This is a genomic window from Enterobacter sp. 200527-13, assembly GCF_027924865.1.
In the GTDB taxonomy this organism is placed as follows: Bacteria; Pseudomonadota; Gammaproteobacteria; order Enterobacterales; family Enterobacteriaceae; genus Enterobacter; species Enterobacter ludwigii.
In genome coordinates, this window is the sequence record NZ_BSCM01000005.1 from 173,015 (window position 1) to 229,495 (window position 56,481).

General features: G+C 56.1%; 55 protein-coding genes, 1 pseudogene and 1 other annotated feature (2 of these 57 only partly in view). Of the genes and pseudogenes, 20 read left to right on the forward strand and 36 right to left on the reverse strand.

All coding sequences use genetic code 11. The annotated features are described in order from the left end of the window. A protein-coding gene (locus tag QMG44_RS17335) for an MFS transporter (protein WP_025206519.1) crosses the window boundary here: on the reverse strand, positions 1-827 show its 5' portion. It extends 394 nt beyond the left edge of the window; 827 of the gene's 1,221 nt are visible here — the first part of the coding sequence; it begins with the start codon at positions 825-827; its stop codon lies beyond the left edge, outside the window. A 21-nt stretch (positions 828-848) separates the two neighbouring features. Continuing rightward, positions 849-1,475 (reverse strand): annotated as a pseudogene (locus QMG44_RS17340) (HAD family hydrolase); the annotation flags it as partial. A 572-nt stretch (positions 1,476-2,047) separates the two neighbouring features. Between QMG44_RS17340 and QMG44_RS17345 the strand changes: the two are divergent. After that, the gene (locus QMG44_RS17345; RefSeq protein WP_020882730.1) at positions 2,048-2,968 is read left to right on the forward strand and encodes a LysR family transcriptional regulator; all 921 of its coding nucleotides are present in this window, start codon (positions 2,048-2,050) and stop codon (positions 2,966-2,968) included. On the opposite strand, the gene QMG44_RS17350 is transcribed toward QMG44_RS17345, so the two are convergent. From QMG44_RS17350 to ivbL, 9 genes are all read right to left on the reverse strand, one after another. After that, on the reverse strand, positions 2,965-3,417 hold the full coding sequence (locus tag QMG44_RS17350) for a DUF1198 domain-containing protein (protein ID WP_086533063.1): 453 nt from the start codon (positions 3,415-3,417) through the stop codon (positions 2,965-2,967). The genes QMG44_RS17345 and QMG44_RS17350 overlap by 4 nt on opposite strands. Positions 3,418-3,603: 186 nt before the next feature. Continuing rightward, positions 3,604-4,608 carry an alpha/beta fold hydrolase gene (locus tag QMG44_RS17355; protein ID WP_020882732.1) on the reverse strand — a complete coding sequence of 335 codons (1,005 nt, stop codon included), beginning with the start codon at positions 4,606-4,608 and terminating at the stop codon, positions 3,604-3,606. Positions 4,609-4,762: 154 nt separating this feature from the next. Then, positions 4,763-6,154: a hexose-6-phosphate:phosphate antiporter gene (gene uhpT / locus QMG44_RS17360; RefSeq protein ID WP_059305825.1), complete on the reverse strand. Its 1,392-nt coding sequence runs from the start codon at positions 6,152-6,154 to the stop codon at positions 4,763-4,765. A gap of 132 nt (positions 6,155-6,286) precedes the next feature. Continuing rightward, positions 6,287-7,606: an MFS transporter gene (locus QMG44_RS17365; protein WP_014167989.1), complete on the reverse strand. Its 1,320-nt coding sequence runs from the start codon at positions 7,604-7,606 to the stop codon at positions 6,287-6,289. Then, positions 7,599-9,104: a signal transduction histidine-protein kinase/phosphatase UhpB gene (gene uhpB, locus QMG44_RS17370; protein WP_020882734.1), complete on the reverse strand. Its 1,506-nt coding sequence runs from the start codon at positions 9,102-9,104 to the stop codon at positions 7,599-7,601. The genes QMG44_RS17365 and uhpB overlap by 8 nt, the downstream gene beginning before the upstream one ends. Then, positions 9,101-9,694 carry a transcriptional regulator UhpA gene (gene uhpA / locus QMG44_RS17375; RefSeq protein WP_014167987.1) on the reverse strand — a complete coding sequence of 198 codons (594 nt, stop codon included), beginning with the start codon at positions 9,692-9,694 and terminating at the stop codon, positions 9,101-9,103. The genes uhpB and uhpA overlap by 4 nt, the downstream gene beginning before the upstream one ends. 73 nt (positions 9,695-9,767) lie before the next feature. Next, on the reverse strand, positions 9,768-10,055 hold the full coding sequence (gene ilvN, locus QMG44_RS17380; protein ID WP_014167986.1) for an acetolactate synthase small subunit: 288 nt from the start codon (positions 10,053-10,055) through the stop codon (positions 9,768-9,770). Between the two features lie 3 nt (positions 10,056-10,058). Further along, positions 10,059-11,747 carry an acetolactate synthase large subunit gene (gene ilvB, locus QMG44_RS17385; protein WP_086533062.1) on the reverse strand — a complete coding sequence of 563 codons (1,689 nt, stop codon included), beginning with the start codon at positions 11,745-11,747 and terminating at the stop codon, positions 10,059-10,061. Positions 11,748-11,854: 107 nt separating this feature from the next. Next, the gene (ivbL, locus tag QMG44_RS17390; protein WP_071605430.1) at positions 11,855-11,953 is read right to left on the reverse strand and encodes an ilvB operon leader peptide IvbL; all 99 of its coding nucleotides are present in this window, start codon (positions 11,951-11,953) and stop codon (positions 11,855-11,857) included. A 524-nt stretch (positions 11,954-12,477) separates the two neighbouring features. On the opposite strand from ivbL, the gene tisB reads away from it, so the two are divergent. The 4 genes from tisB (at position 12,478) to emrD (ending at position 15,334) form a co-directional block, all read left to right on the forward strand. Next, complete coding sequence (gene tisB / locus QMG44_RS17395; protein WP_020684667.1) at positions 12,478-12,567, forward strand: type I toxin-antitoxin system toxin TisB; 90 nt, start codon at positions 12,478-12,480, stop codon at positions 12,565-12,567. Positions 12,568-12,631: 64 nt separating this feature from the next. Beyond that, entirely contained in the window at positions 12,632-13,078 is a 447-nt protein-coding gene (locus tag QMG44_RS17400; protein WP_014167984.1) for a GNAT family N-acetyltransferase, read from the forward strand. A gap of 62 nt (positions 13,079-13,140) precedes the next feature. Beyond that, entirely contained in the window at positions 13,141-13,974 is an 834-nt protein-coding gene (locus QMG44_RS17405) for an EamA family transporter (protein WP_073397505.1), read from the forward strand. A gap of 175 nt (positions 13,975-14,149) precedes the next feature. Beyond that, a complete protein-coding gene (emrD, locus tag QMG44_RS17410; protein ID WP_020882737.1) occupies positions 14,150-15,334 on the forward strand; it encodes a multidrug efflux MFS transporter EmrD in 1,185 nt (394 codons plus the stop codon). On the opposite strand, the gene QMG44_RS17415 is transcribed toward emrD, so the two are convergent. After that, positions 15,237-16,325 (reverse strand): cellulase family glycosylhydrolase, encoded by a 1,089-nt coding sequence (locus QMG44_RS17415; protein WP_086533061.1) that lies wholly within the window; start codon positions 16,323-16,325, stop codon positions 15,237-15,239. The genes emrD and QMG44_RS17415 overlap by 98 nt on opposite strands. Before the next feature lie 85 nt (positions 16,326-16,410). Further along, positions 16,411-17,337 carry a DNA-binding transcriptional regulator DsdC gene (gene dsdC, locus QMG44_RS17420; protein WP_086533060.1) on the reverse strand — a complete coding sequence of 309 codons (927 nt, stop codon included), beginning with the start codon at positions 17,335-17,337 and terminating at the stop codon, positions 16,411-16,413. 204 nt (positions 17,338-17,541) lie between these two features. Here dsdC and dsdX point away from each other — a divergent pair, with 204 nt between their 5' ends. Continuing rightward, positions 17,542-18,879: a D-serine transporter DsdX gene (gene dsdX / locus QMG44_RS17425; protein WP_086533059.1), complete on the forward strand. Its 1,338-nt coding sequence runs from the start codon at positions 17,542-17,544 to the stop codon at positions 18,877-18,879. A gap of 17 nt (positions 18,880-18,896) precedes the next feature. Beyond that, a complete protein-coding gene (dsdA, locus tag QMG44_RS17430; protein WP_086533058.1) occupies positions 18,897-20,189 on the forward strand; it encodes a D-serine ammonia-lyase in 1,293 nt (430 codons plus the stop codon). Here the strand turns inward: dsdA and QMG44_RS17435 are convergent. The 4 genes from QMG44_RS17435 to QMG44_RS17450 all read right to left on the reverse strand — a co-directional run bounded on the left by QMG44_RS17435 (position 20,173) and on the right by QMG44_RS17450 (position 23,890). Then, on the reverse strand, positions 20,173-20,520 hold the full coding sequence (locus QMG44_RS17435) for a DUF202 domain-containing protein (protein ID WP_014167977.1): 348 nt from the start codon (positions 20,518-20,520) through the stop codon (positions 20,173-20,175). The genes dsdA and QMG44_RS17435 overlap by 17 nt on opposite strands. Beyond that, positions 20,510-20,857, reverse strand: a complete 348-nt coding sequence (locus QMG44_RS17440) for a YidH family protein (protein ID WP_020882741.1) — start codon at positions 20,855-20,857, stop codon at positions 20,510-20,512. The genes QMG44_RS17435 and QMG44_RS17440 overlap by 11 nt, the downstream gene beginning before the upstream one ends. A gap of 91 nt (positions 20,858-20,948) precedes the next feature. Beyond that, the gene (locus tag QMG44_RS17445) at positions 20,949-22,271 is read right to left on the reverse strand and encodes a 6-phospho-alpha-glucosidase (RefSeq protein ID WP_086533057.1); all 1,323 of its coding nucleotides are present in this window, start codon (positions 22,269-22,271) and stop codon (positions 20,949-20,951) included. Further along, complete coding sequence (locus tag QMG44_RS17450; RefSeq protein WP_086533056.1) at positions 22,268-23,890, reverse strand: alpha-glucoside-specific PTS transporter subunit IIBC; 1,623 nt, start codon at positions 23,888-23,890, stop codon at positions 22,268-22,270. Before QMG44_RS17450 ends, QMG44_RS17445 begins: the two co-directional genes overlap by 4 nt. 223 nt (positions 23,891-24,113) lie before the next feature. On the opposite strand from QMG44_RS17450, the gene QMG44_RS17455 reads away from it, so the two are divergent. After that, complete coding sequence (locus tag QMG44_RS17455; protein WP_014167973.1) at positions 24,114-24,860, forward strand: GntR family transcriptional regulator; 747 nt, start codon at positions 24,114-24,116, stop codon at positions 24,858-24,860. On the opposite strand, the gene QMG44_RS17460 is transcribed toward QMG44_RS17455, so the two are convergent. From QMG44_RS17460 to ibpA, 3 genes are all read right to left on the reverse strand, one after another. Beyond that, a complete protein-coding gene (locus tag QMG44_RS17460) occupies positions 24,828-26,489 on the reverse strand; it encodes a putative transporter (RefSeq protein ID WP_086533055.1) in 1,662 nt (553 codons plus the stop codon). The two genes, QMG44_RS17455 and QMG44_RS17460, sit on opposite strands and share 33 nt — an antisense overlap. A gap of 152 nt (positions 26,490-26,641) precedes the next feature. Then, a complete protein-coding gene (gene ibpB, locus QMG44_RS17465; protein WP_025202652.1) occupies positions 26,642-27,070 on the reverse strand; it encodes a small heat shock chaperone IbpB in 429 nt (142 codons plus the stop codon). 136 nt (positions 27,071-27,206) lie between these two features. Then, positions 27,207-27,617 (reverse strand): small heat shock chaperone IbpA, encoded by a 411-nt coding sequence (gene ibpA / locus QMG44_RS17470; protein ID WP_008500162.1) that lies wholly within the window; start codon positions 27,615-27,617, stop codon positions 27,207-27,209. Further along, positions 27,611-27,683, reverse strand: a sequence feature (ROSE (Repression Of Heat Shock gene Expression) occurs in the 5'-region of heat shock genes and acts as an RNA thermometer to modulate expression.). (Overlaps the previous gene by 7 nt.) Positions 27,684-27,931: 248 nt before the next feature. Between ibpA and QMG44_RS17475 the strand changes: the two genes are divergently transcribed. Then, positions 27,932-28,249, forward strand: coding sequence for a YceK/YidQ family lipoprotein (locus QMG44_RS17475; protein ID WP_025202651.1), 318 nt, complete (start codon positions 27,932-27,934; stop codon positions 28,247-28,249). 10 nt (positions 28,250-28,259) lie between these two features. Here the strand turns inward: QMG44_RS17475 and QMG44_RS17480 are convergent, their stop codons facing one another. From QMG44_RS17480 to QMG44_RS17515, 8 genes are all read right to left on the reverse strand, one after another. After that, positions 28,260-29,489 carry a DUF3748 domain-containing protein gene (locus QMG44_RS17480; RefSeq protein ID WP_207622575.1) on the reverse strand — a complete coding sequence of 410 codons (1,230 nt, stop codon included), beginning with the start codon at positions 29,487-29,489 and terminating at the stop codon, positions 28,260-28,262. Positions 29,490-29,540: 51 nt separating this feature from the next. Further along, positions 29,541-30,878 (reverse strand): MFS transporter, encoded by a 1,338-nt coding sequence (locus QMG44_RS17485; protein WP_086533053.1) that lies wholly within the window; start codon positions 30,876-30,878, stop codon positions 29,541-29,543. A gap of 72 nt (positions 30,879-30,950) precedes the next feature. Beyond that, on the reverse strand, positions 30,951-32,099 hold the full coding sequence (gene dgoD / locus QMG44_RS17490; RefSeq protein WP_014167964.1) for a galactonate dehydratase: 1,149 nt from the start codon (positions 32,097-32,099) through the stop codon (positions 30,951-30,953). Next, complete coding sequence (locus QMG44_RS17495; RefSeq protein ID WP_086533052.1) at positions 32,096-32,713, reverse strand: 2-dehydro-3-deoxy-6-phosphogalactonate aldolase; 618 nt, start codon at positions 32,711-32,713, stop codon at positions 32,096-32,098. The genes dgoD and QMG44_RS17495 overlap by 4 nt, the downstream gene beginning before the upstream one ends. Continuing rightward, complete coding sequence (locus QMG44_RS17500) at positions 32,697-33,575, reverse strand: 2-dehydro-3-deoxygalactonokinase (protein ID WP_086533051.1); 879 nt, start codon at positions 33,573-33,575, stop codon at positions 32,697-32,699. Before QMG44_RS17500 ends, QMG44_RS17495 begins: the two co-directional genes overlap by 17 nt. After that, positions 33,572-34,261 (reverse strand): D-galactonate utilization transcriptional regulator DgoR, encoded by a 690-nt coding sequence (gene dgoR, locus QMG44_RS17505; protein ID WP_006177594.1) that lies wholly within the window; start codon positions 34,259-34,261, stop codon positions 33,572-33,574. The genes QMG44_RS17500 and dgoR overlap by 4 nt, the downstream gene beginning before the upstream one ends. A gap of 226 nt (positions 34,262-34,487) precedes the next feature. Continuing rightward, entirely contained in the window at positions 34,488-35,300 is an 813-nt protein-coding gene (gene yidA, locus QMG44_RS17510; protein WP_020882751.1) for a sugar-phosphatase, read from the reverse strand. A 113-nt stretch (positions 35,301-35,413) separates the two neighbouring features. Next, positions 35,414-36,439: an NAD(P)-dependent alcohol dehydrogenase gene (locus QMG44_RS17515; RefSeq protein WP_044865921.1), complete on the reverse strand. Its 1,026-nt coding sequence runs from the start codon at positions 36,437-36,439 to the stop codon at positions 35,414-35,416. A 109-nt stretch (positions 36,440-36,548) separates the two neighbouring features. On the opposite strand from QMG44_RS17515, the gene QMG44_RS17520 reads away from it, so the two are divergent. Further along, positions 36,549-37,496, forward strand: a complete 948-nt coding sequence (locus tag QMG44_RS17520) for a LysR family transcriptional regulator (RefSeq protein ID WP_086533050.1) — start codon at positions 36,549-36,551, stop codon at positions 37,494-37,496. Positions 37,497-37,529: 33 nt separating this feature from the next. On the opposite strand, the gene gyrB is transcribed toward QMG44_RS17520, so the two are convergent. The 4 genes from gyrB to dnaA all read right to left on the reverse strand — a co-directional run bounded on the left by gyrB (position 37,530) and on the right by dnaA (position 43,693). Then, positions 37,530-39,941, reverse strand: a complete 2,412-nt coding sequence (gene gyrB, locus QMG44_RS17525; RefSeq protein WP_020882753.1) for a DNA topoisomerase (ATP-hydrolyzing) subunit B — start codon at positions 39,939-39,941, stop codon at positions 37,530-37,532. A 28-nt stretch (positions 39,942-39,969) separates the two neighbouring features. Continuing rightward, the gene (gene recF, locus QMG44_RS17530) at positions 39,970-41,043 is read right to left on the reverse strand and encodes a DNA replication/repair protein RecF (RefSeq protein WP_014167957.1); all 1,074 of its coding nucleotides are present in this window, start codon (positions 41,041-41,043) and stop codon (positions 39,970-39,972) included. A 147-nt stretch (positions 41,044-41,190) separates the two neighbouring features. Beyond that, the gene (gene dnaN, locus QMG44_RS17535) at positions 41,191-42,291 is read right to left on the reverse strand and encodes a DNA polymerase III subunit beta (protein WP_014167956.1); all 1,101 of its coding nucleotides are present in this window, start codon (positions 42,289-42,291) and stop codon (positions 41,191-41,193) included. A gap of 4 nt (positions 42,292-42,295) precedes the next feature. Continuing rightward, positions 42,296-43,693, reverse strand: a complete 1,398-nt coding sequence (dnaA, locus tag QMG44_RS17540; protein ID WP_020882755.1) for a chromosomal replication initiator protein DnaA — start codon at positions 43,691-43,693, stop codon at positions 42,296-42,298. Positions 43,694-44,293: 600 nt separating this feature from the next. On the opposite strand from dnaA, the gene rpmH reads away from it, so the two are divergent. The 9 genes from rpmH to QMG44_RS17585 all read left to right on the forward strand — a co-directional run bounded on the left by rpmH (position 44,294) and on the right by QMG44_RS17585 (position 51,813). Then, on the forward strand, positions 44,294-44,434 hold the full coding sequence (gene rpmH / locus QMG44_RS17545; RefSeq protein ID WP_000831330.1) for a 50S ribosomal protein L34: 141 nt from the start codon (positions 44,294-44,296) through the stop codon (positions 44,432-44,434). 16 nt (positions 44,435-44,450) lie between these two features. Continuing rightward, positions 44,451-44,810 (forward strand): ribonuclease P protein component, encoded by a 360-nt coding sequence (gene rnpA, locus QMG44_RS17550; protein ID WP_014172301.1) that lies wholly within the window; start codon positions 44,451-44,453, stop codon positions 44,808-44,810. Beyond that, complete coding sequence (gene yidD, locus QMG44_RS17555; protein ID WP_001307474.1) at positions 44,774-45,031, forward strand: membrane protein insertion efficiency factor YidD; 258 nt, start codon at positions 44,774-44,776, stop codon at positions 45,029-45,031. Before rnpA ends, yidD begins: the two co-directional genes overlap by 37 nt. A gap of 2 nt (positions 45,032-45,033) precedes the next feature. Beyond that, on the forward strand, positions 45,034-46,677 hold the full coding sequence (yidC, locus tag QMG44_RS17560; protein ID WP_014172300.1) for a membrane protein insertase YidC: 1,644 nt from the start codon (positions 45,034-45,036) through the stop codon (positions 46,675-46,677). A 72-nt stretch (positions 46,678-46,749) separates the two neighbouring features. Further along, positions 46,750-48,114: a tRNA uridine-5-carboxymethylaminomethyl(34) synthesis GTPase MnmE gene (gene mnmE, locus QMG44_RS17565; protein WP_014172299.1), complete on the forward strand. Its 1,365-nt coding sequence runs from the start codon at positions 46,750-46,752 to the stop codon at positions 48,112-48,114. Positions 48,115-48,225: 111 nt separating this feature from the next. Continuing rightward, positions 48,226-49,401: an MFS transporter gene (locus QMG44_RS17570; protein ID WP_047742678.1), complete on the forward strand. Its 1,176-nt coding sequence runs from the start codon at positions 48,226-48,228 to the stop codon at positions 49,399-49,401. Beyond that, the gene (yidZ, locus tag QMG44_RS17575; protein ID WP_040018322.1) at positions 49,370-50,341 is read left to right on the forward strand and encodes an HTH-type transcriptional regulator YidZ; all 972 of its coding nucleotides are present in this window, start codon (positions 49,370-49,372) and stop codon (positions 50,339-50,341) included. Before QMG44_RS17570 ends, yidZ begins: the two co-directional genes overlap by 32 nt. A 122-nt stretch (positions 50,342-50,463) precedes the next feature. Next, on the forward strand, positions 50,464-51,210 hold the full coding sequence (locus tag QMG44_RS17580; RefSeq protein WP_014172296.1) for a 4'-phosphopantetheinyl transferase superfamily protein: 747 nt from the start codon (positions 50,464-50,466) through the stop codon (positions 51,208-51,210). A gap of 36 nt (positions 51,211-51,246) precedes the next feature. Continuing rightward, positions 51,247-51,813, forward strand: a complete 567-nt coding sequence (locus QMG44_RS17585; protein ID WP_086533049.1) for an NADPH-dependent FMN reductase — start codon at positions 51,247-51,249, stop codon at positions 51,811-51,813. An 87-nt stretch (positions 51,814-51,900) separates the two neighbouring features. Here the strand turns inward: QMG44_RS17585 and QMG44_RS17590 are convergent, their stop codons facing one another. Beyond that, positions 51,901-53,238, reverse strand: a complete 1,338-nt coding sequence (locus QMG44_RS17590) for an NCS2 family permease (protein ID WP_165764071.1) — start codon at positions 53,236-53,238, stop codon at positions 51,901-51,903. A gap of 165 nt (positions 53,239-53,403) precedes the next feature. On the opposite strand from QMG44_RS17590, the gene yieH reads away from it, so the two are divergent. Next, positions 53,404-54,069: a 6-phosphogluconate phosphatase gene (gene yieH, locus QMG44_RS17595; RefSeq protein ID WP_086533047.1), complete on the forward strand. Its 666-nt coding sequence runs from the start codon at positions 53,404-53,406 to the stop codon at positions 54,067-54,069. Between the two features lie 85 nt (positions 54,070-54,154). Here the strand turns inward: yieH and phoU are convergent, their stop codons facing one another. The 3 genes in view from phoU to pstA are tightly spaced (at most 47 nt apart) and all read right to left on the reverse strand, a layout consistent with a single transcriptional unit that may run on beyond the window. Further along, on the reverse strand, positions 54,155-54,880 hold the full coding sequence (gene phoU / locus QMG44_RS17600) for a phosphate signaling complex protein PhoU (protein ID WP_008500182.1): 726 nt from the start codon (positions 54,878-54,880) through the stop codon (positions 54,155-54,157). Between the two features lie 14 nt (positions 54,881-54,894). Next, positions 54,895-55,668 (reverse strand): phosphate ABC transporter ATP-binding protein PstB, encoded by a 774-nt coding sequence (gene pstB / locus QMG44_RS17605; RefSeq protein WP_281853211.1) that lies wholly within the window; start codon positions 55,666-55,668, stop codon positions 54,895-54,897. Between the two features lie 47 nt (positions 55,669-55,715). Further along, a protein-coding gene (gene pstA, locus QMG44_RS17610; protein WP_014172289.1) for a phosphate ABC transporter permease PstA crosses the window boundary here: on the reverse strand, positions 55,716-56,481 show its 3' portion. Its footprint extends 125 nt past the window's final position; only the last 766 of its 891 coding nucleotides appear in the window; the start codon falls outside the window, past its right edge; the stop codon is at positions 55,716-55,718.

Consider the following 56,481-nt stretch of genomic DNA (forward strand, 5'->3'; position numbering starts at 1 on the left):
AGATACTTATCAATCATCACGCCGGTCAGGAAATTACCGGCCAGACCCGCGATGCCGTAAACAAAAAGCACGGCGGGAATAAAGGCGGTGGACAGTAAACTCTGCGTGTGAAGCCAGGGTTCAATGTACGTAAAGGCGGCAAAGTGCGCCGTAACAGCCAGCAGGGTTGCTGAGTAAATTTTCCATAGGGTAGACGATTTCAGCACGCCCTTAAGCGCATCCAGGCCAAGCGCGCTTTTGCTGGCGATCTGGGGAACAAGCACGCTAATACCCACAAAGGCAATTACGCTCAGCGCGGCCATCAGCCAAAATGCCTGCCGCCAGCCGAAGTGGATACCAATGTAGTTGGAAACCGGTACGCCAAAAACGCTTGCTGCGGAAACGCCACCAAATACGATTGACGTCGCCGCACCAATATATCTGGCAGGAACCATGGCAACCGCCGTTGCGCCGATCATCGCCCAGAATGCACCGTGAGCAAGCGCGCCCAGCACGCGGGCACTAAGCAGCATTCCGTAGGTATTTACCGTCGCGGCCATGACGTTAGAGATCAGAAGCACCACGGTGAGCACAAGTAAAAGCCGCTTCTTAGCCACATTGCCTAAAAAGACGGAGGCAAACAGCGCACTCAACGCCCCCACCCAGGCATAAAGCGACACGGTCATGCCCACCGCGGATTCCGAAGACCGTAATCCCTCTGCGATTGGCGTTAATAATCCGACCGGCGCCAGTTCGGTAGTGACAATAGTAAACGTTGAAATAGCCAGAATGAATAACGCAAGCCATGACCTTAACGTCATATTTTGCGGAGAGAGTTCTGAAGTCATACTACTTACCTCAATAATGGTTTAAATAATGTGCCAATTTTTTTCTGCTGCATATCGGATAAGCGCGGAATGCTCTCCCACACAGACGGGATGCCCAATGGCTTCGAGCATTGGAATATCCGAAAGATCGTCACCGTAGGCATAACAATCCGCTGGATTAATCTCCTTATCCCGGCAAAACGTCATCAGGGCGTCTTTTTTACCCGCTCCAATTGTTTGGGGCAGGCCGATTGCCCCCGTCAACTCGCCTGCGTTATTTATTATCAACGGAGCACAGAGTATGTCCGTTACTCCAAGATATTTCGCAATGGGTGACAGAATCGGAAGCATAGAGCCCGATATAAATACGGTGTACATGTTCTTTCTCTGATGGCTTTTAAGTGCTGAAACGGCACTCTCAATAAAAAATTCGTTTTCTGGCTTACGCCTGAACCATTCATGGCCCATTTCTTCCAGATAACGACAAGACACACCTTTAAACTGGCGATAATACTCTCTGTTCAGCGTCTCCCTTGGCACACCGTTTTTAACGTCGACGCGAAAGCGAGACATATAGCGTTGAAGACGATCGTTTTGATTATTTTCCCTGCACCAGAAGTCATAGAAATCAAACATGCTTTTAATATTTATTAGCGTCTCATCAACGTCAAAAAATGCGGCGTGGTTTCATCGCGCCACTGACGATACTACTGATAGTTATGGGCGGGCACCTCAACGTGACGAAACTGAATATAATTAGATTCGGGTAAACTCTTTTTATTATCGATTGGGGATTCAACAAACTTAAGCAGTTCGCGACGAATATCGGTAGAAAGAACAGCAGAGAAACGATGGAACATGGATTCCATTTCACTCTCAGCACACGCAATTTCTTTAATGTCATTGAAAGCGCGCAGTTTCAGCAGTTCATTAACACCGTTTTCTTCACAGGAAAACTAGCGAACGTTTTCATTGCTTTTTAAGGAGGTAAAATCTTTCTCTGTAAAAGTATTTTTTAACGGGAAGCGTGATACCAGTACATATTTAGACGACATAATTACTCCGAATATTGATTGAGTGAGGATTCGGGTAGAAATTTATCAATATAGGAAACAATTGGAATTGTTAAATTTGTAATATATTTTTGGTATTACTGTTGAAATGGGTTTACTGCCCGCATTTAGCGTGTAATATCGAAATGGAAAAAAGACGAAATACCTTTTCGCATTCAGGACCCACGTATGGCCACAGCAGAACATTTAATCAGCAATAACCTGCCCAGTATCAAACAATTACAATGCTTTCTCGCTGTCGCACATGAACTGAACTTCCGTAAGGCTGCCGAACGCCTACGCATGACTCAACCGCCATTGACGCGTCAGATAAAATGCCTTGAAGCGGTTCTGAAACGTCAGTTGTTCAGCCGCAACACGCATGACGTTAGCCTCACAGAAGCAGGCCGTGCGCTGGTTGTTCAGGCTGAAAAAATACTCAAAGACATCAGTAACCTAAAAGAAGATCCTCTCTCTTCTGAAACGAGCCTGCGTATTGGACTCACACGGACCCTTAATTTTGAATATATTGAACCCGTGAATACCCAGCTTCACAAAATGAACGCGGGAGATGATGTCGAAACGCCGGACCTGACGTCAGCCCAACTGCTGCAAAGCTTGTCTAAAAACATGCTGGATCTGGTGCTGACCGGTGAAAAAGGAACGGGTCATGAAGACATTGTTCAATACCGCTGGGTCTGCCAGGAACCGTTGCTCATCGCAATGCCCTCTTTACACCCTGCCAGCCTGAAAGAGAAAGTCGCGCTGGAGGATATTAGCGATCTTCCCATTTTCTGGTTTTCCAGAAGTGCCAACCCGTCATTTTACGACAAATGCGAAAGCTACTTTGATACGCTGAAAACGCCTCTGAAGCGGATAAAAGAGCCGGATGATACCCTTGTGATGCTAAGCCGTATCGCAAGAGGGAAAGGATTTGCGCTACTGCCTCAGTCGAAATGCACCTTTAATCAGGAAGGACTTTGCTACCGTGAACTCACGGACGCCGAGGCAAAAAGGTTAAACATAGATATCTATGCCGCCACTCGCCTCAATGAAAATAGAGAGGAGATTCTTAACGCACAGAATGTGTTATGCGGGAAAACGGCTTAATGCAGGTAAAACACGCCCTCTTCCGGCAGGAAAAGCTGGTTATAGCGCAGCTGGAAGGCGTTTAGCTCCTGCGGATCGGGCTCCATTTCACGCATAAAACCCAGCGTCAGACGGACCTGCGCGTCCGTGATCGGCGCGGCCAGACGGGCTTTACGCAGCATACGGTGCCAGGCAAGCAAATTCTCTTCACTGCCGTCGACAATGCAGACCTGCCAGATCAGCAGCACCTGGGCCGCGTTTTGCAGATGCGCCTCGTCCGGGCGTTCAAGGTAGCGGATAAACTCATTGCCGGACGTTTTACCGAACTGATCGATCATCGATTCTACAGGAACCGGGGTGATCCCCAGCCGCTCGCTCAGGCGTTTAATTGCGCGACGTGAATCTGAGGTCAGGACCCGAAATCCCACCACAAACACCACGGCAAGTGTTGCCAGCATTATCCAGACCATGCGTTCTCCTCTACGTCAGCCGCTCATCATAGCGGGAAACGCGCGGCGTCGACAGCGGGCAAGGCCATAATAGTGCAGTGAAAAAAGGTGGAAAACCGTTATGAGGGCAGCACCAGGTATGCTGGCGTGTAGTGCGCCGAAGACAGCCCGCGCAGAACAGGCTGCGGGGCTGTTGCTTTAGACCGGTCAGCGTGCCTGCAGCCCTTTCAGCAGCGCGTCATGGAAGCGCTGAGGGTCCTGCATCTGAGGCGCATGGCCCATGTCGTTAAACTCAACCAGCGTCGCATGCGGAATACGTTTTTCCGTCTCCTTACCCAGTACTGCATAATTGCCCAGCGTCTTGCGGATCGCCGGCGGGGCGAGGTCTTTCCCGATGGCGGTGTTGTCTTTGGTGCCGATCATCAATAATACCGGCATCTTCAGTTCACCAAATTCGTAGATCACCGGCTGGGTATAAATCATGTCGTAGAGCAGGGCTGAGTTCCAGGCGACACGCGTTTTGCCCGGCCCATTGTTCAGCCCGGCCAGCATCGTCACCCAACGCTCATACTCCGGCTTCCACTCCCCGGCATAGTAGGTATTTTTCTCGTACTGACGAATGCCATCGGCGCTGGTTTTAAGTTCACGCTGATACCATTGATCGACCGTAATATGCGGTACGCCGCGGGCTTTCCAGTCTTCTAAACCAATCGGGTTAACCATCACCAGCTGTTCCACTTCCTGCGGCCACATCAGCGCGTAGCGGGTCGCCAGCATGCCGCCGGTCGAGTGTCCAATAACCGTCACGCGATCGACGCCGAGCTGCTTAAGCAACGCGTGGGTGTTATCCGCCAGCTGCTGGAAGGTGTACTGGTAATGCTCGGGTTTGGTGGATTTACAAAAACCAATCTGGTCTGGTGCCACCACGCGGTATCCGCTGGCGGAAAGCGCGCGGATAGTCCCCTCCCACGTTCCGGCGCAGAAGTTTTTACCATGCATCAGCACCACGGTGCGGCCGTTGGGTTTTTCTGGCTTAACGTCCAGATAGGCCATATCAAGCGGCTGATGTTGCGAGGTAAAGGTGAAATGCTTAACCGGCCAGGCGTAATCAAACCCCTCCAGCTTCTCGCCGTACGTCGGCGCATCCGCCGCCAGGGCGGGGGAGGCAAGCGCCACCAATAGCGCAAGACAGGATAGTCGTCGGTTTACCATGCAAGCTCTCCATAACAAAACGGACAAAAGCCGCGGGGTGCGGCAGCAAAATTAAAATGTAGAGCATTGCAGGGAGCGGGTCTGTAAAGGGGGGTAAAGGTGGGATGTAAAAAAAAGCCCGGCGGTCAACCGGGCAAAGAAGTTACCTGCACACTCAGGCTACTTTTAATTTCTGCATCCGATTTTCACGGCGGATCTTACGTTCTTCCAGCACCGCGACCATCGCCATCAGGACGATACAGCCGATGGCGGCGGCATCCAGCGCGGCAAAGGTGCCCGCCCAGCCGGTGAGGCCGAAAATCGGCGTGCCGTCGGCGATCATACCCAGACCCAGCTTGGCGAAGCTGTCACCGATCAGGTAGGCGAAGGTGCCTTTAATTCCATCGGCAGCGCCGATCGCTTTTTTCGGTACGAAGCCGACTGCTGCCACGCCGATCAGCAGCTGTGGACCAAACACCAGGAAGCCGAGCGCGAACAGGGACGACAGGTAAACGTACTGGTTGCTGGCGTGCTGGTAGACGCCGAGCGTGGCGATAATCAGCGCCAGGGCGACGCAGGCCACCAGCGCGCGGCGACCATTGGCGAGGTCCGAGAGCCAGCCCCACAGCAGCGTGCCGACCAGCGCGCCCACTTCGAACAGGGTGAAGCCCTGAATCGCAACTTCTTTGGAGAGCTTCAGCTCCTGGAAGGCATACACGGTCGACCACTGGTCGATGCCGATGCGCACCACGTACAGGAAAATGTTTGAGAAGCACAGCAGCCAGATCACTTTGTTTTTCAGCACGTACTCAACAAAGATCTGCCATTTGGACATCTCGTTTTCTTCGGTCTCTTTGTCCTCTTCGCTGATCTCCTCGCCGAACAGCTCTTCGGCTTTGCCGAGGCCGTACGATTCCGGGGAGTCGCTGCCGTAGCGCAGGCCAATAAAGCCGACAATCAGGGCGATAATCGACGGGAAGATAAACATGCCGATCACGTGGCCGTCGAACAGGTAGTTCGCGCCGAACAGCGCCACGCCTGCCGCACCTGCCCCACCGAGGTTGTGGGAGATGTTCCACATGCCGAGGTACGAACCACGCTTGCGGCGAGGGGTCCATTTGGTGATGGTGGAGTAACTGCACGACCCGCCGGTACTCTGGAAGAAACCGCTCAGGGCGTAGAAGGCGATCATCATGAACAGGCTGACGGAACCCGCGCCCATGCTGGCGCTGAAGCCGAGCATACAGATGGCGGAGAGGATCAGCATAAACGGCAGGAACTGTTTGGTGTTTTTGCCGTCCGCGTAGTAGGAAACGACGGTTTTGCCCACGCCGTAGGTGATAGAGAAGCCCAGGCCAATCATCCCCAGCTGCGTCATGCTCAGCCCGTAGGTTGAGATCATGTCGTTCTGCGCGATGTTAAAGTTTTTGCGGATCAGGTACATGGTCAGGTAGCCGATAAAGACCACCAGGTAAGACTGCATGAACGGTTTGAACCACATTTTACGCCGCACATCGAGCGGCAGATCCAGGGTCGGCTTGCGCACCTGATTTAAGAAGGCCAGCATGATTGGTTTACTCCTGAGCTGATTTTTGCAGCATTGTAAAAACCAGCCGGGAGCGACGCCTGAGACAGCATCCAGGTGAAACCAGGAAAATTTCTTAGTTTTGCGCCATTCGGGATGAAAAGGTGAAGCTCATCACGCTTCGTGTGCCTCGCGCGGCGCCTGCGCATGCAGGAACGGCAGCAGCAGCAGGGCCGAAATTCCTGCCGCGATGGCGATCACGGCAAAGAAACCGCTCCAGTGCCAGACGTCGATCACCCGCGCCAGCGGCCAGCCGGAGAGCGAAGCGCCAAGGTAAGCAAACAGCCCGACAAAGCCCGTCGCGGCCCCCGCGGCGTCTTTGTGTGAACACTCCGCCGCCGCCATGCCGATCAGCATCTGCGGGCCAAAGACGAAAAAGCCGGTGGTGAAGAAACACGCCGCCTGCATCACGTAGCTGGCAAACGGCATCAGCCATAGCGAACCAACGGAAAGTAAAATCCCGGCGGCGAAGATCAGGTTCATCGGCCCGCGGTTACCGTTGAAGAGCTTATCCGAGCCCCATCCCGCCACCAGCGCGCCGATAAAGCCGCCCAGCTCGAACATCGTCACCGCCGAGTTGGCGGTGACCAGATCGACGCCCAGGGTTTCGGACATATACAGATTGCCCCAGTCGTTGATCGCCGCACGCACCACGTAGACCAGCACGTAGCAGAGGGAGAGTAACCAGATATAGGGATTTAACAGCACATATTTGGTGAGGATCTCTTTACGCGTCAGCCCTGCACCTTCCTGCTGTTGAGCGACTTCCATCTCGTCGTGCCGCCAGTCGCCTACCGCGGGCAGCCCCACGGTTTGTGGCCTGTCACGTAGTCGCCAGCAGAGAAACAGCCCGGCAACGATCGCCAGCCCGCCGGCAATCATCATTCCCGTGCGCCAGCCGTAGTGCAGCGCCGCCGCCCCGACCACCATCGGAATAAGCGCCCCCCCGACGTTATGCGCCGTGTTCCAGATAGCCCACCAGCCGCCACGCTCGTTGCGCGAGTACCAGGCGGTGAGCAGACGGGCACACACCGGCGCGCCCCATCCCTGGAAAAAGGCGTTCAACGCCCACAGCAGCGCAAAGGCCCAGAGCGAGGTGGAGAAGCCAAACAGAATGTTCACCACCCCGGTGGCAATGAGTCCTGAGCCCATAAAATAACGGGCATTCGAACGGTCGCTGACGATACCGGAGAAAAACTTCGACAGGCCGTAGGTGATGTAAAACAGCGTCGCCAGCAGACCAATATCGGTGCGTGTCATCACCCCGCTGGCGAGGATTTCCGGCGCGGCGGCGTTGAAACTTTTGCGGGTAAAGTAAAAAAGCGCATACCCCAGCCAGATGGTGATCAGGATATGGCGACGCCAGTAACGATAGCGGGCGTCAATTTCACGTTTATCGTTTAGCGGGGCGGCATTCGCCGGGGTTTTAAACATGCTGACTCCTCAGCGGTAAACTGACGCTGACGCGCGTGCCGTGGGTGCAGGAGATCGTCAGGGTGCCACCCAACGCCTTGACGCGCTCACGCATGCCCGCCAGGCCAAAACCCAGCTGGCCGGAGCCCGGCGGCAGACCGCAGCCATCATCTTCAATCACCAGCATCAGGCGTTCATCCTGTTGCCATCCCTGCAGCGTTACCGCGCTGGCGCTGGCGTGCTTAACAATATTATTCAGCCCTTCCTGACAGACGCGGAACAGCGTGACGCGCTGGCCCTCGCTCAGCAAAGATTCATTGATGCGCCAGTCAAGATGACTGACGATCCCGCGGCTTTCCAGCTCCATCTCGCGCATCAGAGACCGTACCGCCTGCTCAAGCGTAAGATCGTCCAGCTGGCGCGGTCGCAGCCTGCCAAGCAGTCGCCGCACCGAGTCATACACACCAAGAGAGAGCTGTTCGATATGTGCCCCGCCCTGCTTTACGCCAGCGTTTTCGGCCGCCAGACGCTGAACGATGCCTGCCTGAGTACGAATGGCGGTAATGGTCTGGCCGATGTCATCGTGCAACTCGCGGGCCACCTCCTGCCGGACGCTCTCTTCCGTTTCCAGCAGGCGTTCTGCCAGACGGCGATTACGCGCCAGCTCGGTTTGTAATGAGTGGTTAAGTTCACGCAGGCGCTGAATCCCGGCCCCCAGCAGCAGCCCGGTCAGGCTCTGGGCCAGCAGGGAGAGCAGTAAATCGACGGGGTGATCGTGCCAGGTCTGGCTGGCAATCAGCGCGATAGCGTTCATCAGGGTGGCAATCAGCGCGCCCTGCCAGCCGTAGTGCCACGCGAGGGCAATAATCGGCAACGCCAGGCAAAACGGGGTAAAGCGCGACAGCTCATCGGGCAGGCCAAGCTGCAGCCACAGGCTGATCGCAAACAGCAGCAGATACCAGATAAGATGCCGGGCGCGCCAGTTTACCGGCTGAGAGACCAGCGCCGGTCCGAGCGGCTGCCAGACGGTACTGGTGAGGTAGTGCCAGATAACCAGGCAGGTGGGAGCCAGCGTCAGACCGCCGGTCAGCGTCAGCAGAAGGGCGTTAAGCATCTCCTCCTCGCCGGTCCACGGCAGGGACTGCAACAGCGCGGCGGCAATCAGCGCAGCCCCCTGACGCAGCAGCGTGCGCCAGTCGCGCTGGTGACGATAACGGGAGATCAGCGCCACCGGGATCAGCGTGAGTACGCTGCCCGTCACCAGTAAAGGCAAGTGCGCCAGCGCCACCTCCTGCGCCAGCCAGATCAGCATCAGCCATTCGGCGCCCAGCAGTACCGGCCAGAAACCGCGCGGGCATTGCAGCATCAGCCCCAGACGCAGGCCAAACGGGAAAAGCAGCACCGCCAGCTCCGGGCGTTCAACCAGATGCAGGCTGATGCTCCACAGGCAGAACCAGGCGGCGGAGAAAATGGAAAAACTGGCAGCAACGGCGATCAGCCGTGAAAACAGCGGGTTCATTGCCAGCTGTCGAACATGCGGCGCGCCAGTTCAACGTCATTACTGACGCCGAGTTTTTCCATCAGGTTAGCGCGGTGAACGTGAACGGTTTTTGGCGACAGCCCCAGGTCCACGGCAATCTCTTTCACCGACATCCCCTGCGCCAGTTTTTCTGCCACCTGACGTTCGCGTCGGGTGAGCGGGTCCTGTCGCCCTGCCGCCAGCTTGATGGCGATATCCGGCGTCAGGTAGCACCCGCCGGTGGAGACCGTGCGCACGGCAGCGATCAGTTCGTCCGGGCTGCAGCGCTTGGAAAGAAATCCGCGTGCGCCTGCGTTCAGTGCCTGCTCTACCAGCGCCGGGCTGTCATGGACCGAGAGCATCACGATCGCCATCCCTTTCGGCAACTGGCTCAGCAGCTCGAGTCCTGAGAGATCCGGCATTGAGATATCGCAGATACAGACCTGGACACCGCGCCCGGGCAAACCTGCCAGCGCCTCGCGACCGGAGCCGAACTCCGCCACCACCTGAAAATCAGGCTCAAGGTTCAGCAGCTGGGCAAATCCGGAGCGGACGATGAGGTGGTCGTCGATAAGGGCGATGGTGGTCATGGCGCGTTCCTGGCGGGTTAAAAAACGCGCTTACCTTAACGATAAGCGCGTGGGGGTTCAAGCTTTGCGCTATTTACTCGAAGAACACCGCAATTTTGTTAAACATGGTGGGATCGGACTGGTTGCGCACCACTTTCTCGACATCTTCCAGCTTGTCGATCTGCGCAATCATCTGCTCCAGACGCTGATCGTCATTCACCAGTAGCCAGATGCGGCTGTGCTCGCTGCCCTGAATGGGCAGACAGAGGATACCTTCCACGTTAAACGCGCGGCGGGCAAAGAGCCCACAGACGTGCGTCATCACGCCAGGGTGGTTGCGGACGGTGAGTTCCAGAATGACGTTATCATGTTGTTTCTGCATGGCTTATTCCCCCACCATCTCAGTATTTGCCGCACCTGGCGGCACCATCGGGTACACTTTTTGTTCAGGATCGATACGCACGTGGATCAGCGCCGGGCCAGGACGAGAAATCGCCGCCTGCAGCGCCGCATGAGGGTCCGCTTCGGCGTTCAAATCGCAGGTATGCAGGCCAAAACCGGCGGCAATCTGCATAAAGTTAATCGTGCCTGGATAGGTCGCGGCAAACACGCCCTGCGTATAGAACAGACTCTGCTGCTGGTGCACCAGCCCCAGCGCCTGGTTGTTCATCAGGATGATTTTCACGTCTAACTGGTTTTCGGCTGCCGTCGCCATTTCCTGAATGTTCATCATCAGGCTACCGTCACCGGAGAAGCAGATCACCTTGCGATCGGGATTGGCCAGCGCCGCGCCCACTGCCGCCGGCAGGCCAAAGCCCATGGTCCCCAGTCCACCCGAGGTCAGCCACTGACGCGGACGGTTCAGCGGGTAGGCCTGGGCGGTCCACATCTGGTGCTGGCCCACGTCGGTGGTGATAATCGCGCTGTCATCAACGCAGGCGGCCACGGCGTTAATCAGCCCGTAATGGCTCAGCGGGTCCCCCTCGGTTGGGATAGCGCCCGGAAACTCTTTTTGCAGATCGGCAACCAGCTGACGCCAGTCGGCGCGATCGGAAGCGTCCGTTTGCGGAATCAACTGCACCAGCACCTCGGCAACATCACCCTGAATCGCCACGTGCGGCTGCTTGATTTTACCCAGCTCGGCACGGTCGATATCCACATGAATGATTTTGGCGTTCGGGCAGAACTGCTCGGTCTTGCCAATCGCCCGGTCATCAAAACGTGCACCCAGAACAATCAGCAAATCCGCTTCTTGCAGAATGTAGTTCGTGCTGCGCGCGCCGTGCATCCCCAGCATACCCAGCGACAGCGGGTGCGCTTTTGGCAACATACCCAGCGCCATCAGGGTCATGGTGGTGGGCAGGCTGGCTTTCTCTGCGAGCTGGCGTACCGCGTCGGAGGCATTAATCGCCCCGCCACCCAGATAAAGCACCGGGCGTCTGGCGGCGTTAATCATCGCCGCTGCAGCCTGCACGCTCTCTGCGCTGAACTGCGGCGCTGGCGCACGTTCACCCGGCTCCGGCAGCACGTCAATCTCGATCTCTGCGGTCTGAACATCCTTAGGAATGTCTATCCACACCGGGCCGGGACGGCCGGATTGCGCAATACGAAACGCATCGCTGATAACCTGAGGAAGCTCGGCGATATCGCGAACTAAATAGTTATGTTTAGTGATGGGGATAGAGATGCCGTAGGTATCCACTTCCTGAAACGCATCGGTACCGATCATGGAGGACGGCACCTGGCCGGTGATGCAGATCAGTGGAATTGAGTCCAGGCGCGCGTCGGCGATAGCGGTGACCAGGTTAGTCGCACCCGGGCCACTGCAGGCCATACAGACCGCGGGTTTGCCCTGCGTACGCGCCATACCCTGAGCGATGAAACCCGCGCCCTGCTCGTGACGCGCCAGAACGTGACGAATCTGCGTGCTTTGGCTTAACGCATCATACAGCGGCAGCACGGTGCCGCCCGGGATCCCCGCAACCGTGGTGATGCCCTGTCGTTCCAGCAAATGAACGATTAACTGCGCGCCCGTGAAACGCGTTTTGGTGGATGTTGTGCCCGAACTTGCCATGCTCCAGTCCTTTTCTTCTGAGCCGACTTTCCGGGGAGGGTCCTTAAACGAAAAACCCCGCCCGGTTTGCGCCGGCGGGGTTTTGGATTCGTGTGTTGATCCAGTCCCTACGGCGCATTGCCGACGACCACCACCACACGCACGACGACCACTGCGGCTGGTTGCGCAGTTGCTAGTAGGGTCGAGGTGAACATGGATGCTGTCATTGGGGACCTGTGTTTGGAATCTATTGATAGAATTTATACAAACACAGCTTTTCGGGCATGACAATGGAAATATTTTCATCTGCGCAAAAATGCGTCGAAGATCACGTTTCGTTTGTTGCGTGCAGAAAACAAAAAACCTCGCCTGAGCGAGGTTTTTTTCAGAGGTTTTGCGGTTGGTCGCCGCAGAACACACTGTGTTACGTCAACGCAAAAAGTATACGCGATCGAAGACGAACGCGCAATTCAGGCACGGATTTTGACGTTTTTGAGTATGAACCGCCTTCTGAATTTTGTCCAAAAAATACTGTTCATGCATACAGTATTTATCTATACTGAGGGTGTTCGCAGTGAGCGAGGGGGCCGCAGTTCTACCGGCGCAACGAAGTCCTGGCTGAAACGGGTGGTGCCGTCAGTGCCTTAACCCCCTGAAGTGAGCACACTGTGTTACGTCAATCCAGGTGCTGGTCACAGGCGGCGGAAAGGTACGCCAGCATCGTGCTCCTTTTAACCAAAAGGAGACGCGTATGAGCGTAGTGGATATGGTGATACTTATCCTCAAACTCATTGTTGCTGTACTGCAACTACTTGATGCTGTCCTGAAATACCTTCGGTGATTCAGGTTCAAGTCGCACCTGAGAGGGGCGGGCAACCGCCCCTCTTTAATAACGAGGGAATGCTATGTCGCGTCTGTTAATTGAGCCTGTCACGCCAGAAGAACCAGGCTATATCGCCTTAAAGGCCGAAAGTATCGCATCGAATTTCAACATGCTGCGCCGGCTGGAAGAGAACTGGCAGCGCGGTGAAAACCGTTTTAACGCACCGGGCGAAAAGCTGCTGGGCGCCTTTTTGAACGGCAAGCTGGTGGGCGTATGCGGTCTTAACCGCGATCCCTTCAGCCAGCAGCCGCGCGCCGGCCGCATTCGTCATCTCTACGTCAGCGAGAAGTGCCGCGGGCTGGGCATTGGTAAGCAGCTTCTGACCGTGGTAATGGCCGATGCCAGCATCTGGTTTGATTTTCTCAATACCCACGCCCCGGACGCTGCCTACGGGTTTTATCATCAGGCGGGCTTTACGCTGGTCTCGGATGAACCACGGGTCACACACCGTCTGTTTTGCGCGGTGTGACCGGCTGGCAGCATCAGGTGGTGAATGTTACAGTTGAGTGACAATTCACCGCCAGATACGCCATGACCATTACCGTCTTCTGCATTTTACTGTTCGCCGCGCTGCTGCATGCCAGCTGGAACGCCATTGTTAAAGCCGGTACAGACAAGCTCTATTCAGCAATCAGCGTTAGCGGTTCCGCCGCGTTTATCGCCCTGGTATTACTGCCCTTCTCCCCACAGCCGTCTGCTGCCAGCTGGCCGTTTTTAGGGGTCTCCTGCGCGCTGCAGGTGGTGTACACGGTGCTGGTTGCAAAGACCTACCAGGTCTCCGATATGAGCCAGACCTATCCGCTGATGCGCGGTACGGCACCGCTGCTGGTGGCATTGATAAGCGTGCTGGTGCTGGGAGATAGCCTGTCATGGCTCGCGTGGTCCGGCATCGCCGTGATCTGCCTGTCGATTCTGGCTATGGCCATGAACGGCCGCATGACGTCGCGTAAGGGGGTCTGGCTTGCCCTGCTCAATGCCTGCTTTATCGCCGGGTATACGCTGGTCGATGGCACCGGCGTGCGGTTATCAGACACCGCGCTGGGCTATACGCTATGGACCTTCTTTATGAATGGTTTCTGCCTGCTCTTCTGGGCGATGTTGGCGCGCCGACGCGAAGCTTCCAGATACCTGCGTACGCACTGGAAAAAAGGGCTGCTCGGGGGTATCGGCACCATGGGCTCTTACGGGCTGGCGCTCTGGGCGATGACCCAGGCTCCGCTGGCCGTGGTCGCCGCCCTGCGTGAAACATCCATCCTCTTCGGGGCGCTGATCGCATTTGTGCTGTTAAAAGAGAAGGTTGCGGGACTGCGTATCGCGGCCGCAGTGGGAATTGCGGGCGGGGCGATCCTGCTGCGCCTGGCATAAATCACTGGCAACATTAGTTGCCGATCTTGTTTACAAATCCTGCCTTTACCCCTTCTGACATTCATCACAGGAATGCTTAATTTGTCATCTCTCTGTGGTAGATTCCTCGCGCATTTATGGGAATGCGTAGTCACTTATTCTTTATTTCTCTCTTTTGGCAAAAGTATTCAGCGACATGAAAAAACACAGGAACGTTAACTTATTGTTGATGCTGGTGTTACTGGTGGCCGTCGGTCAGATGGCGCAAACCATCTACATTCCGGCGATCGCCGATATGGCAAAGGAACTTAACGTCCGCGAGGGCGCAGTACAGAGCGTAATGGCAGCTTATCTGCTGACCTATGGCGTTTCGCAGCTGTTCTATGGACCGCTGTCTGACCGCGTCGGGCGTCGCCCGGTGATTCTGGTGGGTATGTCCATTTTCATGGTGGCGACGGTGATTGCCATTACCACCCATAACCTGACCATATTGATTGCCGCCAGCGCCCTGCAGGGTGTCGGCACCGGCGTCGGAGGGGTGATGGCGCGAACCCTGCCACGCGATCTCTATCAGGGCACCCAGCTCCGCCATGCCAACAGTTTGTTAAATATGGGGATTCTGGTGAGCCCTCTGCTGGCGCCGCTGATTGGTGGCCTGCTCGATACGATGTGGTCCTGGCGTGCCTGCTACGCTTTCCTGCTGGTGCTGTGCGTGATTGTGACCTTCAGCATGGCGCGGTGGATGCCGGAAACCCGGCCAACGGACGCGCCACGCACCCGCCTTATCACCAGCTATAAAACGCTGTTCGGCAACGGCGCGTTTACCTGTTATCTGCTGATGCTGGTTGGTGGCCTGGCGGGTATTGCCGTGTTTGAAGCCTGCTCCGGCGTGCTGCTGGGTGCCGGGCTTGGCCTGAGCAGCATGGTGGTCAGTATCCTGTTTATTCTGCCCATCCCGGCCGCGTTCTTTGGTGCCTGGTTTGCCGGCCGTCAGAACAAGCGTTTCTCAACGCTGATGTGGCAGTCGGTGATCAGCTGCCTGCTGGCAGGTCTGATGATGTGGATCCCGGGGCTGTTTGGTGTGATGACCGTCTGGACGCTGCTGATCCCGGCGGCGCTGTTCTTCTTCGGCGCGGGGATGCTGTTCCCGCTCGCCACCAGCGGCGCAATGGAGCCGTTCCCGTTCCTCGCAGGCACGGCGGGCGCACTGGTGGGGGGACTGCAGAACATCGGTTCCGGCGCGCTGGCCTGGCTTTCGGCGATGATGCCGCAAACTGGCCAGGCTAGTCTGGGGTTGCTGATGACGCTGATGGGGCTGCTGATTTTACTGTGCTGGCTGCCGCTGGCGTCGCGTGTTCCCCATCACGAGCAGCCGGTTTAACCGCATGATGGCCCGGCTTCTCGCCGGGCTTTTCACAAACAGGCGCGATCATGGCCTGCAGCAACGGCTCTGGCGCAGGACGCCAGGCGCCCTCTTCCCCGTCGTAAAACTGAATATCCGCGTTGATAGCGTAGGGAATTTTGGCCTTTTGCAGTTCGCAGGCCATAAACGAGGCAAACGCCATTTGCGATGCGGTTGGGGTGAAGTGGTTTGATTCACCCACGCCCCAGCCGCCCACCCAGCTGACGTGACCGGTTTTTTGCTGCCAGTGCAGCGCGGTCGCAATACGATTATGGATAGCCGCTTTCTCCGCCACCGTCCCGGACGTCCACGGATATTTACCGTTACTCTTTAGCGGACCCCACGGGAAAATGTGCCACTCCGCCAGCAGATAATTTTGGCTGTGCGCCGGGAGTTTCAGGCTGGAGAGGTCCTCTGGCGCAGCCCGCAGACGTGGCGCGATGAAGATCATGCGATTAGCATCAATTGCATGAATGTCTTTGACGGTTTTCTCATAAACCCGGTTAAGCGACGCGGCGTTATGGTTGAGCTTGTCCGCCGGTTCATAAATCAGGTCAAAACCCAGCAGGGGATAGCTTTGGCCGAAGTAGTGCGCCACGGCAATCCACCAGTTAATCACCTCTTTTTCCGTCTCGGCTTTCGGGTCGTTTTTATATTCATCGGCCTGATAAGCGATAATCGGGATCACCCCGTATTGCTCGCAGGCTTCCACCAGCTTACGCAGATGAATCAGCCGCGCTTCCGTCGGTTCATCGGCCACGCGGATACGCACATGGCTGATACCCTTCGCACGAAAATCGCGAACCACCAGCGGATCGAACTCCCGAATGCCGCGCTCGGTGCGCGCCCAGTCTACGTCCATCCCCACGCCCAGCTTTTGCGCATAAAGCGCAGCCGTCAGCGGTGGCTCAGCGGCAATCACCCAGCCGGAAGAGAACAGTAACGCAGTGGCAATCAAAGGCTTTAACACGGTGTACCTTGCGAGAAATCAAAAGCATTACCTGTATTTAGCACGCTTTTTCACATTTGGTGTAGCGCCAAAGCGTAATAATTCTTCAGCCAGCCAGTTCTCTCAGCCAGCTAATAAAGGCATCTATTTTCGGCCACTGTCGTCCTGGCAGGGTCGACATGTAGTAATGCTGATGGCATTTAAGCGTTTTCTCCCCAAACGGTGCAATCAACTCACCGCGTTCGAGCCGCTTTTGTACCAGCCGTTTTCGCCCCATCGCGACCCCGACATGGTTCATTGCCGCGACAATCGCTAAATCAGAGCGATCGAAGCCAATGCCCGATGATGATGGCATGTTCACTGCAAAATGCGCCGCCCAGCTGAGCCATTCATCGGTACCGGAATCATTGCTCCAGGCCTGGCGATCGTGCAGGAGCGTACAGTGGCTGAGGTGGGCGGGGTTTTTCAGCAGGTCATGTTCCCGGGCATACGCCGGCGAGCAGACGGGTAAAATCGCCTCGTCCATCAGGAAGTGATGCGTCAAATTGGCTGGCGGCGTATCGTCGAAATAGAGCGCCAGATCGATACCGGTTCGCTGCATATTGACGTTTTCATTGCCGGTCAGGATGGTCAGCGAGATCGCGGGATAACGCCGGGTGAAATCCCCGAGCATAGGCGCCAGCCAGCACTGGGCAATCGACGGGCGAGAGTAAACCGTCAACGTGCCGGACAGCGCCTGGTTCTTGATATCCAGGATCTCCTGGTTCAACGTATCCAGCGACGATTTCAGCGTCCAGTAGACGCGTTTCCCCTCCTGCGTCAGCTCCACTTTACGGTGGGAGCGGACAAACAGCGCTATCCCTAACTCCTCTTCCAGCAGGTTGATACGGTGGCTCACCGCACTGGGGCTGAGCGACAGCTCCTCCGCCGCCAGCGCGAAGGACTCGTGGCGGGCGGCCACTTCAAACGTATACATTTTTGACAGCTGCCAGCCGTTTAACAGCCGGTTTCGGCCTTCATTTGCGTCATTCATCGCACTTCTCACACAGACTTTTGCTGCTCAGGATACCGCTCAAAGTTGAATTTATGTGAACCAAACACGCATTAAGTGCGCTTTTTTGAGTCCAGTCACGCGTTTGATCCAATCTGGCTCACCTGAAAGGCAATTTATATCGTTTGTCAGCACATGCTGATTTTTCGTCCAATACCCGTAAATAACATAAGGGTGAGGTGAGATATGGGTGCTCAGGTCTGGGTTGTGGCGACGCTGCTCATCAGCATCGCGTTAATCGTATTAACTATCGTAAAACTGAAGTTTCACCCGTTCCTGGCGTTGCTGCTGGCGAGCTTTTTTGTCGGTGCCATGATGGGAATGCGCCCGCTGGACATGGTAAATGCCATTGAAAGCGGTATTGGCGGCACGCTCGGCTTCCTGGCGGCGGTGATCGGGCTTGGCACCATCCTCGGCAAGATGATGGAGGTGTCCGGTGCGGCAGAACGCATTGGGATAGCGCTTCAGCGTTGCCGCTGGCTGTCAGCCGATGTCATCATGGTACTGGTGGGGCTTATCTGCGGCATTACGCTGTTTGTTGAAGTCGGCGTCGTCCTGCTGATCCCGCTGGCCTTCTCCATCGCCAAAAAGACCCATACCTCGCTGCTGAAGCTGGCCATTCCCCTCTGTACCGCGCTGATGGCGGTGCACTGCGTGGTTCCGCCGCACCCGGCTGCCCTGTTTGTCACGAATAAGCTGGGGGCGGACGTGGGGACGGTTATTGTCTACGGTCTGATGGTTGGCCTGCTGGCCTCACTGGTTGGCGGCCCGCTGTTCCTGAAATTGCTGGGCGATCACCTGCCCTTCAAAGCCGTTCCGGCTGAATTTTCTGACCTCAACGTTCGTGAAGAACATACGCTGCCCTCGCTGGGAGCCACGCTGTTTACCGTGCTGCTGCCCATCGGCCTGATGCTGGTGAAGACCCTCGCCGAGCTGAATATGGCAAGAGAAGGCACGCTGTATACGCTGCTGGAATTTATCGGTAACCCGATCACCGCCATGTTCATCGCCGTGTTCGTCGCCTATTACCTGCTGGGGCTGCGCCAGCATATGGGGATGGGTACGATGCTGACCCATACCGAGCATGGCTTTGGCGCCATCGCCAACATTCTGTTGATAATCGGCGCGGGCGGCGCGTTTAACGCCATCCTTAAAACCAGCGGCCTGGCCGATACCCTGGCGCACATTCTGTCGAACCTGAATATGCACCCGATCCTGCTCGCGTGGCTGGTGGCGCTGGTTCTGCACGCGGCGGTGGGGTCGGCCACGGTGGCGATGATGGGCGCAACTGCCATCGTCGCACCCATGCTGCCGCTCTATCCCAACGTCAGTCCGGAGATCATCACCATTGCCATCGGTTCCGGTGCCATTGGCTGCACGATCGTGACCGATTCCCTCTTCTGGCTGGTGAAGCAGTACTGCGGTGCCAGCCTGAACGAGACCCTGAAGTACTATACGACGGCGACGTTTATCGCCTCGGTACTTGCACTTGGCAGCACATTCCTGCTTTCTTTCATTATCTGAGCGCGAAGAGACGTACTATGGAAAACGCAACTATCAGCACCTTAACCGCACAGTTCCCTCTGATTGAGGATCTGATTGCCCTGAAAGAGACCACCTGGCTAAACCCGCGCACCACCTCGCTTGCTGAAGGGTTGCCGTATGTCGGGCTGAGCAAAGCCGATGTGGACGATGCGCATGCACGCCTTAACCGCTTTGCGCCGTATCTGGCAAAAGCGTTCCCCGAAACGGCGGCCACGCAGGGGATTATCGAGTCCGAACTGGTGGCTATTCCGGCGATGCAGAAAAGGCTGGAGAACGAATCGGGGATAGCCATTCCCGGTACGCTGCTGCTGAAAAAAGACAGTCATCTGCCTATCTCTGGCTCCATCAAAGCGCGCGGGGGCATCTATGAAGTGCTGACTCACGCCGAGAAACTGGCGCTGGAAGCAGGGTTGCTGAGCGTCGAAGACGATTACAGCATCCTGCTGGAGCCGCGTTTTAAAGCGTTCTTCAGCCAGTACAGTATCGCGGTGGGATCCACCGGCAACCTCGGGATGTCCATTGGCATCATGAGCGCGCGCATCGGCTTTCAGGTTACGGTGCACATGTCCGCCGATGCCCGTGAGTGGAAAAAAGCCAAACTGCGTAGCCACGGTGTGATCGTCGTGGAATATGAGCAGGATTACGGCGTGGCGGTGGAGCAAGGACGTAAGGCCGCGGAGAGCGATCCGAACTGTTTCTTTATCGACGATGAGAACTCCCGCACGCTGTTCCTCGGCTATGCGGTGGCAGGCGAGCGGCTAAAAGCGCAGTTTGCCGCGCAGGGCCGCGTGGTGGATGCAGAACATCCGCTGTACGTCTATTTGCCTTGTGGCGTCGGTGGCGGTCCTGGCGGCGTGGCGTTTGGCCTGAAGCTGGCCTTTGGCGACAACGTACACTGTTTCTTCGCCGAGCCGACGCACTCCCCTTGCATGCTGCTGGGCGTCTACACCGGGCTACATGATGCCATCGCCGTGCAGGATCTGGGTATCGACAACGTGACGGCCGCCGACGGGCTGGCGGTTGGACGCGCGTCTGGCTTTGTGGGCCGGGCGATGGAGCGGCTGCTTGACGGGTTCTATACCCTTTCCGATCAAAGCATGTACGACATGCTCGGCTGGCTGGCGCAGGAAGAAGGCATTCGCCTTGAGCCGTCGGCGCTGGCGGGCATGGCCGGGCCGCTGCGTGTTCCTGTCGCATCCGCGAACGCGACCCAACTGGTCTGGGCAACCGGCGGCGGAATGGTGCCGGAAGACGAGATGGCGAAGTACCTGGCTAAAGGGAAAAAATAAACTGCAGATGGGTGACCGCAAACAGCAGTGACAACGACAGCACCGCGAGGGCGATCAGGAACTTATCGCGCACCGCCTTCGGCTGTACAAAATCGTCCTGCGTCACATCCATTACGTTGCGACTGCGGGTATAGCGCCACAAAACGATCGCCACAAGCGCCAGCACGACCAGTGAGATCCAGAATGGCACACCTGTGCGATGCCAGTTGTGCTTGATGGCGAGGGCAATCAGCGCGCCATACCCCAGTAACGTACGCAGCCAGGCCAGCGACGTCCGCTCCGGCTGCAGGCCGGGGTCGGCTTCGCGTCGCGCTTTGCGGTTATCCACCATACAACACCAGCACCATCACCACGCCCGCTACCGCCAGCAAAATCATGCTGATGATGAGTAACCCACGCGTATACGGGAGATCCTGCTTGAGCCGCATCGCCTTTTCGTTACGCAGCCAACGCAGGTAGCCGTAAATGGCCAGCACACCGGCAAACAGGCACAGCAGCAACGCCAGCACTTCGCGGATCAGCGGCGTGGCAAAATCAGGCGCGAGCTGGTCAAGCCCCACACCCGCGGCGAGAAAGCCCAACGCGGTGCGGATCCATGCGAGGAACGTACGCTCATTAGCCAGCGAGAAGCGGTAGTCAGGGGCTTCACCGAGGCGGGAAATTTTCATGAAGATTCCTTGTCTGCTACAGGCAGGTTCCAGCATAGCGTAAATCGACAAGGACAAGGAGACCGGCATCGGGCGATGCCGGTCAGGACGATTAATGCAGCGCTGGCCAGTACGATTTGTTGGCCTCGATCAGGTCATCCAGAATCGCTTTCGCAACGGAGGCGCTCGGCACCGTTTTCGACAGCGTAATCGCCTGCCACAATTTCTGGTACGAGCGCTGCTCCCAGGCATCCACTACCAGTTTTTCCACCGCTACCTGTTGGCTCATCAACCCTTTCTGGAAGTGTGGAATATCGCCCACCGTTAACGGCTCCGGCCCGTTATGACCAACCAGGCACGGAATTTCTACCATCGCGTCGGCATCAAAGTTATGAATGGCACCGTTGTTGGGCACAATCAGCAGCATGCGCTCCTGAGTGTTGAAGGCAATCGCAGTCGCCAGATCGACGATGTACGACGCATGTTCGTCGATTTCCAGCTCCCCGGCGGACGATACACCGGCTTCGATAATCGCCCGGCAGGCGCTGAACACATGCTTCTCACGGTGATCCATCACCTCGTTAGCGCGCGTGCGTTCCGGATTGGAGTGCGCGACCACGTAGTCCGGGAACAGGTAGTATTTCAGATAGGTGTTTGGCATGGTGTCCGGATCCAGCGCCTGCACATCTTTTGCCTTCGCGAACGTGTCGTTCCAGCTGGCTTCGGTATGGGCATTGTCAGAGGGCGGCACATAGCCATTTTTCGCGACATATTCGCGCAGTTTCGGCATTAAATCATTGCCGTTTGCATCTTCAATGGATGTCCACCATCCGAAGTGGTTCAGTCCGTAGTAACGCACGCGCATCTCTTTACGGTCTTTAAGGCCGACTATCTGCGCCATACGCCCTTCTATGCCGATGGGCATATCGCAGATGTTGAGGATTTTGGCGTTGGGTCGCAGGCGACGGGTCGCTTCAGCCACGATGGCCGCCGGGTTGGAGTAGTTCAGCATCCACGCATTCGGGGAGTATTGCGTCATGTAATCGACCAGCTCCAGCACACCGCCAATAGAGCGCATGCCGTAGGCGATCCCGCCGGGTCCGCAGGTCTCCTGACCCAGCACACCGTGACGCAGGGGGATTTTCTCGTCTTTTTCACGCATCGGGTATTTCCCCACGCGGATATGTGCCATCACAAAATCGACGTCGGTAAAGGCCGCTTCAGGATCGGTGGTGTAGCTAAACTCAATCTCCGGAGCCTGCTCTTTAAGGATGATCTTGCACGCCTCGGCGATGGTCTCCTGACGTGCGCCGTCGTTGTCATAGAATTTCAGCGCGCGCAGCGGAAAACGGTCGCGGTTGGCTAACAGCATCAGGACGATACCCGGCGTGAAGGTACTGCCGCCGCCTGCAATGACAACTGAGAATTTTTTCATGATATAGCCTCTGTCAGGGTAGTTTGTTCGTTTGTTGAAGGGGTTTTCATCAGCGATTCAAGCTGGTCTCGCACCTGAGGGACGTGCAGTCCAACAATCACCTGAATGCCGTTGCCGCGTCGCACCACACCGTGTGCGCCCAGGGCCTTAAAGACGTCGTCGCTTTGGGTTTGCGCCATGTCGACCAGCGCGATACGTAAGCGGGTGGCGCAGTTATTAATGCTTTCGATATTGGCCGCGCCGCCCAGCGCCTGCAGGAATCCGGCGGCTTGCCCAACCTGCTGGCTGGCGGCAGCCGGTGCGGTGGTTTGCCCGCGTGCCGCTTTATAATCCGCCTTGCTGTAAAGTTTGACTTCGCTCTCTTCACGGCCCGGGGTTTTAAGGTTCAGCCGTTCAATCAGCGTTTTGAAGACCACGAAATAGAGGCCGGTGAAGCAAAGACCGATACCAATCTGGGTGAATACCGTCGAGGCGTGGTTGTGGAACATGGGGATCCAGTTTTGCGGCAGGAACTGGTCCAGCAGTCCGCCGCCCATGTTGCCCACGACGCCGAAGATGTACATCACCGTCGCCATCGTGGCGGCCAGAACGGCGTGGACGGCAAACAGCAGCGGCGAAATGAACAGGAAGGTGAATTCCAGCGGCTCGGTAATGCCCACCAGCACGGCGGTCAGCGTGGCCGGGATCAGCAGGCCTGCCACTTTGACGCGGTTTTCCGGTGATGCGGTGTACCAGAGCGCCAGCGCAATCCCGACAGAGCCAAATACTTTGGCGTTGCCGTGAAGCGCAAAACCGCCTTCCGGGAACAGGGTTTTCAGCGGCAGCGTGCTTTGGCTAAATTCCTGAAGATGCTGCGCCCAATAAACCTGGATGCCGCCCTCGACCGCTGCCGGGCCAAAGATAAACGGACCGTAGACAAAGTGGTGTAATCCGGTAGGGATCAGAATGCGTTCCAGGAAGGTATAAACCCACACCCCCAGCGCACCGGCAGAGCGTAAAAAGGCCTGCAGGGACTCAATGCCGAACTGCACTTTCGGCCAGCCCATCAGCGTCAGCCAGGCGCAGGGGATCATCACAAAGAACGCGAGGATAACGACAAACGAGGTGCCCTGAAAAATCCCCAGGAAAACAGGCAACTGCTTGTCGAAATAGCGGTTGTGAATAGCGGTGACAATCCCCGAAATCACAATCGCCCCAATGATGCTGGTATCGAGCGTTTTGATACCGGCAATCATGGCCAGTCCGCTGCCGGCAGTGGGCTCAGCGGCGAAGTCGACGCCAAAGAAATGACCCCATGTCATCCCCATCGCATTGATAAAGTAGTTCCAGGTCAGAAAACTGATCAGCACCGCCAGACAGGCGCGGCCCTGCGCCTGCTTCGCCAGACCAATCGGTAAACCCACGGCAAAAATCAGCGGCATATTGCGAAACACCGCCCAGCCGCCCTCTTCAATGATGTGAACAATTTGCGCGAACAGATTATCGGGGGCGGTTAAGGCCTCGCCCACAAACAGCGGGTTGCGAAGCATGATGGCGATTCCGACCACGATCCCGGCAAAGGGAAATAACAACACCGGGGTAAACATGGCGCCGCCAAAACGTTGTATTTGACTGAGCATTTTTAAATCCTCACGTAACAACCTGTAGGGGGTAGAGGCCTTTATGATTTTTTGCTGGGCCTGAAGTGAGCATAAGAATTTACCCATGGGCGAACATGACGTGCCGCTGCGATTCGTGATCGCATTCATGGTTTTATTTTGACCAGTCAGGTCTACTTTTCGTGGTTAATATGGACATGTCAGGACGCAAGCCACGCGTTAATACGGGCAGAGAGGTCTACTGGTGATCTACAAATCTATCGCGGACAGGTTGCGGCTGCGGCTAAATTCGTCGGACTACAATATCGGGAGTCCGCTGCCGGGTGAGAAAGCGCTGGCGCAGGAGTTTGGCGTGGCGCGGATGACCATTCGAAAGGCGCTGGATCTGCTGGTGAACTGGGGGCTGGTTGAACGCCGACACGGTAGCGGGACATTCGTGGCGCGTAAAGATGTCCACCACGAAACCACCAATCTGACCGGGCTGGTGGAGGTGCTGCGCCAGCAGGGAAAAGAGGTGCAGAGCAAGGTGCTACAGTTCGAAGTGATGCCCGCCCCGCCCGCTATCGCCAGCCAGCTCCGCATTCAGGTGGATGAGCGCATCTACTTCTCGCGCCGGGTGCGTTATGTCGACGGAAAGCCCCTGATGCTGGAGGACAGCTTTATGCCCGTGAAGCTGTTCCGCACGCTTTCACTGGCACATCTGGAGGGGTCGAAGTTTGATTACATCGAGAAGGAGTGCGGGATAACCATCAGCGGCAACTACGAGAGCCTGACGCCGGTGCTGGCAGATAAACAGCTCGCCGGTTACCTGAACCTGCCGGAACAGACGCCGCTGCTGCGGATAACGTCTCTTTCCTACAGCGACAGCGGCGAATTTCTCAATTATTCCGTGATGTTCCGTAATACCCGTGATTACCAGGTGGACTACCATCTGCGGCGCATCCACCCGGACGATCTGCTAACTCATCCCCCAGAACAGCACCGCCAGTAGCTGCGGGGTAATAATGCGCAGGAACATCACCAGCGGGTAGACCGTGGCGTATGACAGCGCCGCCGCGCCGCTGGTGGCGTGCAGGTTGTTGGCAAAGGCCAGTGCGGGTGGGTCAGTCATTGATCCGGCGAGCATGCCGCAGAGCGTCAGATAGTTCATTTTGGCGAACATCCGCGCCAGAATCCCCATCGTCAGGAGCGGAATCGCCGTGATAAATATCCCGTAGCCGACCCAGCTCATCCCCTCGCCCTTCACCAGGGTATCGATAAAATCGCCCCCGGATTTCAGGCCGACCACCGCCAGAAACAGCACAATCCCCAGCTCGCGCAGCGCCAGGTTGGCGCTCGGCGGCATAAACCAGTAGAGCTTACCGATACAGCCGATACGCCCGAGGATCAGCGCCATAATCAGCGGTCCACCCGCCAGGCCCAGCTTGAGCGCGACCGGAAAACCCGGGACATACAGCGGAATGGAGCCAAGCAGCACCCCCAGCCCGATACCGATAAAGACCGGCAACATTTGCACCTGCTGCAGTTTTTGCTGGGCGTTACCCACCATGTCCGCTACCGCATCAATGGATGACGGGCGCCCAACCAGGTTCAGGATATCGCCGAACTGCAGGCTGGCTTCCGGGCTGGCAACCAGTTCCACCCCAGCACGGTTAAGACGGGAGATCACGACGTCATAGCGCTCTTTAACCTGCAAATCGCGTATTTTCTTGCCAAGCACGTGCTCGTTGGTCACCACGACGCGCTCTACGCGCATATCGGTGCCGCGTGTGGAGAGCGAGGTCTCCACCTCCTGACCAATCACCAGCCGCGCGTTGTTTAAATCCCCGAGCTGTCCGACCAGGTGCAGCAGGTCACCCTGCTGAATAATGGTCCCGGGCGCAGGTACCATCAGCATATCGTCACGTTTAAGGCGTGAGCAGATAATATTGGCGCTGTTCAGGATCGGCACATCCTGAATCGCCATATTGTTGAGGTTGGGGTTATCGACGCGAATGTTGATGGTTTTGATCGGCATATGGCCGTTGGTGAGCGTAGTTTCGTGGTCTTTTGCCTCGTTTTCGACGTTAATGCGAAAGAGTACCCGCACCAGCCACATGGAGAGCAGAATGCCGCAAATCCCAAACGGATAGGCCATGGCGTAGCTCATCCCCATCTGGTCGACAATACCGGGAGAGATGCCAAGGTCGCGCAAAATTTGCTGCCCTGCACCCAGTGCAGGCGTATTGGTGACCGCCCCGGAGAAAATACCCAGCACCACCGGCAGCGGAATATCGAAGAGCTTATGCAGAATGGCGGTGACCAGCCCTCCCATCACCACAATGCCGAAGGCAAACAGGTTCAGCCGTAATCCGGAGACCCGAAGGGAAGCGAAAAAGCCAGGCCCCACCTGAATACCGATGGTGTAGACGAAGAGGATCAGACCGAATTCCTGGATGAAATGGAGCATTTCGGCGCTGAGCACCAGCCCAAGCTGGTCGGCGAAATGGCCGACAAAAATCCCGCCGAACAGCACCCCGCCTATCCCAAATCCGACGCCGCGGATTTTAACATTGCCAATCCACAGACCCACCACTGCGACCAGGGCCAACACGCTAACGGTTAACGCGATATCACTCATGATCCACTTCCTGTGCATAACCTTAGTTATGCTACGGATTCTCTCAGAGCCGCACGCGGTTGTATGGGCGATGGCGCACAAAAAAGCCCTGCCGGGGCAGGGCGTTATCTTTTCATCCTCTCCCTGTGGGAGAGGCAACAACCCGCAGAGGGTTAACTGTTCAGCGCAGGACGCTCGCTAATGGCGATACGCTGCGGTGCAATGGCTTCCGGCACGTTGCGGGTCAGGTCGATATGCAGCAGCCCGTTGGTAAATGTCGCGCCGGACACTTCCATATGGTCAGCCAGAGTAAAGCTCAGGCTAAACGGCTGATTAACCAGGCCCTGGTGCAGCCATTTGGTCTCGGTTTCTTGTTTTTCCGGCGTACCTTTCACGGTCAGGCGCGTGCCTTCGAGCTGAATATCCAGATCGTCCTGGCGGAACCCGGCCAGCGCAAGGGTGATGCGATAGTGGTTGTCATCGCTTTTTTCGATGTTGTACGGCGGAAACGTCTGTTGCTCGGTGGTGCTTTGCAGGGCATTAGCCAGTTTGTCAAAACCAATCCACTGACGCAACAGGGGGGATAAATCGTAGTTACGCATACTAAATCTCCTTCTGAGAAGCGAGTTCGGCACAGTTTATTTTTGTGCGCAGTTGTTCCTGCAAATCCTCATGGATTCACATATGCTCCCATTACGGCAAGCAATTCTGGGTGGGCCGCTCGCGCGACCCGCATAATCAGTTGATCTCGATACGGCGCGGTTTTTTCTCTTCCGGAATCACACGTTCCAGTTCGATAAACAGCAGGCCGTTGACCAGGTTCGCGCCTTTCACGTGAATGTTCTCGGCTAACTGGAACTTGCGTTCAAAGTTGCGCTCGGCGATACCCTGATAAAGGTAGGTGCGTTCTTTCTGCTCGGCCGTATGTGAACCTTTCACCACCAGCAGGTTGTCCTGCGCGGTGATCTCCAGTTCGTTCTCTGCAAAACCGGCGACGGCAATGGCGATGCGGTAGTGGTTTTCATCAACCAGTTCAACATTGTATGGAGGGTAGCCGTTGCTCTGGCTTTGGTTATTTTCTAAATGGTTAAACAGGCGGTCAAAACCAATTGCAGAACGGTATAGCGGGGAAAGATCGAAGTTACGCATAAATAAAAGCTCCTGAAATCAGCGAGAAATTGTAGCCTTCCACCATGGACAGGCCAGTGTGCCCCTGAACACCCCTCAGGCGTGTTCGTTATCGGGTTACATTCTTAAAATGGGTCTGGAACCGGTCTTTTCAAGCGCAGCAGGCGCACTTTTTTTTGCACTTTCGTGCATCTCGCTTAGACTGGGACAACAGCACAAAGGGTTAAATTGCGATGGCTGCCACAGTGCGGGGTTATCGGGCTATCCATTTTGAACGAGGCTCGCTATAACCCTGAGTTGCAGGTTTATGCAGTGCCATTAACGATGACTGAGTGATGATGAAAAATGTTCTGATAAAGCTGACGACGTTCAGCGGGGTTGTTTTACTTTGCGGGTGTTCGAGCGTGATGTCTCACACCGGCGGTAAAGAAGGAACATATCCGGGGACGCGTGCCAGCGCTGAGATGATCTCCGATGACGATACCAACTGGGGCACAAAATCCCTGGTCATCCTGGATATGCCGTTTACGGCTGTGGCCGATACGCTTTTGCTGCCGTGGGATATGTTCCGTAAGGACAGCTCCGTGCGCTCGCGGGTAGAGAAAAGCGAGCAGCAAAATCTGGCCACCAATTCCGTCATTCCACCCGCTTAACGCCAACGCGTTAACGCTGCCCGGTTTCCGTTAGCCAAAGCTGACGGAAACCTTCTGTCTCTTCCATCCATGCAATAAAACGCCCGTCCGGGGAAAACACGACCGCATCACCAGACGGTGGATTGCCGTGATCGGACGTCAAAAACGTCACCTCTCCGGTTTGCACATCACAGCAGGCAATCCGCTCTTCCAGCACAAATCCCAGACAGTGACCGGCTGGGTGCCAGGTAAATGCCGACTGAATGTCACTTTCGTTATGCGTCAACTGGCGTGGTTCGCCGCCTTCTGGAGCGATAAGCCACAGCTGCACAATGCCCTTATCATCACGCATCAGAAACGCAATCTGCGTCCCCTGCGGGTTACAGCGCACCCAGTGACGCGGCACGTTTACCAGCCCCGGGAATGCCCGCTGGTGGGTAAAGGTCAGCCGGCGCTGCATGACACCCGCCGGGGGCGCAGGCAGCGTCTCAGGAGTCCCCTGCAGCGGCGCATCGCCCGCGCGTTTCCATCCCTGCTCGTCGTTGGGCAGATCCACAATAAACAGTTCTGGCACTTTCTCGCCTGTCGCAGACACGGTATCGCCGATAAATGCCAGCCTGTCATTGCCCACCCAGCCCTCTTCATAGGCTCGGTTGATCTCATCGCTGCCGGGCTGAGGCGCGGGCGTCGTGCGGCTCACCAGCACGCTCCAGAAGGTGCCGGAATATTCACGTGGATGCGTCCCTTGCGGCGTCACCGGGCCAAAAGGCGCTGCGACGCCGACGTTGCGTAAATCGAGCTTCGGGTCACGCTCATGCAATACATGGTCGTTGTAGGTAAAGCTCACGAACTGTCCGTCAGGGCTAAAAACGTGCACGTGGCTGCCGCCACGCAGCGCGCCTGCGGTATAAGGCGACGTGATATCCATGGCGTCCAGGTTACTCACCTGACCGTTGTGTACAACCACGCCCTGACGATGATGAAAATCGTAGTGCCAGTCTGCATCCGGGTTTTCCGGGCCGTGGATAAAGACATATTTGTCCTGCTGCGGATGAACGGTCACCACGCCAACATGCGCACCGTGACTGGCGCGATAGATCACCTCGACGTCACCCGTAATAACATTGACCCGCTCAATGGTTTCACCGGTAAACGATGCGCCGGACGGACGCACATCGTAGGCCAGCCACTGGCTGTCCGGCGTCCAGGTATTGATATTGGTAAGCTGGTGATGACGGGAGGCGAAGGTGATTTGTTTCATGGCGTTACCCTGATGCGCAGTTATCGCATCAGGGTAAAACATTGCGGGGAATTAGCCTACACGTTTGACGTCACCCACCAGCAGGATGTAGGAGAGCGCACCGAGCAAGGCCACCGCGGAGATATAGATCAGTGCCGGGCCAAAGCCATAGTCCTGAGCCAGATAACCGATGACCAGCGGAACCGTGATCCCCCCCAGTCCACCGACAAAGTTGAACACGCCACCGGTCAGACCAATCAGGCGCATCGGGGCCAGCGAGGAGACCAGCGACCAGGTGATGGAGGCAAAACCGTTACCGAAGAACGCAATCGCCATCAGCGTCATAATCCAGACCGGATCGTTGGTGTAGTTTGCGCCCATGATGCAGGTGGAGATCAGCAGCCCGCAGATAATAGGCGTTTTACGCGCGACACCCAGCGAGAACCCTTTTTTCAACAGCCTGTCCGCCAGCCAGCCAGAAAGCAGTACACCAAAGAAGGCCGCCAGGAACGGTACGGTGGTCATAAAGCCTGCCTTCAGCGCGGTGATGCCTTTTTCCTGGGTCAGATAGTTCGGGAACCAGGTCAGGAAGAACCACAGCGTGGAGGTCACCGCGAACTGCCCCAGATAAACCCCCACCAACTTGCGGTGGAAAACCAGCTTCCAGTCGGCTTTGGTCAGCGGCTGACGCGCCTCTTTTTTCACCGGCGCATCGCCATCCACCAGGCCGCCACCGTCGCGGATATAGTCCAGTTCAGCTTTGCTGATACTTTTGGTGAGACGCGGCGGTTGATAGACCTTGAACCAGATCAACGACCAGATAATGCCGATCCCCCCGGTCACAATAAAGACCCAGTGCCAGCTCAGCAGTTCCTGGATCCAGATCAGCAGCGGCGTCAGGAACGCCAGGCCGACAAACTGCCCGGAGGTGTAGAACCCAACGGCCGAGGCGCGTTCATGCTCCGGGAACCAGCTGGTCACCATGCGGTTATTGGTCGGAAACGCCGGGGCTTCGAAAATCCCGGTGATCGCACGCAGGCCAATCAGCGACATCAGCCCGGTGGCAAAGCCCTGGAACAGGGTCGCCACCGACCAGCCGAAGATGGCAATGAAATAGGTCAGGCGCGAGCCGACGCGGTCAAGGAACCAGCCGCCGGGGATCTGGCACAGCGTATACAGCCAGGCAAACGCCGAAAAGACGTAGCCCATTTCCGCTTTGCTGATCCCAAACTCCTCCTGAATATGGGCTGAAGCCACGGCAAGGTTGGCGCGGTCAACGTAACAGATGACCACAGTAATAAAGATCATGACCAGCGTCAGGTAGCGCCGACGCCCGGTTTTTGCAGCAGTAACAGGAATATCCATCGCAATCTGTCTCCAGATTTTGGGCATAGCGAAGCCGCTCACCATGCCCTGTAATTTACAGAGGGTGTGTTTGTTATTGTTGAAATTACTTTTTAGTGGCGATGTGCTTAGGCTGAATTACCACTCAGCGACAGAGCCATCTTCATGACGCCATAACGGGTTGCGCCAGTCAGGCGCGTTTTTACTCAGCTCAATGACTTTGGCTTCGTCGATATCCACGCCAAGGCCCGGCTTCGTTAACGGTTTAAAGAAACCGCCTTCCATGCTGAAATCATCTTTGTTTTTCACAAAGTCGAGCAGTTCCGCGCCCTTGTTATAGTGAATGCCCATGCTCTGTTCCTGGAACACCGCGTTACGCGAGACAAAGTCGACGTGCAGACAGGCTGCCAGTGCGATCGGCCCCAGCGGACAATGCGGTGCCAGCGCCACGTCGTAGGCTTCCGCCATCCCGGCGATTTTGTAGCATTCCGTGATGCCGCCGGCATGCGACAGATCCGGCTGCAATATCGCCAGGCCGCCAGCTTCCAGCACGCGTTTGAACTCGAAGCGCGAGAACATGCGCTCACCGGCGGCAATCGGGATATGCGTCTGTGCGGCCAGTTTCGGGTAGTACTCCGCCTGCTCGGCCAACACCGGCTCTTCGATAAACAGCGGACGGTACGGCTCCAGCTCTTTAATCAGCACTTTGGCCATCGGCGCGCTGACGCGACCGTGGAAGTCCAGGCCAAACTCAATCTCGTTGCCGAACGCTTCACGGATCTGCGCCACGGTATTTACCGCGCGGTCTACCGCCCGTGCGTTGTCGATGACGCCCATCTCTTCGCAGCCATTCAGTTTAAAGGTGTCAAAACCAATATTGCGCAGCTGCCTGATACCGTCGATCACTTCCGCGGGACGGTCGCCGCCCACCCAGCTGTAGGCTTTGATTTTGTCGCGCACCAGGCCGCCCATCAGCTGCCAGACCGGGGCATTCAGCACTTTGCCTTTGATATCCCATAATGCCTGGTCGATACCGGCGATGGCGCTCATCAGAACCGGTCCACCCCGGTAGAAACCTGCGCGGTACATCACCTGCCACAGGTCGTTGATGCGGGCAGGATCTTGTCCTGTCAGGTACTCGCCCAGCTCATGCACCGCCGCTTCCACGGTACGCGCACGCCCTTCAATGACCGGTTCGCCCCAGCCGACCACGCCTTCATCGGTTTCGATTTTCAGGAACAGCCAACGCGGCGGTAAACGGTACGTGGTGAGTTTGGTTATTTTCATTTCACTGCCTCTCGATACGCTTTCACAAATGCGGCCGCCTGCTGTGCGGTACGTTCGACGGATTGCCCGGCGCGATAGAGATCGCTGCCCAGACCCGCCCCGACACAACCTGCGTTGATCCACTGCGCCAGGTTTTCTGGCGTAACTCCCCCCACGGCAAAGACCGGTACGCTGGCGGGCAATACCGCTTTCAGCGCGCTGATATAGACCGGACCAAAAGCCGATGACGGGAAAATTTTGAGCGACTGCGCGCCCGCATCGAGAGCCGCGAACGCTTCTGTTGCCGTTGCGCATCCCGGGCAGACGGTCATGCCGTAGCCCACTGCGCGACGGATCACCTCAGGGTGAATATTCGGCGTCACAATCAGCCTGCAGCCCATCTGCGCAAGCTGGTCCACCTGCTCCGGTTGCAGAACGGTGCCAGCGCCAATCAACGCCTTATCACCAAACGCGTCCACGACCGCCGGGATGCTCTTTTCCCACTGTGGGGAATTAAGCGGTATTTCCACGGCGTCAAAACCGGCGTCGATCGCTGCGCCTACGTGCGCTAATACCTCGTCGGGCGTGACGCCGCGCAGGATAGCGATGAGGGGAAGATTAGTTTGCCACTGCATGAGCGATGCTCCTTATTCCTGCCTGAAATACCGTGTCGCCCTCTACCGCCGCCACGTCCCGCCCGATGGCATCGAACGCCTGGCGGTAGCGAGAGGTCAGCGATGAACCCGCGACGAGGGTGATGGTCTGTTGCCCGGCGAACTGCTCGCTCAGGCTGGCGACTTCCGCGCCAATCAACAGGCCCGATAAAAATTCGCTGACCTGGGTACGGGGAAGCGTGCCCAGTACATGCGAAGCGCGAACTTCAAAAAGTTGCGGCAAAACGGCAGGGCTGGCGATACCCCGCTCCAGCCCGGCGGCAAAGGCCTCGGGCGAAGCGTCCTGCTCCGGCAACCCCGCGCCCACCAGCGAGTGCGTCAGCAGCAAGTGGTGCAGCTCACCGGTCATCACGGTGCGAAAATCGTGGATGTGCTCAGCGTCGGCCTGCACCCATTTACAGTGCGTGCCGGGCATGACGTAGACAGAAGAAGGAGAGAGCGTGCGCGCGCCAAGGAGCTGGGTCTCTTCGCCGCGCATCACATTGTGGTTATCGTTCCGGGAAACGCACAATCCTGGAATAATCCAGATATTGTCACCAACGGACGTTAACTGCTCGCCAATGGCAGCGAACGCGGCAGGTACGGGCAGATAAGGCGCGATCTTCCAGCCCACGTTACTGCCCACCATGCCCGCCATGACCACCGGCGTGGCGCCCTCGCGCCAGTTGTGTGTCACCTCTGCTAACACCGCCTCGGGGGATTTACCGTTCAGGCGCGTCACGCCTGCTTCTGATTGCCTGCTTTCCAGGCACTGCTCGCCCTGATACAGCCAGGCGCGCAGATTGGTCGATCCCCAGTCAATAGCGATGTAGCGAGATGTCATGTGATTTCCTTCAACCTTCGTGTCGAGCTGGCGATCATCGTGAGTGCCGCCTGCTCTGCCGCATCGCCGTCCTGATGCCGGATAGCATCGAACAGCGCTTTATGTTCCTGGAGCGTTTTTGGCATGTTGGCCTCATCGCCCATCCAGGTTCGTTCAAATACCGCGCGCTGTAGCGAGCTGATGGCAACGCTAAGCTGCTGTAATACCGGGTTATGAACCGACTGCAGCACCGCTTCGTGATAGCGGATGTCCGCTTCGTTGAACGCATCCCGGTTCTGGTTATTGGCAATCATGTCGTTCAGGGCGGACTCAATCTGAGCCAGGTCTCCTGACGTTGCACGTTCCGCAGCCCAACGGGCGATGGCCGGCTCTACCAGGTTTCGTACCTCACTCATCGCGCCAATCAGCCTTGGGTCGTAGTCGTTTTCCAGCACCCACTGCAGGACATCGGTGTCGAGGTAGTTCCACTGATTACGCGGGGCGACAAAGGCGCCGCGGTAGCGCTTCATTTCAATCAGCCGCTTTGCCATGAGCGAGCGAAACACTTCCCGAATGATGTTGCGCGAGGTTTCAAACTCCTCACACAGCTCTGCCTCAGCAGGCAGCGGTGAACCGGGAACGTACTTTCCACCCACGATCTGGGTGCCCAGCGTGATGACGATGCGATCGGTTTTATTGAGAGTCATGGAGAGTCCTTATGCTCTGTATGTTCAGGACTACTTTACCTCGACCGCTGAATTTCGCCTCACTTTTGCAGTACAAACGTGACGCCTTTCGTCATTACCGTGGTTGTAATGTAGTACAATCAATTAATGTTGTACTACAATCCAGATCACAAAAAGAACAATTCGATAAATTCAGCGCAAAAAAAAGCCCCGGTTGATAACCGAGGCTGATGAGCGTGAAACGCTGTTACTGCAGAACAAATTTCTCGATCGCGTAGGCAACGCCGTCTTCGAGGTTAGATTTGGTCACGAAATTGGCCACGTCTTTCACCGACGGGATCGCATTGTCCATTGCCACACCCATGCCCGCATATTCAATCATCGCAATGTCGTTTTCCTGATCGCCCAGCGCCATGATCTCGTCCGGTTTGATGCCCAGCGTATCTGCCAGCGATTTCACACCGGTGCCTTTATTGACGCGTTTATCCAGGATTTCGAGGAAGTACGGCGCACTTTTCAGCACGGTGTATTTCTCTTTTACCTCAGCCGGAATGCGCGCAATCGCTTTATCCAGGATATCTGGCTCATCAATCATCATCACTTTCAGGAACTGGGTGCCCGGATCCATTTTCTCAGCTTCGCAGAACACCAGTGGGATCGTCGCGACATAGGATTCATGTACGGTGTAATAGCTGATATCACGGTTAGCGGTATAGAGCGTATTGCGATCGAGCGCGTGGAAATGGGAACCGACCTCGCGGGACAGTTTTTCCAGGAACAGGTAATCGTCATAGTTCAGCGCGGTTTGCGCCACCGTGCTGCCATCCGCCGCCTTCTGTACCAGCGCACCGTTATAGGTAATGCAGTAATCGCCCGGCTGATTCATGTGCAGCTCTTTCAGGTAGCTGTGCACGCCCGCATACGGACGACCGGTGGTCAGTACCACATTCACGCCTTTTGCGCGCGCAGCGGCAATCGCGTTTTTAACGGCTGGAGAAATAGTGTGGTCTGGCAGCAACAGCGTGCCGTCCATGTCGATAGCAATAAGTTTGATAGCCATAGGGTCCCCGGGATAAATGAGTGCTGCCTCATGCTAACGCGATTAAGCCCACAAAAATAGAGCTACATTGCGCAACAAAAGCCCCCTTTTACGCCTGCCCCGGGGATAACGGCTTACTCGCGGGTGAGGACTATTTTGCCAAAAGCACCGCGGTCGAGGTGTACAAGCGCCTCTTCAAGCTGGTTAAAACGGTAGCGGTGTTCAATCACCGGTTTCAGCCCCGTGACATCAACCGCGCGGACAAAATCTTCCAGCGCACGGCGGTGCCCGACGCCAATCCCCTGAATCACCGGTGATTTCAGCAAGAGTTCGCTGGCAGGCAGCGAGATTTCACTCCCGGCCAACACGCCAATGACGGATATGCGCCCGTGAACGGCAACGGCCCGCAGGGAATGTCTCAGGTTCTCCCCGCCAACGGTTTCAATAATATGGTCGATACCGCGATCCTGCGTCAGCGCGTAAATCTCGTCAGCCCAGTTCCCTTTAAGCCGGTTGATGCCCCGATCGGCACCGAGCGTTTTAGCCAGCGCCAGTTTTTCATCACTGCCCGACGTCACAAAAACTTCTGCACCGTGTGCTTTGGCGATTTGCAACGCGAAGATTGCGACACCGCCTGTGCCTTGCACCAGCACCGACTGTCCGGCACGTAACTGTCCGCGCTCCACCAGCGCAAACCATGCGGTAAGCCCCGCGCAAGGTAAGGTGCTGGCCTCTGCGTCATCCAGCGTTTCCGGGGCGGCCACCAGCCAGTTTTCACGCATGATCACGTATTCAGACAGCATCCCCTGGAAGTAACCGCCCAGCGTCTGGTAGGGCAAATTGCGGGCGTCGCCTTTCGGTTTACCGTCTACCCACTCCGGAGAGAAGGTGGAGATGACGCGAGCACCGGGTTTAAAGCGGGTAACGCCTTCACCCGTACTGTCCACCACGCCTGCCATGTCAGATGCCGGGGTAAACGGGAAGGAGAGCGCGATCGGCATGTTGCCTTCGATGACCATTTTATCGCGATAGTTGAGCGCGACAGCGTTCACCCGCACGCGCACTTCACCCGGGCCCGGCTGGGGTACAGGCGCCTGAGTGAGTCTGAGGTTTTCACGCCCAAGGGCGTCCATTGACCAGCGTTGCATCATCTCTGTCATCTTTTTCTCCTGTTATCAAATGCACTTCAGTACTGACAGTCTAACGTTGACTCATGGTCGCCAGTGGCGATACCTTTTCCCACTATTGATTCCTGAAGAACGACAATCCATGACCGATACGCTGAAGGATATTCCCGTTTTTGTCGCCGCCGTAGAGGCAGGCAGTTTTGCTCAGGCCGCGGTGCGTTTGCATTTGTCGCGCTCGGCGGTAGGGAAAAGCGTTGCTCGCCTTGAAGCGCGGCTGGGAGTACGCCTGTTTCAGCGCACAACGCGTAGCCAAAGCCTGACCGATAACGGTGCCCTTTTTTATGAACGCTGCCTGCGAGCACTCCAGGAAATCCGTGGCGCGGAGTCGCTGCTGGAAACAGGGAAACATCAGGTGAGTGGCCGTCTGCGTGTTGCCATGCCGGTGCTGTTTGGTCGCCAGTGCATCGCCCCGCTGCTGATAGCCTTGACGCAGGAACATCCTGCCCTTGAGCTGGAAATGTCATTCAGCGATCGCGTAGTGGATATCGTCGAGGAAGGGTTTGATATGGCGGTGCGAAACGGCGCACTGCCGGACAGCACCATGCTGGTCGCCAGACGCCTGGGGGAACACCGAATGGTGCTGTGCGCCGCGCCGGAATACCTGAGGAATAACGGCCAGCCTGAAACCGTTGGCGATTTACGCCAGCATAAGGCCATTAACTACCTGCGTGCCGGCAGGGTGTTACCGTGGGAACTGGCGGACCACGAAGGCACGCAGCACACCCTAATTCCCCGCTCATCCCTCAATATGGACGATCTGCAGGCTATCTGCGACGCAGCGCTGGCCGGGCATGGTATGGCATGGTTACCCTGCTGGATGGTGCGCAAAGAGCTGCAGAATGGAAGGCTCATCCCACTCTTAAAACAGGCACCGGATGTGCGTTTCGACGTTCACGCGGTCTGGCAGCAGACGCCGCATCTGCCCCTGCGAGTCAGGATTGCGGTCGACATGCTGGTCAGCCGGTTACCGTCAGTCCTGTCACTGGAGCTGGATGCTGATAATTCTGCGCCCATAAAAAAGCCGCGCTAAACGCGCGGCCTCTGACTTGCGGTGTAACCACCCTTAAATATCGATATTCGCCGCTTTCAGGGCGTTCTCTTCGATAAAGGCACGACGTGGCTCAACCGCATCGCCCATCAGGGTTGTGAACAGCTGATCGGCTGCAATCGCATCTTTAACGGTCACGCGCAGCATACGACGGCTTTCCGGATCCATGGTGGTTTCCCACAGCTGATCCGGGTTCATTTCACCCAGACCTTTATAACGCTGAATAGACAGACCACGACGGGACTCTTTCACCAGCCATTCCAGCGCCTGCTCGAAGCTTGCTACCGGCTGACGACGTTCACCACGTTCGATAAACGCATCATCTTCGATAAGACCACGGAGCTTCTCACCCAGCGTACAGATACGGCGATATTCCGGACCGGTCACAAACTCGTGCTCCAGGGGGTAATCGGTATCTACGCCGTGAGTACGCACGCGCACAATCGGTTCGAACTGCTGCTGAGCGTTCTGCTGGACATCAAACTTCCACTGGCTGCCGTGCTGCTCTTTCTCGTTCAGCTCGGTTACCAGGGTGTTCACCCAGCGGGTAACAACCTGTTCATCGCTCAGATCGGCTTCCGTCAGGGTTGGCTGATAAATCAGCGCCTTCAGCAGCGATTTAGGATAACGACGCTCCATACGACCAATCATTTTCTGCGCCGCGTTGAACTCGGACACCAGACGCTCCAGCGGCTCACCGGCCAGTGCAGGGGCGTGAGAGTTCGCATGCAGGGTCGCACCATCAAGCGCGATCGCGATTTGGTACTGATCCATCGCTTCGTCGTCTTTGATGTACTGTTCCTGTTTGCCTTTCTTCACTTTGTACAGCGGTGGCTGTGCAATGTAGACGTGGCCACGTTCAACAATTTCTGGCATCTGACGATAGAAGAAGGTCAACAGCAGCGTACGGATGTGCGAGCCGTCGACGTCCGCATCGGTCATGATGATGATGCTGTGGTAGCGCAGTTTGTCCGGGTTGTACTCGTCACGGCCGATGCCGCAACCGAGCGCGGTGATCAGCGTTGCCACTTCCTGAGAAGAGAGCATCTTGTCGAAACGGGCCTTCTCCACGTTGAGGATTTTACCCTTCAGCGGCAGGATAGCCTGATTCTTACGGTTACGGCCCTGCTTCGCAGAACCGCCCGCGGAGTCCCCTTCCACAAGGTACAGTTCGGACAGCGCCGGGTCGCGTTCCTGACAGTCAGCCAGTTTGCCTGGCAGGCCAGCTAAATCCAGCGCGCCTTTACGACGGGTCATTTCACGGGCTTTACGCGCCGCTTCACGGGCACGTGCCGCATCGATAATTTTGCCAACCACGATTTTCGCGTCTGACGGGTTTTCCAGCAGGTATTCGCTCAGCAGTTCGTTCATCTGCTGTTCAACCGCCGATTTCACCTCAGAAGAGACCAGCTTGTCTTTAGTCTGAGAGGAGAACTTCGGATCCGGTACCTTCACGGAGACAACCGCAATCAGGCCTTCACGGGCATCGTCACCGGTGGCGCTGACTTTCGCTTTTTTGCTGTAGCCTTCTTTGTCCATGTAGGCATTCAGGGTACGGGTCATCGCCGCACGGAAGCCCGCAAGGTGAGTACCGCCGTCACGCTGTGGAATGTTGTTGGTGAAGCAGTAGATATTTTCCTGGAAACCGTCGTTCCACTGCAGCGCCACTTCCACGCCAATACCGTCTTTTTCGGTAGAGAAGTAGAAGATATTCGGGTGAATGGGCGTTTTGTTCTTGTTCAGATACTCAACGAACGCCCGGATACCGCCTTCGTAGTGGAAGTGGTCTTCTCTGTTGTCGCGTTTGTCACGCAGACGAATCGAGACGCCGGAGTTCAGGAACGACAGTTCACGCAGGCGTTTCGCCAGAATCTCATATTCGAACTCGGTAACGTTGGTGAACGTTTCAAGGCTCGGCCAGAAACGCACCATGGTACCGGTTTTGTCGGTGTCACCCGTAACAGCCAGCGGTGCCTGCGGCACGCCGTGCGTATACAGCTGACGGTGAATTTTACCTTCGCGCTGGATAACCAGCTCCAGTTTCTGCGACAGGGCGTTAACCACGGACACACCTACACCGTGCAGACCGCCGGAAACTTTATAGGAGTTATCATCGAACTTACCGCCTGCGTGCAGAACGGTCATGATAACTTCCGCAGCCGATACGCCCTCTTCCGGGTGAATACCGGTTGGGATGCCACGACCGTCATCGGTGACGGAGACGGAGTTGTCCGCATGGATCGTGACCACGATGTCTTTACAGTGACCCGCGAGCGCTTCGTCGATAGCGTTATCTACCACCTCGAATACCATGTGGTGCAGACCGGTGCCGTCATCCGTGTCGCCGATATACATACCCGGGCGCTTACGCACCGCATCCAGCCCTTTCAGGACTTTGATACTGGAGGAGTCATAAGAATTCGACATCAACGTTTCTCGCTCATTTCAACTTGGGTTAATCCGTTATTTTACCCTTTTCCACGGTAAACATCTTCGAATTTTCGTCCGACATGTCTATAACGTGTTCAGCGCTAATCGCACTGACGAAAACCTGTGACTGCGTGGCTTTTAAGCGGCTGGCAAGCAGCCCGCGCCGCGCGTCGTCAAGTTCCGAGGCAAAATCATCTATCAGGTACAGGCAGCGTCGCCCGCTCTCGCGGGTCAAAAACTCTCCCTGCGCCAGGCGCAGCGCACACATCAAAAGCTTGAGCTGCCCACGCGACAGCGTGTCTTCCACCGGCGCACCGTCGGCACGAATGCGGAAATCCGCCTTGTGCGGGCCATGTGCGGTGTAGGTCAGCATGCGGTCGCGCTCGAAATTTCTCTCTAACACTTCGGCATAATCTGTCTCTTTCTCCCAGCCGCGCTGGAAGGAGAAGGTGAGAGAGAATTCAGGTAAAAACTGTTTGCAGGTGTCGGCCATATCGTCGGCGATACCCGCGCTGTATTCGGCACGCCAGCGGCTGATTTGTTCCGCAAGGGGAATTAATTCCTTGTCCCACGGGCGCAGCTGGGCGTAGCGTGTCACCTGGCGCAGTGCAGCGTTACGCTGCTTAAGCAGGCGCTTCAGGTTGCTCCAGGCATTAAAGAAACCGGCTTCGTTGTGAAAGCATCCCCAGTCAAGGAAGGCTCTTCTGTATTTGGGGCCGCCATTGAGTAAAGTAAACCCCTCCGGCGTAATCAGCTGCATCGGCATCAGCAGCGCGAGCTCAGCCACTTTGTGGCCGTCAGTACCGTCGATACGAACCTTGCTGTCGCCCTGCTTGTCTTTGGTCAGACCGATGGCCGTTTCACGCTCCTCGCCCTGCAAACGCCCGTGCAGAACAAAGGCTTCCTGTTCGTGGCGAATGACGCGGCCAATTTGCAGACTGCGAAACGCCCGTCCGTGGCCGAGCGTGTAGATGGCCTCAAGCACGCTGGTTTTACCGCTGCCGTTCGCGCCAACCAGGAAATTAAAGCCAGGGGATAAAGCGAGATCCGCGTTTTCGATATTGCGGAAATCTTTAATTAAAAGGCGCGTCAGTGACATATCTGGATTTCTTCGGGCCAGGGCGTAATCGGCTCAGCCCGTTTCAACGCGGACTGCACGCAGACCCTGGCGCGTACACGAAGTGCGAGACAGGGGCGAGCACAGCCCGGGTTGAAAAAGGCAAGTAAGATAGCCCGATAGCGTTCACTACAGCCTCATCGGCATGACAACGTAAGCCGCACTTTGGCTGGCCGCATCTTCAATCTGTACACTCGAAACGGAGTCGGTCAGCAGAATGCGAACGTTCTCGCATTTAAGCGCGTTCAGTACATCCAGCACATAACTGACGTTAAAGCCGATTTCCATCTCAGTCCCGGCATAGGTGACGTCCAGAATCTCTTCTGCCTCTTCCTGCTCCGGGTTGTTGGCGGTGATTTTGATCTGATTTTCGCTCACATACAGACGCACCCCGCGGAATTTCTCGTTAGAGAGAATCGCGGCGCGGGCAAAGGCCTGCTTGAGGCTGTCGCAACCGGCTTCCAGCGTTTTGTCCGGGTTCTTCGGCAATACGCGGCGATAATCCGGGAAACGACCGTCAACCAGCTTCGATGTGAAGACAAAATCACCCACGTGAGCACGGATGTTATTGCTGCCGATCTGCACGCGCAGTGGCGTATCACCACCGTCGAGCATACGCATCAGCTCAATCACCCCTTTGCGCGGTACGATCACCGAATGGTTTGGCAGCGAGTCGCCAATGGGCATGGAACAGACTGCCAGTCGGTGACCGTCGGTAGCCACGGTACGCAGCTCTTCACCTTCGGTTTCGAACAGCATGCCGTTTAAGTAGTAACGAACGTCCTGATGCGCCATTGAGAACTGCGTGGCTTCAATCAGACGCTTCATCGTTGCCTGCGGCAGGGTGAATTCAACTTCACTCTGCCAGTCGTCCAGGTTCGGGAAGTCCGCGGCAGGCAGCGTGGAGAGCGAGAAACGGCTGCGGCCAGAGCGCACCAGCATACGGTCGCCTTCCAGCTGCACGGCAATTTCAGCGCCTTCCGGCAGCCCGCGGCAGATATCAAAGAATTTACGTGCCGGAACAGTGGTCGCGCCCGCTTCATGCGGCTGAGACAGCGTAACGCGCGCGATCATTTCCATTTCCAGATCTGTGCCGGTCAGCGACAGCGTACCGTCCGCGACCTGAAGCAGCAGGTTTCCGAGAATTGGCAGCGTTGGGCGGCCACCTAATGGGCCACTCACCTGTTGCAGCGGTTTTAATAAATGTTCACGTTCAACGGTAAATTTCATAGCGTCACGATGATAATGTTCTGATTAAATTGGAAAAATCTTCTTTTATGTCGTGGCTTTCTTCGCGTAACTGCTCAATCTTACGACAAGCGTGCAGCACGGTCGTATGGTCACGGCCACCAAACGCATCGCCGATCTCCGGCAGACTGTGGTTGGTTAACTCCTTTGCCAGCGCCATCGCCATCTGACGCGGACGCGCCACCGAGCGGGAACGACGTTTAGACAGCAAATCTGCCACTTTGATTTTGTAGTACTCGGCCACCGTCTTTTGAATATTGTCGATAGTGACCAATTTTTCCTGCAGTGCCAGCAAATCGCGCAGCGCTTCACGCACAAAATCGATGGTGATCGCACGGCCGGTGAAGTTGGCATTGGCAATCACGCGGTTCAGTGCCCCTTCAAGTTCACGGACGTTGGAGCGCAGACGCTTGGCAATAAAGAACGCCACTTCACCCGGCAGGCGAATGTCGTTTTCATCGGCTTTCTTCATCAGGATCGCGACGCGGGTTTCCAGTTCCGGTGGCTCGATCGCCACGGTCAGGCCCCAGCCAAAACGGGATTTCAGACGATCTTCAACGCCGTTGATCTCTTTTGGATAACGATCCGACGTCAAAATGATCTGCTGATTACCTTCCAGCAGCGCATTAAAGGTGTGGAAAAACTCTTCCTGGGATCGTTCTTTGTTGGCAAAGAACTGGATGTCATCGATAAGCAGTGCGTCAACAGAACGGTAGTAGCGTTTAAACTCTTCGATCGCATTGTTTTGCAGGGCTTTTACCATGTCCTGAACGAAGCGCTCGGAGTGCATATACACCACTTTCGCATTTGGCTTACGCGCCATAATGCCGTTGCCTACCGCATGCAGAAGGTGCGTTTTACCCAAACCCGTGCCGCCATAAAGGAACAGCGGGTTGTAGGCACCACCGGGGTTATCTGCAACCTGGCGTGCCGCCGCGCGCGCCAGCTGGTTCGATTTACCTTCAACGAAGTTATCGAACGTGTGTTTAACATTGACGTTAGAACGGTAGGTTTGCTCTGCCGGAGCAGGCACGTTGTCCCAGCCCGAACGGGTCGCCGGAAGGGCGCGAGGTGCCGGAGCGGGGGCTGCCTGAGCAGGTATTGCCACATTTACCGTTTCACGCACGGTCTGCGTGACCGGTTTTGTTCCCACTTCAAAGCGTAGCTGTGGCGCATCGGATCCGCAGAAATCATTCAGCAGTCCATTGATGTTATTAAGGTATTTATCCCTTACCCAATCGAGCACAAAACGGTTTGGCGCATACAAAGCCAGCGTGTTATCGCTCAGTTCCGCCTGCAAGGGGCGGATCCACATACTGAATTCTGTGGCTGGTAACTCATCCTGCAATCGGGCAAGACACTGCTGCCAAAGCGAAAGTGACACGGCGGACTCCACTCGAACAATAAAAGAAAACTATTGAATATTCATGATTGTTGGCGCACATCGACATGACCCTGTGCAAAAGGGTGATGTGCGAACCGCTATCTGCGGTTATACCCGGCCAGGATCGCTGGATCCCGATCGGGACCGCGGATCATAGCCTAAACTGAGCCAGAGATCTTCTGTTTCTCACAGATTCTTCCCGATTTATCCACAGGAAGATCGGAAACCGGGTAAGTGTAAACGATCCTGGGGCGAGTACCCTACGATTTAGCCCGCATATTGGAAAAATTAATGAGCACAGACAATTTCTTGCTTAAATGATCTAACGAAGATCCGGGACGATCCTTGCGCTTTGTTTGGGAGGCCGTATAATCCTCGACCCGGCGCGTGGTGCTCATCTTCCTGCGTCGTCCGTTGCTCATTTTCCACGCGAAAACGTGCGGAAATACGCGGGAAATAAGGAAAGAGAATTGACTCCGGAGTGTACAATTATTACAATCCGGCCTCTTTAATCACCCACGCTGAGGCGTTAGTCGTTCGAAACTCGTTCGGGTATACGCAAAAGTCAGTGAATTTATTCAAGTTTAGGTAGAAATCGCCATGAAACGCACTTTTCAACCGTCTGTACTGAAGCGCAACCGTTCTCACGGCTTCCGTGCTCGTATGGCTACTAAAAATGGTCGTCAGGTTCTGGCACGTCGTCGTGCTAAAGGCCGCGCTCGTCTGACCGTTTCCAAGTAATAAAGCTAACCCCTGAGTGGTTAAGCTAGCATTTCCCAGGGAGTTACGTTTGTTAACTCCCACTCATTTCACTTTCGTCTTCCAGCAGCCACAACGGGCTGGCACGCCGCAAATCACCATCCTCGGCCGCCTGAATTCGCTGGGGCATCCCCGCATCGGTCTTACTGTCGCCAAGAAAAACGTTAAGCGTGCGCATGAACGCAATCGGATTAAACGTCTGACGCGTGAAAGCTTCCGTTTACGTCAGCACGAACTGCCTTCAATGGATTTCGTGGTGGTGGCTAAAAAAGGGGTTGCCGACCTCGATAACCGTGCTCTCTCGGAAGCGTTGGAAAAATTATGGCGCCGCCATTGTCGCCTGGCTCGCGGGTCCTGATAGCCCTCATTCGGGTCTATCAACGCCTGATTAGTCCGCTACTCGGGCCGCACTGCCGTTTCACGCCAACATGCTCAAGCTACGGAATTGAGGCATTGCGCAGGTTTGGAGTGATAAAAGGCAGTTGGTTGACGGTGAAACGCGTATTAAAATGCCACCCTTTACACCCAGGTGGAGACGATCCCGTCCCGCCAGGACCCTTTGATACCAGAGAACACTAACGATGGATTCGCAACGCAATCTTCTTATCATCGCTTTGTTGTTCGTGTCTTTCATGATCTGGCAGGCATGGGAGCAGGATAAAAATCCTCAACCCCAGCAGCAGACCACGCAGACTACGACCACCGCAGCGGGTAGCGCCGCCGACCAGGGCGTACCGGCCAGTGGCCAGGGGAAACAGATTACGGTTAAGACCGATGTGCTTGAGCTGACTATCAACACCCGTGGTGGTGATGTTGAGCAGGCGCTGCTGTTGACCTACCCAAAAGAGCTGAAGTCTAACGAACCGTTCCAGTTACTGGAAACCACGCCTGAGTTTATCTACCAGGCTCAGAGCGGCCTGACCGGTCGTGATGGCCCGGATAACCCGGCTAACGGTGCGCGTCCACTGTACAACGTCGAGAAAGAGACCTTCGTACTGGCTGATGGTCAGAACGAAATCGCTATCCCGATGACCTACACCGACGCCGCGGGCAACACCTTCACCAAAACCTTCACCCTGAAACGCGGTGAATATGCGGTGAACGTGGGCTACAGCGTTCAGAACACCGGTGCGAAACCGCTGGAACTGTCGACCTTTGGTCAGCTGAAGCAGTCCATCAATCTGCCGTCTCACCGTGACACCGGAAGCAGCAACTTTGCGCTGCATACCTTCCGTGGCGCGGCGTACTCCACGCCTGATGCGAAGTACGAGAAATACAAATTCGACACCATTGCCGATAACGAAAACCTGAACGTCAGCGCTAAAGGCGGTTGGGTGGCAATGCTGCAGCAGTATTTCGCCACTGCGTGGGTGCCAACGAACGACGGTACTAACAACTTCTATACCGCGAACCTGGGTAACGGTCTTGCAGCCATTGGCTACAAATCTCAGCCGGTTCTGGTACAGCCGGGTCAAACCGGTAAGCTGGCAAGCACCCTGTGGGTCGGTCCGGAAATCCAGGACAAAATGGCTGCCGTTGCGCCGCACCTGGATCTGACCGTGGACTACGGCTGGTTGTGGTTCATCTCTCAGCCGCTGTTTAAGCTGCTGAAGTTCATCCACAGCTTCCTGGGTAACTGGGGCTTCTCCATCATCGTTATCACCTTCATCGTACGTGGCATCATGTACCCGCTGACTAAAGCGCAGTACACCTCCATGGCGAAGATGCGTATGCTGCAGCCTAAGATTCAGGCAATGCGTGAGCGTCTGGGCGATGACAAACAGCGTCAGAGCCAGGAGATGATGGCCCTGTATAAAGCAGAGAAAGTGAACCCGCTGGGTGGTTGCTTCCCGCTGCTGATTCAGATGCCAATCTTCCTTGCGCTGTACTACATGCTGATGGGTTCCGTTGAGCTGCGCCACGCGCCGTTCGCCCTGTGGATCCATGACCTGTCTGCACAGGACCCGTACTACATCCTGCCGATCCTGATGGGCGTAACGATGTTCTTCATCCAGAAGATGTCGCCGACCACCGTGACCGACCCGATGCAGCAGAAGATCATGACCTTTATGCCGGTCATCTTCACCGTGTTCTTCCTGTGGTTCCCGTCAGGTCTGGTGCTGTACTATATCGTCAGCAACCTGGTGACCATTATCCAGCAGCAGCTGATTTACCGTGGTCTGGAAAAACGTGGCCTGCATAGCCGCGAAAAGAAAAAGTCCTGATTCGGTAAGTTAACGCTAAAATAAGGGCGGTCGATTGACCGCCTTTTTTATTTGTATTGAACGAGACCAACCATGAGCCATAACGACACTATCGTCGCCCAGGCAACCCCACCGGGACGCGGTGGTGTAGGCATTCTGCGTATCTCCGGCCTGAAGGCCCGCGAGGTCGCCGAAGCGGTGCTGGGTAAACTGCCAAAGCCGCGCTACGCTGATTATCTGCCGTTTAAAGACACTGACGGCACGCCGCTGGACCAGGGCATTGCGCTGTGGTTCCCGGGCCCGAACTCCTTTACCGGAGAAGACGTACTGGAGCTGCAGGGCCACGGTGGCCCGGTCATTCTCGACCTGCTGTTAAAACGCATTCTGACGCTGCCGGGCCTGCGCATTGCAAAGCCAGGTGAGTTCTCCGAGCGTGCCTTCCTGAACGACAAGCTCGACCTCGCACAGGCAGAAGCAATTGCTGACCTGATCGACGCCAGCTCCGAGCAGGCAGCCCGCTCCGCACTGAACTCGCTTCAGGGCGCGTTCTCGGCGCGCGTGAATCATCTTGTGGAAGCACTTACTCACCTGCGCATCTATGTCGAAGCGGCTATCGATTTCCCGGATGAGGAGATCGACTTCCTCTCTGACGGTAAAATTGAAGCTCAGCTCAATAGCGTGATGGCCGATCTCGACGCGGTGCGTGCCGAAGCACGTCAGGGTAGCCTGCTGCGCGAGGGGATGAAGGTCGTGATTGCGGGCCGCCCTAACGCCGGTAAATCGAGCCTGCTCAACGCCCTGGCGGGCCGTGAAGCGGCGATCGTCACCGACATCGCCGGTACCACCCGCGACGTGCTGCGTGAGCATATTCATATCGACGGTATGCCGCTGCACATCATCGACACGGCAGGTCTTCGCGACGCCAGTGACGAAGTAGAGCGCATCGGTATCGAACGCGCCTGGCAAGAGATTGAGCAGGCTGACCGCGTGCTGTTTATGGTGGACGGTACCACGACCGATGCCGTTGATCCGGCGGACATCTGGCCAGACTTTATTGCCCGCCTGCCGGCAAAACTGCCGATCACCGTGGTGCGTAACAAAGCGGATGTGACCGGCGAAACGCTGGGTATTAGTGAAGTGAATGGCCACTCACTTATTCGCCTGTCGGCCCGTACCGGTGAAGGCGTTGACGACCTGCGCAACCATCTCAAACAGAGCATGGGCTTTGATACCAGTATGGAAGGCGGCTTCCTTGCGCGCCGTCGTCACCTTCAGGCGCTGGAAGACGCAGCACGCCACCTCGATCAGGGGAAAGCACAGCTGCTTGGCGCATGGGCGGGTGAACTGCTGGCGGAAGAGCTGCGTCTGGCGCAGCAAAATCTGAGTGAGATAACCGGCGAATTTACCTCGGACGATCTGCTGGGACGGATTTTCTCGAGCTTCTGTATCGGCAAGTAATTACCGCTGATGAAGGGTGATTTCCTCCCGGGAAATCACCTTTGTCCAAATGGCAACTCGCCTAATCCCTTTTATCCCCCTATTCTGCTTGCCTGCATCTATGGGGGGTTTATGGCTCGTTTTCTGTTTTGTAGTTTTGCGCTGGTTCTGCTTTATCCATCGGGTATTGATATGTATCTGGTGGGGCTGCCGCACATTGCCCGCGATCTGGGTGCCAGCGAGGCGCAGCTGCATATTGCGTTTTCGGCCTATCTCGCCGGGATGGCATCATCGATGGTATTTGCCGGGAAAATCGCAGACAAAGCGGGTCGTCAGCCCGTGGCCATTACCTGTGCCATCATCTTCGCGCTGGCGTCAATGCTCTGCTCCCTGGCCCAGGACAGTACTCTGTTCCTGACAGGACGCTTTATCCAGGGAATAGGTGCCGGTGGCTGTTATGTAGTGGCCTTCGCCATCCTGCGCGATACCTTAAGCGCTCAGCGGCGTGCCAAAGTGCTTTCCATGCTCAACGGTATTACCTGCATCATTCCGGTGATGGCGCCGGTGGTGGGCTATCTGATCATGCTGAAATTCCCGTGGCAGAGCCTGTTCTGGACGATGGCGGCCATGGGTGCGCTGGTCTTTATCCTCTCGATCACGGTGTTGAAAGAGACCCATCCAGGCTCGCAAAACACAGGCCATACGGCAACCCTTCATCCGGCCGAGACGCTGCTAAACCGCTTTTTCCTGAGTCGCCTGGCCATTACCACACTGAGCGTGGCGGTGATCCTGACGTATGTAAACGTTTCCCCGGTGTTGCTGATGGAGACCATGGGGTTTGATCGCGGTGAGTATTCCACCGTGATGGCACTTACCGCGATGGTCAGTATGGCCGTCTCGTTCTCGACGCCGTTCGCACTGAATATCTTCCGTCAGCGCACACTCATGCTAACCTCTCAGGTGCTGTTCCTCGCTGCGGGGGGGATTCTGGCGACCACCAGCACACATGCGCTGATGCTGGTAGGGATTACGCTGATTTGCGCCGGCTTCTCCGTCGGCTTTGGCGTGGCGATGAGTCAGGCGCTTGGCCCGTTCTCGCTGCGCGCGGGTGTGGCAAGCTCGGTGCTGGGTATTGCACAGGTCTGCGGTTCGTCGCTGTGGATATGGCTGGCGGCGGTCATCGGCCTTAATGCGCTCAATATGCTGATCGGGATTCTGATTGGTTGTAGCATGCTCTGCATCACCTTACTTATGGTCATCCAGCCCGCGGCCCATTATGAAGAAGCCAATCAGCAGTCTCGATCTTAACCTGTTGTTGTGTCTGCAGCTTTTGCTGCAGGAGCGCAGCGTAACCAAAGCCGCGAAACGGATGAACGTAACCCCGTCCGCGGTAAGTAAATCGCTGGCGAAACTGCGCGACTGGTTTGACGATCCGCTGTTTGTGAAAACACCGTTAGGCCTGCTGCCGACACCGCTGACGATGAGCCTGGAGCAGGATCTGGCCGACTGGATGCAGATTGGCAATCAGATCCTCGATAAATTCCATCATGACTCCCCGGGCGGGCTGACGTTCGTGCTGGCCGCGGAAACGCCTCTGATGTTGATCCGTTTTAATGCCCTGCTCGAGCAGGTCAATCAGCGCTATCCACAGGCCACGGTAAAGATGCGCCACTGGGATTACGACTCGGTGGATGCCATTACGCGCGGAGAAGTCGATCTTGGCTTCACGGGCCGTGAAACACATCCGCGCTCCCGCGAGCTGTTGAAGCTGATGCCGTGGTTTATCGACTACGAAATTTTGTTCAGCGACCGCCCCTGCGTCTATTTGCGCGAAGATCATCCGGCTCTTCAGGAAGAGTGGAACCTGGAGACTTTCCTGCGCTATCCGCATATCAGCATCTTCTGGGAGCGCAGCGACACCTGGGCGCTTGATGAGGTGCTCAGAGAGATGGGACGTGAGCGTAATATCGCCATGAGCCTGCCCGGTTTCGAACAGTCGATGTTTATGGCGGCGCAGCCAGGCCATAACTACATCGCCACGGCGCCACACTACTGCCATCACTATAATCAACTCCACCAGCGTAAGCTGATCGCCCTGCCCATTCCCATTGATGAAGCCCAGGCTGAAAAACTGACCGTTCCTTTCACGCTGATCTGGCATAAACGAAACAGCCATAATCCGAAAATCCTCTGGCTCCGTGAGACAATCAAAGCGCTATATGCCGCTCCAGCGCTTATTTTTGCCTAAGAAAATGTAAAGTTGGGTCCTCAGGCTTCTCTTACTCCCATTTACTGATTAAAACAGAAGGCAAGTTAAGCGATAATCATGTAACCGTTTAACCGAATACGACCATTATCAAGGAGCGAAAAATGGCAACGCACTTTGCAAGAGGGATACTGACAGAGGGACATCTCGTATCGGCCAGAATTTCATCCGCGTGTCACCAGGAAGCACGTAAACTGCCGGAGCATCGCCGGACGCGGTTTTTGGCATCCCGCGCGCTTCTCGCTGAGCTGATGTTCATGCTGTACGGCACCAGTGAACTGCCGGATATCCTCACCCAACCTGAAGGCCGCCCGGTCTTTGCCGACCCGGAGCTGCCGCGTTTCTCCATTGCCTATACGGGCAATATCATTGGCGTCGCGCTCACCACTGAAGGGGATTGCGGCCTGGACATGGAGCTTCAGCACGCAACCCGCGGCTTCCACGGCGCGAACCCGCACGATGACTACCCGCTTTCCAGCAATGAAAAGCTGTGGGTGCGTAACCAGAACGATCCCATCGAGGCCAGAGCTCAGCTCATTACCTTACGCCAGAGCATTCGAAAGCTCTGTGGCTGTGCATCAGACGACGCCAGCCTGCTGCAATTGCTTCCAGGCTCCGGACGTCTGCGTTCCGCTAAAGCCACGCTGGTAGAGGCGCTCAGCGATGCCGAAGACGTACTGATTTGGTCCATCGCGGTGACCCCCGCCATCGAACGATTGAAAATCTGGGAATTTGACAGTCAACACGGATGGAGTAGCCTTCCGGATGTGCCCGAGCGAGCCAACGAACCCGCCGCGCGCCTGATGAGATTAACCAGTTTACCGGCAGAAAAAGCATATACCCTTAGCTGATCCATTCAGGGTCATCATGATGAAACAGGAGTAATCATGTCTGATACGTTGAAAGTTGTTACGTTACTGGGAAGCCTGCGCAAAGGTTCATTTAACGGGATGGTTGCCCGCACGCTGCCTCAGCTGGCACCGGCAGGTATGGACATTAGCGCCCTGCCATCGATTGGCGACATTCCGCTTTATGACGCGGACGTGCAGCAGGAAGAAGGGTTTCCACAGAGCATAGAAGCGCTTGCAGAGCAGATCCGCCAGGCAGACGGCGTGGTCATTGTTACGCCTGAATATAACTACTCCGTCCCGGGTGGTCTGAAGAATGCCATTGACTGGTTATCCCGTCTCCCGGAGCAGCCTCTGTCGGGTAAACCGGTGCTGATCCAGACCAGCTCTATGGGCGCGATTGGCGGGGCACGCTGCCAGTACCATCTGCGTCAGATCCTGGTCTTCCTGGATGCGATGGTAATGAACAAACCGGAATTTATGGGGGGCGTGATTCAGAACAAGGTCGACCCGCAGACGGGTGAAGTGGTAGATCAAAGTACGCGTGACCATCTTTCTGGCCAGCTCACCGCGTTTGGTGATTATATTAAGCGAGTGAAAGCTTAAACGTAGCCTGACACCCTCACTCTGGCCCTCTCCCACAGGGAGAGGGCGCAAACACAAAAGCCCTTTTCGACGAAAAGGGCTTTCTGTTTATTTGGCATCAATAAAAACAATCTTCAGCACAAACAGCAGCGCCACAATGATGACGCACGGGCTGAGGTCGCGGAAGCGACCGGTACCAATCTTCATGACGCAGTAGGAGATAAAGCCCAGCGCGATACCTTCGGTGATCGAGAAGCTGAACGGCATCATCACCGCGGTAATAAACGCAGGCACCGCTTCGGTTAAATCATCCCACTTCACGCGCGACAGGCTGGAGGTCATTAACACCCCCACGTAGATCAGCGCGCCGGCTGCCGCATACGGAGGCACCATGCCCGCCAGTGGTGACAGGAAGATCACCAGCAGGAACAGGATCCCCACCACAACCGCCGTCAGACCGGTACGGCCACCCACAGAGACACCTGAAGAGGATTCAATGTAAGCGGTAACAGACGATGTACCGATAAACGCGCCGGTGACAGAGGAGACACTGTCAACGAACAGCGCCTGCTTCATGCGCGGGAATTTCCCATTCTCATCCGCCAGGCCGGCTTTGTCGGTCACGCCAATCAGCGTACCGGAGGAGTCAAACAGGTTAACCAGCATGAAGGAGAAAATCACGCCCGCCAGACCCAGGTTCAGGGAGCCTGCCAGATCGACGTGCCCAATGACGGTAGACACGCTCGGTGGCGCGGAGACAATCCCTTTGTACTGCACATCGCCCAGCATCCAGCCCAGCAGCGTGGTGACCACGATAGAAACCAGCACGGCCGCATGAATATTGCGCGAAGCCAGGATAGCGATGATAAAGAAGCCCAGCACGCCCAGCAGCACGTTGTGCGAGGTCAGGTGACCGATGCTCACCAGCGTGTCCGGGTTAGCCATGATAACGCCTGCATTTTTCAGACCCATCATGCCGATAAACAGACCAATACCGCTGGTAATGCCCACGCGCAGGCTCACCGGAATATTGGCTATCATCCAGTAACGTACGCGGAAAATGGTCAGCAACAGCAGGCCAACCGCGCCCCAGAAGATAGCGCCCATGCCGACCTGCCATGGCAGACCCATCGCCTGGACGACCACGAACGCGAAGAAAGCGTTCAGACCCATTGCCGGGGCCAGCGCCACGGGCAGGTTAGCGAACACACCCATCAGGATACTGCCCAGCGCAGCGATCAGACAGGTGGTCACGAAGACGGCGCTGGTGTCCATGCCAGCAACGCCCAGAATTTGTGGGTTAACAAAAACGATATAGACCATCGTCAGGAAGGTGGTGAAACCGGCGATCACTTCGGTGCGTGCCGTTGTGCCGTGCTCACGCAGTTTAAACACGCGCTCAAGCAGACCCTGACCAGATGTCTGGGTAGTGTGTTGTTGACTCATCATCAATTTCCGAACAAGGAGGGAAAATTCGTCGCTATCCTATACCAAAATGCGACAATAGTGGCGGTTACGAGATACTTTTTTCATTGATTTTGCTTATACGGCAACGATTGCGTCTCATTAAACTGCCGTACGTAAACGTTAAACTTGTAAAAAGGGAAAGGCATGTCCGGAATTGAAGCGGTATTTTTCGACTGCGACGGTACGCTGGTCGACAGTGAGGTCATTTGTTCCTGCGCGTATGTGACCATGTTCAGGGAATTTGGCATTACGCTGGATCTCGAAGAGGTGTTTAAACGCTTTAAAGGCGTGAAGCTCTACGAGATCATCGACATCATTAACGAAGAGCACGGTGTGGATCTGGCAAAAGCAGATCTGGAGCCGGTCTACCGCGCCGAGGTCGCACGCCTCTTCGACTCCGAGCTGGAGGTCATTGCCGGGGCGAATGCGCTTCTGGATGCGATGACGGTGCCCATCTGCGTGGTCTCGAACGGTCCGGTCAGCAAAATGCAGCACTCGCTGGGTAAGCTTGAAATGTTGCACCACTTCCCGGAAAAACTGTTCAGCGGCTACGATATCCAGCGCTGGAAGCCAGACCCGGCGTTGATGTTCCATGCAGCAAAAGCGATGAACGTTAACGTGGCGAACTGCATTCTGGTGGATGACTCTTCTGCGGGAGCGCAGTCGGGAATTGATGCGGGTATGGAAGTGTTTTACTTCTGCGCCGATCCGCACAACAAACCGATCGATCATCCAAAAGTGACGACCTTCACCGATCTGGCGCAGCTGCCAGAATTGTGGAAGGCTCGCGGGTGGAATATTACTCGCTGAAAAAAAGCCGGATAGCGCTGACGCTTATCCGGCCTATAAGGTTCGCAGGCCCGGTAAGCGCAGCAGCACCGGGCATGTTAGCGCATCACTCTTTCGGATCTTTACCCGCCAGCAGCTTGTCCAGCTCATCGCCACCAACGTGACGGAAATCCTGTCCTTTCACGAAGTAGAAGATGTATTCGCAAATGTTCTGGCAACGGTCACCGATACGCTCGATTGAGCGCGCGCAGAACAGCGCGGTCAGGACGCTTGGGATCGTACGGGAGTCTTCCATCATGTAGGTCATCAGCTGACGCACGATGCCTTCATACTCCTGGTCGACCTTTTTGTCTTCACGGTAGATACGTACCGCTTCGTCCAGATCCATTCGCGCAAAGGCATCCAGTACGTCATGCAGCATCTGCACGGTATGACGACCCAGCGACTCGAGGCTCACCAGCAGTGGCTGGTGCTGCTGAGAGAATTTCTCCAGCGCGGTGCGGCAGATTTTATCCGCAACGTCACCAATACGCTCCAGCTCGGCGATGGTTTTGATGATCGCCATAACCAGACGCAGGTCGCTCGCCGTTGGCTGACGCTTGGCGATAATACGCACGCAGGCTTCATCAATGGCGACTTCCATCATATTGACGTTTTTATCACCTTCGATAACGCGCTTCGCCAGCTCGCTGTCCTGGTTGTGCATCGCGGTAATGGCATCGGAAAGCTGCTGCTCAACCATGCCACCCATGGTCATCACCTGAGTGCGAATACTTTCCAGCTCTGCGTTGAACTGGCCTGAAATGTGTTTGTTAAGATTGAGATTGTCCATAGCGCGCTCCTGAATCAACCGTAACGACCGGTGATATAGTCTTCTGTTTGCTTTTTAGCGGGCTTGGTGAACAGATCGTCCGTATTGCTGAACTCAATCAACTCGCCCAGGTACATAAACGCCGTGTAATCGGAACAACGCGCAGCCTGCTGCATGTTGTGGGTCACGATAACCACGGTGTAATCCTGCTTCAGCTCGGTGATCAACTCTTCAATACGGCCGGTTGAGATCGGGTCCAGAGCTGAACACGGCTCATCCAGCAACAACACTTCCGGGCGAATGGCGATACCACGCGCAATGCACAGACGCTGCTGCTGACCACCGGAGAGAGAGTAACCGCTCTGGTGCAACTTATCTTTGGTTTCGTTCCATAATGCGGCCTTGGTCAAAGCCCACTGAACGCGCTCATCCATATCCGCACGGGAGAGCTTTTCAAACAGACGTACGCCAAAGGCGATGTTGTCATAGATGGACATCGGGAACGGCGTCGGTTTCTGGAACACCATCCCGACTTTCGCACGCAGCAGGGCGATATCCTGGCTGTTGGTCAGAATGTTATCGCCGTCCAGGATGATTTCACCTTCGGCACGCTGCTCCGGATAGAGCGAATACATTTTGTTAAAGGTACGCAGCAGCGTGGATTTACCACAGCCAGACGGACCGATAAATGCCGTGACCTGGTTCCTGGCGATATCCAGGTTGATGTTCTTCAGGGCATGGAATTTGCCGTAGTAGAAGTTCAAATCACGAACCTGAATCTTACCCGGGGCAGTATCAACCATACTCATTGACTCATTTCCTCATTCGGCGCCGCGATCTGCCGCGCCGTAAAAATTTAACCGTGTTTCTGCTTCGCGAAAATGACGCGCGCCAGAATGTTCAGCAACAGTACGCAAAGGGTAATGATCAGCACCCCGGCCCAGGCCAGCTGCTGCCATTCCGCGAATGGGCTCATCGCAAATTTAAAAATCGTCACCGGCAGGTTGGCGATCGGCTGCATCATGTCCGTACTCCAGAACTGGTTGGAGAGGGCAGTAAACAGCAGCGGCGCCGTTTCGCCTGCAATACGGGCAATGGCCAGCAGGATACCGGTCATGATCCCGGAGACGGAGGCTTTCAGCGTAATCGCGGAGATCATTTTCCACTTCGGCGTGCCCAGCGCGTAAGCCGCTTCACGCAGGCTATCCGGCACCAGTTTCAGCATGTTCTCGGTGGTACGAATGACGATAGGTACTTGCAGCAGCGCCAGCGCAATCACACCTGCCCAGCCGGAGAAGTGTTCCATCTGCGCCACCACAATGGTGTAAACAAACAGACCGACCACGATAGACGGCGCAGACAGCAGGATGTCGTTAATGAAACGAATCACCTCTGCCAGCCAGGATTTACGCCCGTACTCCGCCAGATAAATCCCCGCCATAATGCCAAGCGGTGTACCAACTACCGTCGCCCAGAGGATCAGCAAACCACTGCCCGCCAGGGCATTCGCCAGGCCGCCGCCCGCCGTATTTGGCGGCGGCGTCATCTCGGTGAACAGTGACAGCGACATCCCGTCGATGCCGCGCACAACGGTCGAAAACAGGATCCAGACCAGCCAGAAC

Excerpts from the sequence above, each read along its gene's own strand:
- QMG44_RS17400 (WP_014167984.1), top strand. The coding sequence starts at position 12,632 with ATGTCGCGTCTGTTAATTGAGCCTGTCACGCCAGAAGAACCAGGCTAT.
- QMG44_RS17460 (WP_086533055.1), bottom strand. The coding sequence starts at position 26,489 with ATGAGTGATATCGCGTTAACCGTTAGCGTGTTGGCCCTGGTCGCAGTG.
- QMG44_RS17495 (WP_086533052.1), bottom strand. The coding sequence starts at position 32,713 with ATGCAGTGGCAAACTAATCTTCCCCTCATCGCTATCCTGCGCGGCGTC.
- yieH (WP_086533047.1), top strand. The coding sequence starts at position 53,404 with ATGTCCGGAATTGAAGCGGTATTTTTCGACTGCGACGGTACGCTGGTC.
- QMG44_RS17520 (WP_086533050.1), top strand. The coding sequence starts at position 36,549 with ATGACCGATACGCTGAAGGATATTCCCGTTTTTGTCGCCGCCGTAGAG.
- uhpA (WP_014167987.1), bottom strand. The coding sequence starts at position 9,694 with ATGACCACCATCGCCCTTATCGACGACCACCTCATCGTCCGCTCCGGA.
- QMG44_RS17405 (WP_073397505.1), top strand. The coding sequence starts at position 13,141 with ATGACCATTACCGTCTTCTGCATTTTACTGTTCGCCGCGCTGCTGCAT.
- dgoR (WP_006177594.1), bottom strand. The coding sequence starts at position 34,261 with ATGACTCTCAATAAAACCGATCGCATCGTCATCACGCTGGGCACCCAG.
- QMG44_RS17440 (WP_020882741.1), bottom strand. The coding sequence starts at position 20,857 with ATGAAAATTTCCCGCCTCGGTGAAGCCCCTGACTACCGCTTCTCGCTG.
- QMG44_RS17515 (WP_044865921.1), bottom strand. The coding sequence starts at position 36,439 with ATGACAGAGATGATGCAACGCTGGTCAATGGACGCCCTTGGGCGTGAA.
- QMG44_RS17345 (WP_020882730.1), top strand. The coding sequence starts at position 2,048 with ATGGCCACAGCAGAACATTTAATCAGCAATAACCTGCCCAGTATCAAA.
- ivbL (WP_071605430.1), bottom strand. The coding sequence starts at position 11,953 with ATGACAGCATCCATGTTCACCTCGACCCTACTAGCAACTGCGCAACCA.
- tisB (WP_020684667.1), top strand. The coding sequence starts at position 12,478 with ATGAGCGTAGTGGATATGGTGATACTTATCCTCAAACTCATTGTTGCT.
- QMG44_RS17580 (WP_014172296.1), top strand. The coding sequence starts at position 50,464 with ATGGCAACGCACTTTGCAAGAGGGATACTGACAGAGGGACATCTCGTA.
- dsdX (WP_086533059.1), top strand. The coding sequence starts at position 17,542 with ATGGGTGCTCAGGTCTGGGTTGTGGCGACGCTGCTCATCAGCATCGCG.
- phoU (WP_008500182.1), bottom strand. The coding sequence starts at position 54,880 with ATGGACAATCTCAATCTTAACAAACACATTTCAGGCCAGTTCAACGCA.
- yidA (WP_020882751.1), bottom strand. The coding sequence starts at position 35,300 with ATGGCTATCAAACTTATTGCTATCGACATGGACGGCACGCTGTTGCTG.
- QMG44_RS17570 (WP_047742678.1), top strand. The coding sequence starts at position 48,226 with ATGGCTCGTTTTCTGTTTTGTAGTTTTGCGCTGGTTCTGCTTTATCCA.
- gyrB (WP_020882753.1), bottom strand. The coding sequence starts at position 39,941 with ATGTCGAATTCTTATGACTCCTCCAGTATCAAAGTCCTGAAAGGGCTG.
- pstB (WP_281853211.1), bottom strand. The coding sequence starts at position 55,668 with ATGAGTATGGTTGATACTGCCCCGGGTAAGATTCAGGTTCGTGATTTG.
- QMG44_RS17435 (WP_014167977.1), bottom strand. The coding sequence starts at position 20,520 with ATGGTGGATAACCGCAAAGCGCGACGCGAAGCCGACCCCGGCCTGCAG.
- rpmH (WP_000831330.1), top strand. The coding sequence starts at position 44,294 with ATGAAACGCACTTTTCAACCGTCTGTACTGAAGCGCAACCGTTCTCAC.
- yidC (WP_014172300.1), top strand. The coding sequence starts at position 45,034 with ATGGATTCGCAACGCAATCTTCTTATCATCGCTTTGTTGTTCGTGTCT.
- QMG44_RS17485 (WP_086533053.1), bottom strand. The coding sequence starts at position 30,878 with ATGGTGAGCGGCTTCGCTATGCCCAAAATCTGGAGACAGATTGCGATG.
- uhpT (WP_059305825.1), bottom strand. The coding sequence starts at position 6,154 with ATGCTGGCCTTCTTAAATCAGGTGCGCAAGCCGACCCTGGATCTGCCG.
- ibpB (WP_025202652.1), bottom strand. The coding sequence starts at position 27,070 with ATGCGTAACTACGATTTATCCCCCCTGTTGCGTCAGTGGATTGGTTTT.
- QMG44_RS17500 (WP_086533051.1), bottom strand. The coding sequence starts at position 33,575 with ATGACATCTCGCTACATCGCTATTGACTGGGGATCGACCAATCTGCGC.
- QMG44_RS17445 (WP_086533057.1), bottom strand. The coding sequence starts at position 22,271 with ATGAAAAAATTCTCAGTTGTCATTGCAGGCGGCGGCAGTACCTTCACG.
- dgoD (WP_014167964.1), bottom strand. The coding sequence starts at position 32,099 with ATGAAAATAACCAAACTCACCACGTACCGTTTACCGCCGCGTTGGCTG.
- dsdA (WP_086533058.1), top strand. The coding sequence starts at position 18,897 with ATGGAAAACGCAACTATCAGCACCTTAACCGCACAGTTCCCTCTGATT.
- QMG44_RS17585 (WP_086533049.1), top strand. The coding sequence starts at position 51,247 with ATGTCTGATACGTTGAAAGTTGTTACGTTACTGGGAAGCCTGCGCAAA.
- uhpB (WP_020882734.1), bottom strand. The coding sequence starts at position 9,104 with ATGAACCCGCTGTTTTCACGGCTGATCGCCGTTGCTGCCAGTTTTTCC.
- QMG44_RS17590 (WP_165764071.1), bottom strand. The coding sequence starts at position 53,238 with ATGAGTCAACAACACACTACCCAGACATCTGGTCAGGGTCTGCTTGAG.
- recF (WP_014167957.1), bottom strand. The coding sequence starts at position 41,043 with ATGTCACTGACGCGCCTTTTAATTAAAGATTTCCGCAATATCGAAAAC.
- yidZ (WP_040018322.1), top strand. The coding sequence starts at position 49,370 with ATGAAGAAGCCAATCAGCAGTCTCGATCTTAACCTGTTGTTGTGTCTG.
- QMG44_RS17365 (WP_014167989.1), bottom strand. The coding sequence starts at position 7,606 with ATGTTTAAAACCCCGGCGAATGCCGCCCCGCTAAACGATAAACGTGAA.
- dsdC (WP_086533060.1), bottom strand. The coding sequence starts at position 17,337 with ATGAATGACGCAAATGAAGGCCGAAACCGGCTGTTAAACGGCTGGCAG.
- ilvN (WP_014167986.1), bottom strand. The coding sequence starts at position 10,055 with ATGCAGAAACAACATGATAACGTCATTCTGGAACTCACCGTCCGCAAC.
- dnaN (WP_014167956.1), bottom strand. The coding sequence starts at position 42,291 with ATGAAATTTACCGTTGAACGTGAACATTTATTAAAACCGCTGCAACAG.
- yidD (WP_001307474.1), top strand. The coding sequence starts at position 44,774 with ATGGCGCCGCCATTGTCGCCTGGCTCGCGGGTCCTGATAGCCCTCATT.
- QMG44_RS17355 (WP_020882732.1), bottom strand. The coding sequence starts at position 4,608 with ATGGTAAACCGACGACTATCCTGTCTTGCGCTATTGGTGGCGCTTGCC.
- QMG44_RS17350 (WP_086533063.1), bottom strand. The coding sequence starts at position 3,417 with ATGGTCTGGATAATGCTGGCAACACTTGCCGTGGTGTTTGTGGTGGGA.
- ilvB (WP_086533062.1), bottom strand. The coding sequence starts at position 11,747 with ATGGCAAGTTCGGGCACAACATCCACCAAAACGCGTTTCACGGGCGCG.
- mnmE (WP_014172299.1), top strand. The coding sequence starts at position 46,750 with ATGAGCCATAACGACACTATCGTCGCCCAGGCAACCCCACCGGGACGC.
- QMG44_RS17450 (WP_086533056.1), bottom strand. The coding sequence starts at position 23,890 with ATGCTCAGTCAAATACAACGTTTTGGCGGCGCCATGTTTACCCCGGTG.
- QMG44_RS17475 (WP_025202651.1), top strand. The coding sequence starts at position 27,932 with ATGATGAAAAATGTTCTGATAAAGCTGACGACGTTCAGCGGGGTTGTT.
- emrD (WP_020882737.1), top strand. The coding sequence starts at position 14,150 with ATGAAAAAACACAGGAACGTTAACTTATTGTTGATGCTGGTGTTACTG.
- ibpA (WP_008500162.1), bottom strand. The coding sequence starts at position 27,617 with ATGCGTAACTTCGATCTTTCCCCGCTATACCGTTCTGCAATTGGTTTT.
- QMG44_RS17480 (WP_207622575.1), bottom strand. The coding sequence starts at position 29,489 with ATGAAACAAATCACCTTCGCCTCCCGTCATCACCAGCTTACCAATATC.